At 35.2% G+C, this 57,671-nt stretch carries 64 protein-coding genes and 2 tRNA genes (1 of these 66 running past the window's edge); 44 read left to right on the top strand and 22 right to left on the bottom strand.

The genetic code is table 11. The features are described from left to right. Both hemB and QZU83_RS00325 read left to right on the top strand, forming a co-directional pair. Window positions 1-515: the 3' portion of a porphobilinogen synthase gene (hemB, locus tag QZU83_RS00330; protein WP_295608963.1), read on the top strand. It extends 487 nt beyond the left edge of the window; the window shows 515 of its 1,002 coding nt (coding positions 488-1,002); its start codon lies off the left edge, out of view; it ends in the stop codon at window positions 513-515. Next, window positions 516-1,394, top strand: a complete 879-nt coding sequence (locus QZU83_RS00325) for a triphosphoribosyl-dephospho-CoA synthase (protein WP_295608962.1) — start codon at window positions 516-518, stop codon at window positions 1,392-1,394. Window positions 1,395-1,446: 52 nt separating this feature from the next. Here QZU83_RS00325 and QZU83_RS00320 read toward each other — a convergent pair whose 3' ends face one another. Both QZU83_RS00320 and QZU83_RS00315 read right to left on the bottom strand, forming a co-directional pair. Next, window positions 1,447-1,824 carry a DUF2283 domain-containing protein gene (locus tag QZU83_RS00320; protein ID WP_295608961.1) on the bottom strand — a complete coding sequence of 126 codons (378 nt, stop codon included), beginning with the start codon at window positions 1,822-1,824 and terminating at the stop codon, window positions 1,447-1,449. A 1-nt stretch (window position 1,825) separates the two neighbouring features. Next, window positions 1,826-2,146 carry a hypothetical protein gene (locus QZU83_RS00315; protein ID WP_295608960.1) on the bottom strand — a complete coding sequence of 107 codons (321 nt, stop codon included), beginning with the start codon at window positions 2,144-2,146 and terminating at the stop codon, window positions 1,826-1,828. Window positions 2,147-2,420: 274 nt separating this feature from the next. Between QZU83_RS00315 and QZU83_RS00310 the strand changes: the two genes are divergently transcribed. Continuing rightward, a complete protein-coding gene (locus tag QZU83_RS00310; RefSeq protein ID WP_295608959.1) occupies window positions 2,421-3,962 on the top strand; it encodes a phenylalanine--tRNA ligase subunit alpha in 1,542 nt (513 codons plus the stop codon). Continuing rightward, window positions 3,962-4,735, top strand: a complete 774-nt coding sequence (locus tag QZU83_RS00305; protein WP_295608958.1) for an exodeoxyribonuclease III — start codon at window positions 3,962-3,964, stop codon at window positions 4,733-4,735. Before QZU83_RS00310 ends, QZU83_RS00305 begins: the two co-directional genes overlap by 1 nt. Before the next feature lie 22 nt (window positions 4,736-4,757). Here the strand turns inward: QZU83_RS00305 and QZU83_RS00300 are convergent, their stop codons facing one another. Then, a complete protein-coding gene (locus QZU83_RS00300; protein WP_394350253.1) occupies window positions 4,758-5,447 on the bottom strand; it encodes a TIGR02253 family HAD-type hydrolase in 690 nt (229 codons plus the stop codon). A gap of 39 nt (window positions 5,448-5,486) precedes the next feature. Further along, entirely contained in the window at window positions 5,487-6,170 is a 684-nt protein-coding gene (locus QZU83_RS00295) for a DNA polymerase domain-containing protein (protein ID WP_295608956.1), read from the bottom strand. A 189-nt stretch (window positions 6,171-6,359) separates the two neighbouring features. Between QZU83_RS00295 and QZU83_RS00290 the strand changes: the two genes are divergently transcribed. From QZU83_RS00290 to QZU83_RS00260, 7 genes are all read left to right on the top strand, one after another. Then, window positions 6,360-6,707: a hypothetical protein gene (locus tag QZU83_RS00290; RefSeq protein WP_295608955.1), complete on the top strand. Its 348-nt coding sequence runs from the start codon at window positions 6,360-6,362 to the stop codon at window positions 6,705-6,707. Window positions 6,708-6,873: 166 nt separating this feature from the next. Next, window positions 6,874-7,158 (top strand): hypothetical protein, encoded by a 285-nt coding sequence (locus QZU83_RS00285; RefSeq protein WP_295608954.1) that lies wholly within the window; start codon window positions 6,874-6,876, stop codon window positions 7,156-7,158. A gap of 9 nt (window positions 7,159-7,167) precedes the next feature. Then, window positions 7,168-7,401 carry a hypothetical protein gene (locus QZU83_RS00280; protein ID WP_295608953.1) on the top strand — a complete coding sequence of 78 codons (234 nt, stop codon included), beginning with the start codon at window positions 7,168-7,170 and terminating at the stop codon, window positions 7,399-7,401. Between the two features lie 192 nt (window positions 7,402-7,593). Next, entirely contained in the window at window positions 7,594-7,968 is a 375-nt protein-coding gene (locus QZU83_RS00275) for a 30S ribosomal protein S8e (protein ID WP_295608952.1), read from the top strand. A 130-nt stretch (window positions 7,969-8,098) separates the two neighbouring features. Then, a complete protein-coding gene (gene hypE / locus QZU83_RS00270; RefSeq protein ID WP_295608951.1) occupies window positions 8,099-9,118 on the top strand; it encodes a hydrogenase expression/formation protein HypE in 1,020 nt (339 codons plus the stop codon). Between the two features lie 9 nt (window positions 9,119-9,127). Then, window positions 9,128-9,526 carry an RDD family protein gene (locus QZU83_RS00265; protein ID WP_295608950.1) on the top strand — a complete coding sequence of 133 codons (399 nt, stop codon included), beginning with the start codon at window positions 9,128-9,130 and terminating at the stop codon, window positions 9,524-9,526. Window positions 9,527-9,555: 29 nt separating this feature from the next. Then, the gene (locus tag QZU83_RS00260; RefSeq protein WP_295608949.1) at window positions 9,556-10,182 is read left to right on the top strand and encodes a hypothetical protein; all 627 of its coding nucleotides are present in this window, start codon (window positions 9,556-9,558) and stop codon (window positions 10,180-10,182) included. Here the strand turns inward: QZU83_RS00260 and QZU83_RS00255 are convergent, their stop codons facing one another. Both QZU83_RS00255 and QZU83_RS00250 read right to left on the bottom strand, forming a co-directional pair. Further along, window positions 10,183-10,650 carry a thermonuclease family protein gene (locus QZU83_RS00255; protein ID WP_295608948.1) on the bottom strand — a complete coding sequence of 156 codons (468 nt, stop codon included), beginning with the start codon at window positions 10,648-10,650 and terminating at the stop codon, window positions 10,183-10,185. A 2-nt stretch (window positions 10,651-10,652) separates the two neighbouring features. Beyond that, window positions 10,653-11,345 (bottom strand): PD-(D/E)XK nuclease family protein, encoded by a 693-nt coding sequence (locus QZU83_RS00250; protein ID WP_295608947.1) that lies wholly within the window; start codon window positions 11,343-11,345, stop codon window positions 10,653-10,655. 86 nt (window positions 11,346-11,431) lie between these two features. Between QZU83_RS00250 and QZU83_RS00245 the strand changes: the two genes are divergently transcribed. Next, window positions 11,432-12,295 (top strand): radical SAM protein, encoded by an 864-nt coding sequence (locus QZU83_RS00245; protein ID WP_295608946.1) that lies wholly within the window; start codon window positions 11,432-11,434, stop codon window positions 12,293-12,295. 20 nt (window positions 12,296-12,315) lie between these two features. Next, entirely contained in the window at window positions 12,316-13,599 is a 1,284-nt protein-coding gene (locus tag QZU83_RS00240; RefSeq protein WP_295608945.1) for a DEAD/DEAH box helicase, read from the top strand. On the opposite strand, the gene QZU83_RS00235 is transcribed toward QZU83_RS00240, so the two are convergent. Genes QZU83_RS00235 through QZU83_RS00220 form a run of 4 tightly spaced genes read right to left on the bottom strand, consistent with a single transcriptional unit; the run spans window position 13,600 to window position 16,912 of the window. Then, the gene (locus QZU83_RS00235; protein ID WP_295609004.1) at window positions 13,600-14,403 is read right to left on the bottom strand and encodes a winged helix-turn-helix transcriptional regulator; all 804 of its coding nucleotides are present in this window, start codon (window positions 14,401-14,403) and stop codon (window positions 13,600-13,602) included. A gap of 60 nt (window positions 14,404-14,463) precedes the next feature. Further along, window positions 14,464-15,870 carry a single-stranded-DNA-specific exonuclease RecJ gene (gene recJ / locus QZU83_RS00230; protein ID WP_295608944.1) on the bottom strand — a complete coding sequence of 469 codons (1,407 nt, stop codon included), beginning with the start codon at window positions 15,868-15,870 and terminating at the stop codon, window positions 14,464-14,466. Between the two features lie 5 nt (window positions 15,871-15,875). Beyond that, the gene (locus tag QZU83_RS00225; protein ID WP_295608943.1) at window positions 15,876-16,145 is read right to left on the bottom strand and encodes a signal recognition particle subunit SRP19/SEC65 family protein; all 270 of its coding nucleotides are present in this window, start codon (window positions 16,143-16,145) and stop codon (window positions 15,876-15,878) included. Next, window positions 16,142-16,912, bottom strand: coding sequence for a uroporphyrinogen-III synthase (locus QZU83_RS00220; protein WP_295608942.1), 771 nt, complete (start codon window positions 16,910-16,912; stop codon window positions 16,142-16,144). Before QZU83_RS00220 ends, QZU83_RS00225 begins: the two co-directional genes overlap by 4 nt. 453 nt (window positions 16,913-17,365) lie before the next feature. Between QZU83_RS00220 and QZU83_RS00215 the strand changes: the two genes are divergently transcribed. From QZU83_RS00215 to QZU83_RS00190, 6 genes are all read left to right on the top strand, one after another. Beyond that, a complete protein-coding gene (locus tag QZU83_RS00215; RefSeq protein ID WP_295608941.1) occupies window positions 17,366-17,941 on the top strand; it encodes a HEAT repeat domain-containing protein in 576 nt (191 codons plus the stop codon). A 197-nt stretch (window positions 17,942-18,138) separates the two neighbouring features. Then, the gene (locus tag QZU83_RS00210; protein ID WP_295608940.1) at window positions 18,139-18,600 is read left to right on the top strand and encodes a flavodoxin; all 462 of its coding nucleotides are present in this window, start codon (window positions 18,139-18,141) and stop codon (window positions 18,598-18,600) included. 5 nt (window positions 18,601-18,605) lie between these two features. Then, a complete protein-coding gene (locus QZU83_RS00205; protein WP_295608939.1) occupies window positions 18,606-19,121 on the top strand; it encodes a flavodoxin family protein in 516 nt (171 codons plus the stop codon). A gap of 120 nt (window positions 19,122-19,241) precedes the next feature. Then, complete coding sequence (locus tag QZU83_RS00200) at window positions 19,242-19,478, top strand: AbrB/MazE/SpoVT family DNA-binding domain-containing protein (protein WP_295608938.1); 237 nt, start codon at window positions 19,242-19,244, stop codon at window positions 19,476-19,478. Window positions 19,479-19,532: 54 nt separating this feature from the next. Then, window positions 19,533-19,721, top strand: coding sequence for a hypothetical protein (locus tag QZU83_RS00195; RefSeq protein WP_295608937.1), 189 nt, complete (start codon window positions 19,533-19,535; stop codon window positions 19,719-19,721). A 3-nt stretch (window positions 19,722-19,724) separates the two neighbouring features. Further along, window positions 19,725-20,111, top strand: coding sequence for a type II toxin-antitoxin system VapC family toxin (locus QZU83_RS00190; RefSeq protein WP_295608936.1), 387 nt, complete (start codon window positions 19,725-19,727; stop codon window positions 20,109-20,111). 26 nt (window positions 20,112-20,137) lie between these two features. On the opposite strand, the gene QZU83_RS00185 is transcribed toward QZU83_RS00190, so the two are convergent. Further along, the gene (locus tag QZU83_RS00185) at window positions 20,138-21,697 is read right to left on the bottom strand and encodes a hypothetical protein (protein ID WP_295608935.1); all 1,560 of its coding nucleotides are present in this window, start codon (window positions 21,695-21,697) and stop codon (window positions 20,138-20,140) included. A 178-nt stretch (window positions 21,698-21,875) separates the two neighbouring features. Here QZU83_RS00185 and QZU83_RS00180 point away from each other — a divergent pair, with 178 nt between their 5' ends. Then, a complete protein-coding gene (locus tag QZU83_RS00180) occupies window positions 21,876-22,745 on the top strand; it encodes an ROK family protein (RefSeq protein WP_295608934.1) in 870 nt (289 codons plus the stop codon). 317 nt (window positions 22,746-23,062) lie between these two features. Here the strand turns inward: QZU83_RS00180 and rfbA are convergent, their stop codons facing one another. The 7 genes from rfbA to QZU83_RS00145 form a co-directional block, all read right to left on the bottom strand. Beyond that, a complete protein-coding gene (gene rfbA / locus QZU83_RS00175; RefSeq protein WP_295608933.1) occupies window positions 23,063-23,932 on the bottom strand; it encodes a glucose-1-phosphate thymidylyltransferase RfbA in 870 nt (289 codons plus the stop codon). A gap of 11 nt (window positions 23,933-23,943) precedes the next feature. After that, complete coding sequence (locus tag QZU83_RS00170) at window positions 23,944-25,374, bottom strand: flippase (protein WP_366925367.1); 1,431 nt, start codon at window positions 25,372-25,374, stop codon at window positions 23,944-23,946. 18 nt (window positions 25,375-25,392) lie between these two features. After that, the gene (locus QZU83_RS00165) at window positions 25,393-26,292 is read right to left on the bottom strand and encodes an FkbM family methyltransferase (protein ID WP_295608932.1); all 900 of its coding nucleotides are present in this window, start codon (window positions 26,290-26,292) and stop codon (window positions 25,393-25,395) included. Window positions 26,293-26,367: 75 nt separating this feature from the next. Next, complete coding sequence (locus tag QZU83_RS00160) at window positions 26,368-27,351, bottom strand: glycosyltransferase (protein WP_295608931.1); 984 nt, start codon at window positions 27,349-27,351, stop codon at window positions 26,368-26,370. A 229-nt stretch (window positions 27,352-27,580) separates the two neighbouring features. Next, window positions 27,581-28,588, bottom strand: a complete 1,008-nt coding sequence (locus QZU83_RS00155; protein ID WP_295608930.1) for a glycosyltransferase family 2 protein — start codon at window positions 28,586-28,588, stop codon at window positions 27,581-27,583. Between the two features lie 22 nt (window positions 28,589-28,610). Beyond that, window positions 28,611-29,912 carry a class II D-tagatose-bisphosphate aldolase, non-catalytic subunit gene (locus tag QZU83_RS00150; protein WP_295608929.1) on the bottom strand — a complete coding sequence of 434 codons (1,302 nt, stop codon included), beginning with the start codon at window positions 29,910-29,912 and terminating at the stop codon, window positions 28,611-28,613. Between the two features lie 11 nt (window positions 29,913-29,923). Beyond that, complete coding sequence (locus tag QZU83_RS00145) at window positions 29,924-30,634, bottom strand: 2-C-methyl-D-erythritol 4-phosphate cytidylyltransferase (protein ID WP_295608928.1); 711 nt, start codon at window positions 30,632-30,634, stop codon at window positions 29,924-29,926. A 96-nt stretch (window positions 30,635-30,730) separates the two neighbouring features. Here QZU83_RS00145 and QZU83_RS00140 point away from each other — a divergent pair, with 96 nt between their 5' ends. Beyond that, on the top strand, window positions 30,731-31,777 hold the full coding sequence (locus QZU83_RS00140) for an NAD-dependent epimerase/dehydratase family protein (protein ID WP_295608927.1): 1,047 nt from the start codon (window positions 30,731-30,733) through the stop codon (window positions 31,775-31,777). Window positions 31,778-31,779: 2 nt separating this feature from the next. Here QZU83_RS00140 and QZU83_RS00135 read toward each other — a convergent pair whose 3' ends face one another. After that, window positions 31,780-32,823, bottom strand: a complete 1,044-nt coding sequence (locus QZU83_RS00135) for a phosphorylcholine transferase LicD (protein WP_295608926.1) — start codon at window positions 32,821-32,823, stop codon at window positions 31,780-31,782. Between the two features lie 65 nt (window positions 32,824-32,888). Then, window positions 32,889-33,722, bottom strand: coding sequence for a phosphorylcholine transferase LicD (locus QZU83_RS00130; RefSeq protein ID WP_295608925.1), 834 nt, complete (start codon window positions 33,720-33,722; stop codon window positions 32,889-32,891). Between the two features lie 109 nt (window positions 33,723-33,831). Between QZU83_RS00130 and aepX the strand changes: the two genes are divergently transcribed. The 8 genes from aepX (at window position 33,832) to QZU83_RS00090 (ending at window position 42,420) form a co-directional block, all read left to right on the top strand. After that, complete coding sequence (aepX, locus tag QZU83_RS00125) at window positions 33,832-35,139, top strand: phosphoenolpyruvate mutase (RefSeq protein WP_295608924.1); 1,308 nt, start codon at window positions 33,832-33,834, stop codon at window positions 35,137-35,139. Between the two features lie 9 nt (window positions 35,140-35,148). Then, the gene (locus QZU83_RS00120; RefSeq protein WP_295608923.1) at window positions 35,149-35,880 is read left to right on the top strand and encodes a metallophosphoesterase; all 732 of its coding nucleotides are present in this window, start codon (window positions 35,149-35,151) and stop codon (window positions 35,878-35,880) included. 12 nt (window positions 35,881-35,892) lie between these two features. After that, complete coding sequence (locus QZU83_RS00115; protein WP_295608922.1) at window positions 35,893-36,903, top strand: NAD(P)-dependent oxidoreductase; 1,011 nt, start codon at window positions 35,893-35,895, stop codon at window positions 36,901-36,903. Between the two features lies 1 nt (window position 36,904). Further along, window positions 36,905-37,675 (top strand): DUF6564 domain-containing protein, encoded by a 771-nt coding sequence (locus tag QZU83_RS00110; protein ID WP_295608921.1) that lies wholly within the window; start codon window positions 36,905-36,907, stop codon window positions 37,673-37,675. 4 nt (window positions 37,676-37,679) lie between these two features. After that, entirely contained in the window at window positions 37,680-38,855 is a 1,176-nt protein-coding gene (locus QZU83_RS00105; RefSeq protein WP_295608920.1) for a saccharopine dehydrogenase NADP-binding domain-containing protein, read from the top strand. A gap of 12 nt (window positions 38,856-38,867) precedes the next feature. Then, entirely contained in the window at window positions 38,868-39,983 is a 1,116-nt protein-coding gene (gene aepY, locus QZU83_RS00100; RefSeq protein ID WP_295608919.1) for a phosphonopyruvate decarboxylase, read from the top strand. A gap of 18 nt (window positions 39,984-40,001) precedes the next feature. Continuing rightward, window positions 40,002-40,838 (top strand): phosphorylcholine transferase LicD, encoded by an 837-nt coding sequence (locus tag QZU83_RS00095; RefSeq protein WP_295608918.1) that lies wholly within the window; start codon window positions 40,002-40,004, stop codon window positions 40,836-40,838. Between the two features lie 94 nt (window positions 40,839-40,932). Continuing rightward, entirely contained in the window at window positions 40,933-42,420 is a 1,488-nt protein-coding gene (locus QZU83_RS00090) for a sodium-dependent transporter (protein ID WP_295608917.1), read from the top strand. Window positions 42,421-42,453: 33 nt separating this feature from the next. Here the strand turns inward: QZU83_RS00090 and QZU83_RS00085 are convergent, their stop codons facing one another. After that, window positions 42,454-42,663, bottom strand: a complete 210-nt coding sequence (locus tag QZU83_RS00085; protein WP_295608916.1) for a hypothetical protein — start codon at window positions 42,661-42,663, stop codon at window positions 42,454-42,456. Window positions 42,664-42,759: 96 nt separating this feature from the next. Between QZU83_RS00085 and QZU83_RS00080 the strand changes: the two genes are divergently transcribed. The 8 genes from QZU83_RS00080 to QZU83_RS00045 all read left to right on the top strand — a co-directional run bounded on the left by QZU83_RS00080 (window position 42,760) and on the right by QZU83_RS00045 (window position 50,133). Further along, on the top strand, window positions 42,760-43,113 hold the full coding sequence (locus QZU83_RS00080) for a flagellar protein, FliL (RefSeq protein WP_295608915.1): 354 nt from the start codon (window positions 42,760-42,762) through the stop codon (window positions 43,111-43,113). A 4-nt stretch (window positions 43,114-43,117) separates the two neighbouring features. Further along, window positions 43,118-43,402, top strand: a complete 285-nt coding sequence (locus QZU83_RS00075; protein ID WP_295608914.1) for a hypothetical protein — start codon at window positions 43,118-43,120, stop codon at window positions 43,400-43,402. A gap of 305 nt (window positions 43,403-43,707) precedes the next feature. Then, on the top strand, window positions 43,708-44,436 hold the full coding sequence (gene purC, locus QZU83_RS00070) for a phosphoribosylaminoimidazolesuccinocarboxamide synthase (protein ID WP_295608913.1): 729 nt from the start codon (window positions 43,708-43,710) through the stop codon (window positions 44,434-44,436). After that, complete coding sequence (purS, locus tag QZU83_RS00065) at window positions 44,437-44,703, top strand: phosphoribosylformylglycinamidine synthase subunit PurS (RefSeq protein WP_295608912.1); 267 nt, start codon at window positions 44,437-44,439, stop codon at window positions 44,701-44,703. Window positions 44,704-44,714: 11 nt separating this feature from the next. Further along, on the top strand, window positions 44,715-45,359 hold the full coding sequence (gene purQ / locus QZU83_RS00060) for a phosphoribosylformylglycinamidine synthase subunit PurQ (RefSeq protein WP_295608911.1): 645 nt from the start codon (window positions 44,715-44,717) through the stop codon (window positions 45,357-45,359). An 11-nt stretch (window positions 45,360-45,370) separates the two neighbouring features. Then, window positions 45,371-46,090, top strand: coding sequence for a uroporphyrinogen-III C-methyltransferase (gene cobA / locus QZU83_RS00055; protein WP_295608910.1), 720 nt, complete (start codon window positions 45,371-45,373; stop codon window positions 46,088-46,090). Further along, window positions 46,091-47,875 carry a glutamine--fructose-6-phosphate transaminase (isomerizing) gene (gene glmS / locus QZU83_RS00050; RefSeq protein ID WP_295608909.1) on the top strand — a complete coding sequence of 595 codons (1,785 nt, stop codon included), beginning with the start codon at window positions 46,091-46,093 and terminating at the stop codon, window positions 47,873-47,875. 398 nt (window positions 47,876-48,273) lie between these two features. Further along, entirely contained in the window at window positions 48,274-50,133 is a 1,860-nt protein-coding gene (locus QZU83_RS00045; RefSeq protein ID WP_295608908.1) for a carboxypeptidase-like regulatory domain-containing protein, read from the top strand. Here QZU83_RS00045 and QZU83_RS00040 read toward each other — a convergent pair. Beyond that, on the bottom strand, window positions 50,128-51,342 hold the full coding sequence (locus QZU83_RS00040; protein WP_295608907.1) for an MnmC family methyltransferase: 1,215 nt from the start codon (window positions 51,340-51,342) through the stop codon (window positions 50,128-50,130). The two genes, QZU83_RS00045 and QZU83_RS00040, sit on opposite strands and share 6 nt — an antisense overlap. A 265-nt stretch (window positions 51,343-51,607) precedes the next feature. Here QZU83_RS00040 and tgtA point away from each other — a divergent pair, with 265 nt between their 5' ends. The 7 genes from tgtA to QZU83_RS00005 all read left to right on the top strand — a co-directional run. Further along, a complete protein-coding gene (tgtA, locus tag QZU83_RS00035; RefSeq protein WP_295608906.1) occupies window positions 51,608-53,587 on the top strand; it encodes a tRNA guanosine(15) transglycosylase TgtA in 1,980 nt (659 codons plus the stop codon). Window positions 53,588-53,591: 4 nt separating this feature from the next. Beyond that, a complete protein-coding gene (locus tag QZU83_RS00030) occupies window positions 53,592-54,260 on the top strand; it encodes a class I SAM-dependent methyltransferase (protein ID WP_295608905.1) in 669 nt (222 codons plus the stop codon). 95 nt (window positions 54,261-54,355) lie between these two features. After that, window positions 54,356-54,429, top strand: a tRNA-Gly gene (locus QZU83_RS00025). Between the two features lie 8 nt (window positions 54,430-54,437). After that, a tRNA-Gly gene (locus tag QZU83_RS00020) sits at window positions 54,438-54,511 on the top strand. A gap of 144 nt (window positions 54,512-54,655) precedes the next feature. Beyond that, window positions 54,656-55,693: a hydroxymethylglutaryl-CoA synthase gene (locus tag QZU83_RS00015; RefSeq protein WP_295608904.1), complete on the top strand. Its 1,038-nt coding sequence runs from the start codon at window positions 54,656-54,658 to the stop codon at window positions 55,691-55,693. 12 nt (window positions 55,694-55,705) lie between these two features. Further along, window positions 55,706-56,863 carry a thiolase domain-containing protein gene (locus tag QZU83_RS00010; RefSeq protein WP_295608903.1) on the top strand — a complete coding sequence of 386 codons (1,158 nt, stop codon included), beginning with the start codon at window positions 55,706-55,708 and terminating at the stop codon, window positions 56,861-56,863. A 26-nt stretch (window positions 56,864-56,889) separates the two neighbouring features. Further along, window positions 56,890-57,671, top strand: a 782-nt coding sequence (locus QZU83_RS00005; protein ID WP_295608902.1) for a DUF1848 domain-containing protein, incomplete at its 3' end; no start/stop codon positions are given.

The raw sequence follows: 57,671 nt of genomic DNA, 5'->3' as shown, positions 1-57,671 counted from the left end.
CCCATGCACAGGCGGGCGCTGATATTGTAGCTCCTTCAGACATGATGGACGGTAGGGTTAAGGCAATAAGGGAAACCTTGGATGAAAACGGTTTTTACAATGTTATGATCATGTCATATTCCGCCAAGTATGCATCAGCATTCTACGAACCGTTCAGGGTAGCGGCCTGCTCATCACCTCATGCAGGAGACAGAAAATCCTATCAGATGGATCCTGCAAATGCAGTGGAGGCAATCCGTGAATGTGAACTTGACGTTATTGAAGGATGTGACTTCCTGATGGTAAAACCTGCACTTCCCTACCTTGATGTTGTCCGTATGGTAAGAGATGAATTCATGCTTCCTTTGGTTGCTTATAATGTTAGCGGAGAATATTCAATGCTTATGGCGGCAATTGAGAAAGGATTTTTAACAGAACGTGCAATCTTGGAGGCCCTGCTTTCAATCAAAAGGGCCGGAGCAGACTTAATTATCACTAACTTTGCACCATACTTGCTTTTAAACGAGTTGATATAAATGGATGCAAACGAAATAGCAAAAATCGCACAAATAGCATCAGCACTTGAGGTAAGTGGATATCCGAAACCTGGAAATGTCCACAGAACCCGTGACTATGATGATATGGAATTCGAAGACTTTGTAATAAGTGGTATTGTAATAGGAGATACCATACGTGAAGCATGCAGTGATGTGGATATAGAAAATCCAAAACTGGGCAAATACATCCTGCAGGCAGTAGCCGAAACCGACAGGTGGATTAAAAACAACACCAACCTGGGAATTGTGATGATGACAACACCGATTGCAGTTGCAGCGGCTATCAGCGACTCATTTGATGATGTAAGGGAAAATGTTAAAGTGTTAATGTCAAACACATCTGTTGACGATGCATGTGATTTGTATGATGCAATCAACATTGCGGATGCCGGTGGAATGGGCGATCAGGACGAATACGATGTGGCAAGTGACAATGCCAAAAATGAACTCAGGCAAAACGGTCAGACAATGTATGATGTTTTAAAAATATCCGCCCCTTGGGATATGCTGGCCCGTGAAATGACTTCAGATATGCCTGCCGTTTTTGAAATAGGATATCCTACCTATCACAAGCTCAGGCAAGAAAAATCTAAAAATGACGCTTGTGTACTAACATTTCTAACGATCCTATCTCATGTTCCGGACACACTGATTTCAAGAAAATACGGCTCAGATGAGGCTATGAAAATATCACTGATGACAAGGGATTTGCTTAACTTAAAAGATGCGGATGATTTCGGCGAAAGACTCAAGGAATTTGATGATTATCTATTCAATAATAAATATAATCCGGGAACCACTGCCGATTTGACAGCAGCATCCATTTTTGTAAGCTATTTGAAATCAAATTTTGATTAGGTATTTTAATCAGGAAATCGCTTAGATTTCTTGTTATTATTTCTTTTAAAATTTAAATGGTGACTAAGTTAGTTTCCATATTGGGAATGTTATAGTTGTTGCTGGTAAATGATTCCAATTCGTGTTTGTTTTCTTTGTTGTGGTTTTTCACGCCAAAAATAGCATTAATGCTGATGGATTTTGTATCGACGATAACTTTCATTTTACAAAAGATTATTTTTTTTAAGCTATTTTTTGAAACATTTAATCTTTTGGATGCATCATGCATTTCAAGAGCGGTGGGTACATTATCTTCATCAAAATCAAGCAGCAATCCTTCATCTAATTCTATTGTTTCATGATATGTGAAATCTCGTGTAACTTTAATTCCTAGTATGTCTGCTGATTCGTCATACATGTATTCTACTTCATATGAATTTTCTTTATTCATGTTATCTCTCTACATTTCTTTCTCTTCTTCTTTTGTCAAAGGCATATGCTGTTATAACTGTGATGTTTCTATAATCATCTATTTCGATTATAATATATAAATCCATGTTCTTATTTTTTTCATGAGAATAGATTAATTTAAAACGATTTTCTGTTGTTTTGTTAATTCCCAGGGGAATTTTTTCAAATAGGCATTTTGCAATATATTGGTGAGTATATCCTCTTTCAAACCAGTTCCTGAAAATATGTTTGTCAAATCGTAGCAAATTAGGATTATAGTTTTGAATTATATTCTGTGCCTCTTGAATATTGTAATCTATCAAATATATCACTTTTAATTAGTTTTTAAAAGATATTAATCAAATATGGGATGATTTTTTGGTAATATCAAATAGTATATAGTTTCTTCTACTATATAAGTATTACTTTTTATAAAATTAGTAATAATAAATGGGAAATTGTGTAGATTCACATTAAATCTTTTTAGATTTCCAGTATTTTTTTAATTTCATTACCTTTTTTTAAATTTTACATTATATTTATAAATCACTTGAAACATATATTATAATATTATTAATCTTAAATTATGGTGTTTAAATGAGTGAGGATATTGAAAAAACCATTAGTGAATTGCATATTTACGAAAAGAAACTTTTAAAAGAACTGGAAGCTAATCCTGATGCTACTCCAGAAGTTATAGCTGAAAATACTGGCATGGACATTAAATCTGTAATGAGTGCAGCGGGCTCTCTTGCATCAAAAGACATTATTGAAATGCACAAGGATGTTAAAGAAGTTTATTCATTAACCGATGCAGGAAGGGAATATGCTGAAAAAGGACTTCCGGAACGTAGAATATTGGACGTTTTAGCTAAAAAAGACAGTATTGGTATGAAAGATTTGGCTGATGAAACCGGTGTGGACAAAAAGGAAACCAATATTGCTATCGGATGGCTGCGCCGTAAAAACTGGGCTCAAATAGACAAGGGTGTAGTCAACATCACAGATTTGGGAAAAGGTTTCGCATCCAAAATGGATTTAGATGAGGAAACATTGGATTATCTTAAGGCAAATGCTGATGGTGTTAAGCTATTCACTGATGATTTGATGAATGGTGTTAAAAAGCTTGCGGGCAGAAAAAATATTTTAAATATTAAAAAAGAAACCTCACATTCTTTTACAATATTGCCTAAAGGTGAAGAAATACTTAAACACGGTTTTGAGATTAAAGAACAAGCAACTCAATTAACTCATGAGCACTTAAAGGATGGTGAATGGAAAAGCCTTGAATACCGTCCTTATGATATAAATGCCGAGGCACCTGTTGTTTTTGCAGGTAAAAAACATCCGTTAAGGGTAATCATTGACGAGATAAGAGAAATCTTTTTGAACATGGGATTTTCAGAGGACAATGGGGAATATGTTGAATCAGCATTCTGGAACTTTGACTCACTCTTCCAGCCACAGGACCACGCTGCCCGTGAAATGCAGGACACATTCTATTTGAAAAATCCTTTGACATGTGATTTGCCTGACATGGATTTGGTAAAACTCACAGCTGAAACTCATGAAACCGGTGCAGATACAGGTTCAATCGGCTGGCAATATGATTGGAGTGAAGATATTGCTCGCCAAAGTGTTTTAAGAACCCATACAACAGGAATATCTACTAAACACCTGTTTGAACATGAGCCTCCAATAAAAATGTTTTCCGTTGGAAGAGTATTCAGAAGAGAAACTTTCGATTACAAACACCTGCCTGAATTTCATCAGGTGGAAGGGCTTGTATGCGGTGAAGGCATTAGCTATCAAAATCTTTTAGGTACTTTGAAGGAGTTCTATAAAAAATTAGGTTTTGAAGTTAGATTCAGACCTGCCTATTTCCCTTACACATACCTGTCCACAGAAAGTGAAATCTATCTTGAGGAAAAGGGAAGCTGGATTGAACTTGGAGGAGCAGGAATGTTCAGGCCAGAAGTATTGAAGCCTCTCGGAATCAACCAGCCAGCATTGGCTTTCGGTATGGGAATTGAAAGGCTGGCAATGATTAGATATGATGTGGAAGACATCCGTATGCTTTACAAAAGTGACCTCAAATGGCTTCGTGAACTGCCTATTGATCAAGGAGTTAGATTATAGTGTCAATCAAGCTGGTTTCTTGGAACGTAAATGGAATTAGAGCAGTTTCAAAAAAAGAAGATTTTTGGAGCTGGTTTGAAGATGATGATTCAGATATCATTAATTTTCAGGAAGTAAGAGCTACTCAGGAACAGATTCCTAAGAAATTGGCTGAAATTGATGAGTTTCACAAGTTTTACAATGAAGCTGAAAAGAAGGGATACAGCGGAGTTGGAACATACTCCAAAATAGAACCCGTAAGCGTTACCATGGGTCTTGGCGTTGAAGAGCTAGACAATGAAGGCAGGGTTTTAAAAATTGAGTATCCCGATTTTATTTTATTCAATATTTATTTCCCGAACAGTGGAAAGGAGGGTTCAAGACTTGATTTTAAAGTTCAGTTCTGCAATGAACTTCTCAATCAATTGGTTGAGCTTAAAAATGAAGGAAAGAATCTGGTCATCACAGGAGATTATAATATTGCCCACAATCCGGTAGATGTTTACAATCCCAAAAACTGTGAAGGAAAATCAGGTTATCTTCCAGAAGAGCGTGCATGGCTGGATGAACTTGAAGAGGCAGGTTTTGTAGATACTTTCAGAATGTTTGATGAAGGTGAAGGTAACTTTACATGGTGGAGCTACAGATTCAAGGCACGCGAAAGGAATTCCGGCTGGCGACTTGATTATTTCTTTGTAAATGAAGAAATCAAAGATAAAGTAAAGTCTGCAAAAATTTTAGCGGATATCTATGGTTCAGACCACTGTCCAGTAACTCTGGAACTTGATTTTTAAAAAATAAGTAATTTTTGGTGATTTATAAAATAGTATTTATATCACCAATATTATCAACTATTGTAATGTCTAATTTTTCTTTTTTTATGTATGCTCTGTCTTCTTCGGTAATGTCGGAATTTACTAAGATTGCACCTAATCCTGCATTGACTGCACCTAATGCGTCTGCTTTAAATTTGTTTCCTATCATTAAGGATTTTTCAGGATTTCCATTCATCTTTCTAAGGGCAACATCATAAATCAGTTTATTAGGTTTTTCCTTTCCAACTTCCTCGGATGTTATTACTGCATCGAAAAAGGAGTTGATGTTAAGTCTGATGAGCTTTTCCCATTGTTTAATGGTGATTCCGTTTGAGATAACGGCTAAACGATATCCCTGACTTTTAAGATAGATTAATGTGTCAATTGTTTCCGGAAAAGGTCTTAAAAGAGCCATTTTCACATTGTGGTATGTTGTCATTCCAAGTGCAACAAGCATCGGATCCTCGTGGCCGAGAACAACCTGTGTAAGCACGTTAAAGTGTTTGCCGTAATTGGATCCTTTTTCACGGATTATGGTTTTCAAAACACCGTATGCTTCATCTTTATCCAAAGGAAGTCCGTTGTCGACCATTATTCCAATAGCTGCCTTTCTTGCAGTTTCAGCGAAATTACTGGTATCAAGCAATGTTCCATCTATATCGAAAAAAACTACACGGTCATCATTGTTCATCATATGAATCTATTTTTAATTTTATGAATATTTAAATTTTTAGAAATATGCGTCCAAACTCTGCTGGACCTCTCCACGTGCGAGGTCCTCTAGGTCGGTTTTTGTATATCCGAATGCATACATGATTCTTTCAACCGCAGGAATCAGCTGATTGTTGATGTAATAGTCCTTGTCATATGCATAACCCTCACTGTATTCGTAAGGTACTGCCCTCTGGCTGATTGAACCCTTTCCCTTTACGATTATATATTGGATGATGGTTCCCCTTGTCACTTTAATGCCGTGCTCCTCTATTTTTCTTGCGGCAACAACGTGGGGTCCGACCTGTTTGTACTGGTCGAGAGGTTTGGTGATTTGAGTGTGTATGATTAGTTCCTTGTTGTCAACATCACCATTTTTAATTCTTTTTAAAACTTTCTTGACGGCTTTTATGGCTTTGTCCGAATCACCCTCTTTCAGGATGGCCATCAAAACCTCTTCCTGGGTTTTTTTAACGATTGGCGCCCAGTCTCTTCTAACCAATTCCAGACCTTTTGCTATGATTTCACCGTCTTCAATAACTGCATATCTTTTTTTGCTTACAAAAAATCCTCTTCTGTAAAATCCTTCGTATTCGAGTTCCATGCTTTCCGGAAGGGTCGAATTGAGATATGTTATAAATTTTTGGGCCTGCTCTTTAATTTCAGCTTCAAGGGCCAACTGTTCTGGGGTTTCCGTAACCAATTTTTCACCTGTTAATTATTATATTGCATCCTCTTAATATTTGTTTTCCAATCAATTTCTCCAAATAATTTCAATTTTATTGCTCTAAAACAACCTTATTTACCTTAAAAATCTCAAATATTACTCATCAAATGCTCTTGGATAATTTAAATATGTTATATGGTTTAAAGTATATGTGAGGTTGATAACATGGAAAAAGAAAGATTGATATCAAGTTATGATGAGATAAACGATACGTTCGTTGGCAAAATAGATGGTAAAAATGGATACTGTGCGGATTACAGCATTTCAGAGGGCATCTTCCTATCAATTGATAAGGACAATATGCCCGCTTCCGTACTGGTTGACAATGCATCCGAGGTATTCGACATCTCCAAAAATATTCTGGAAAATTCCAACGTTAAGATAGGCATTGACTGTGACAGCATCTGCCTATGCTTCACAATGTTTATTGAAAACCTGAAGATATGCTCAGTCAGGTGCAAAAACAAGTTCGGAATTCCAAAAATCAGTTTTGAAATGGACAGTAACTATTAAGTTACTTCCTATTTTTTTTTAAATCTTTGAGTCTGTAAAATTTTATAGGCCTATTTTATTTAAGCCGATTTCTAAAAATTTTACAGACTCAAATCTTTAAATACTACTTATTGAATAATATAACTTATTGAATTTAATTCAAATCCTATTTTAGGAGGAAGATAATTTGCAAAATCAAGATATTGACATTAATTCGGTTGAGGAAATTGTCATTGTAGTCCCGGAAGATGCAATGCAGGATGGCGAATTGGAAATAGATTTGGATGAATTGGGAATTGATTTGGAATCTTTGGGTGAAGATGTTAATATTGTTATCCAGGTTGAAGGTGCCGACGAGGAAGATGATGATTTCATATTGGAAGATGAAGATGAAATGATTGAACCTAATGAATGGTATTTTGATGATGACCCTTATGAAATCGTATATTACGAATTTCCGGATTTTGATTAGGTGATGAAAATGGAAGAAGTTCCATATTATGTTTTTGATGATGAGGAACCACACAGGATGTCTGAAAACGGTGAAGCTTACATTGACGATGGTGAATTGAGGGATCTCCTCATAGACCTGCTTGGAGATGACGTTCCCGAAGAGGAAATTCAAAAGATACTCAAGGCAGCTTCCGATGAAAACCTCTCCGAAGAGGATTTCGACAAACTGGTCGATGATTTTATTTTAAAAAATAAATCCTGATTTTCACTATTTTTTGCCGAAAAATAAAACATTTATATATAATGATAAAGTAATATTTTATTATCATTATTCTTTAAGGCTCTTTTTTGCTCTCAAAAATTAGGCTATAATTATCTTGCAGATAGCTCTAATTGAAAAGAGACTTATTGACTGCGATTATTATATTATTAATTATATTTATTAGGTGAAATAATGGCAATTTCTCAAGGAAAATCAACAAGAAGTCCATCTGGTGCAAGAAATGTTGCAAACCGTGGAAAAAGGAAATCTGAATTAGGAAGAGATCCTGCAGAAACTAGATTAGATGAAAAAAAATTAAGAAAAATCAGAACCCGTGGCGGAAACGAAAAACTCAGATTAGCTACAGGTAATAAAATCAACGTTACCGATGCAAACGGTAAAACTCAAGTTTTAGATATTCTTGGTGTAATCGAAAACACCGCAAACCCTAACTACGTAAGAAGGAACATCATTACCAAAGGTGCTATTGTAGAAACCCCTGAAGGTAATGCAAAAGTTACTTCAAGACCGGGTCAACACGGTGTTATCAACGGTGTATTGATTTAAGTTTAATACTTAAATTTTCTCTTTTTTTTCTTTTATTCACATTTTTTTTAACAACTTTTTTTAATAATTAACTAATAATTATATACTTGTTTTAACATACCATATAATGATAATTTATTTAGGAGATATAATGTCAGATGATAAGATTAGTATGAATCATGGTGCTGGCGGAGAAGTAATGGCAAATTTGATAGCCAGTACCGTATTAGATAATATCACCAAAAAAAGCGTAAATGGTGGTATTAGTTTAGATGCATTAGATGACGGAGCTTCTATTCCTTTAGGGGATTGGGAAATTGTTGTAACCACAGACGGCCATACTATTGATCCGTTATTCTTCCCTGGAGGAGATATTGGTAGGATTTCAGCTGCAGGAACTATCAATGATGTTTCTGTAATGGGAGCTCGTCCATTGGCTATTTCTAATGCAATTATTATGCAGGAAGGATTTCCAATAGATGATTTGGATAAAATCATGAAATCATTAAATGCGACCTGTGAGGAAGTAGATGTGGCTGTAGTTACAGGAGATACAAAAGTAATGCCTCAGGATAAGCTTGACGGCATTGTAATGGTAACTACAGGAATTGGAATTGCCAAAAAAGGAGAGGTAATTCGTGATTCAACTCTGCAGGTTGGTGACAAAATCATAGTTACTGGCAGTTTAGGCGACCACGGAATGAGCTTGATGTCATTCAGGGAAGGATTTGGATTTGAAACAGATTTGAAATCTGATGTGGCTCCAATGTGGAACATCATTGAAAAGGCTTTGGATGTAGGGGGAGTTACAGCCATGAAGGATCCGACCAGAGGCGGTTTTGCCAATGCTATTAATGAAATGGCTTCTAAAGCGGGTGTTGGAGTTGTTCTGGAACAGGAAGCAATTCCAATACGTGAAGAAGTTCATGCAGTATCAGAAATGTTGGGCATTGACCCATTTGAAGTAGCTAACGAAGGTAAAGTGGTCATGGGCGTTAAAGCCGATAAGGCTGAAGAGGTCCTTGAAGCTATTCGCAGTGAAAAATATGGTGAAAATGCCGCAATAATTGGAGAAGTTGTAGAAGGAGATTATGTCGTGATCAATACTCCAATAGGTGGTGAAAGAATCCTTGAGGCACCTATTGCTGATCCGGTTCCTAGGGTTTGTTAAGGTGATAAAATGGCAAGTGTTTTTTCAAGAAGAATAATTGCATATGTAATTGATTTCTTTGTTGTTTCAGCTGTTATGTGGATTATATCCTATTTGTTATCTCTAATTATTGGTCCTATAGACATTATGGGTGTATACGGTATTTTACCTTACTTTGTTCCTATTTTAGGATTTGTTTATTTTGTATTCCTTGAAAAAACAAGAGGAGCAACAATAGGTAAGGCATTAATGTATTTGGAAGTTAGGTCCAGAAACGGTGCCTACATTAACTGGGCACAATCAATAGTACGTAACTTAACCAAAATTTACTGGATTCCTATAATCTTTGACTGGGCCATTGGCAGATTTATGAATAGTGATAGATTATTTGCAAACATTACTAAAACAGTTGTAGTAAATTCAATCTAATCAGAATATTTGATATTATTTCGAGCATTATGATAAAAAAAGTTCAAGTACTGTGGTATTTAAATAAAGAGGATTTGGAGAATTATTGCATTGACTTTAAAGAGTACAAGTCCCATAAATTGGAAGGATATGAGATTTGTGATGTCGATGAGGATTTGATTTATGATTTGTGTGACAGGGACCCCGACAGGCTGGAGCCCATCGGGTATTTCAAAAACATAAAGGAAATTGAGAAGTACTTGTCGGATACAATCACAAACAACGAATATGATCTTGATTTGGACTCTCCAGAGCTTACAGAAAAGATAGAGCGAGCATGCAGTAATATCGAATTTTCCGGAGAGGATTATTATATTTCCATCGGTAGTGATTATGCCAAAGTGGCCAGCTGGTTCGATGCCCTGAGGCAGGAATATAATAGTTCATCAACCGATAACATGTGGGTTTTGGCCGTAACAGGTTATGACCCCTATGATTTGTCTTTGACCGGAAGGACTTTATCATATGTTTTGGCGGATATTTTAAATTTAAATGAATCATCACTGGACAGCCTGATTCCTAACAAGGGCCACATCAGTGTGGAAGAATGGAATTCCATTTTGGATAAGGTTTATAAGAAAAATAAGATTTATTTAGGTTTAAATAGGGTTGTTTGATTATATTTCACCCTTTTTAAACTCGCTTGGCTCGAAATAGGATATTTCCGCCAGTTTGTTTTCAATCAGTTCCCTGTTAATGTCATCCGTATCTGTATATACGACAGCCAATGTGCGGCCATACCTGTCCTGAGGCTGCTTGTCGTCAATATTTAAGTAAACTGTTTTTCCAAGACATTTGTCTTCAACAAATTTTTTAGCATCGCTGTATCCTGACTCGTTTGACTGTGGTGTTTTTACCTGTGTCAGCTGAACCTTTCCGACGCCGTGGACCTGGATGGTATTTCCGTCAATCACATCAACGCATTTTCCGGCATTATCATAGTTCACTGTTTTATTTCCGATTGTAAGTGTTCCATTTTTCTTTTCAACGCTGTTTGATTCCTCCAAAAACAGGTTGGCTATTGTCAGGCCTATAGTTATTAAAAATATTATTAAAAGGATTATTGAGATTTTCTTTTTGTTCATGACTATTCCCTTTTGTAGTGTTCACAGTAACGTTTGTATCTGCATGATCTGCATTTGTTCGGATTTTTAGTTGGAATGAATGGTTTTGAACCGTCTAAAAGGCCCTGCATTCTGTCTATTGTGAATTTTATTTGTTTTTCGACTTCCGGTGTGAATATTTCAATCCAAAAGAGATTGTCTGTTCCACGTTCCCGCAGCGCCGCCTTAATCTGCCTGTCGTCATGGGTCATGTCTTTGAATGCAAGACAATATGCCCTTACCTGATTCATTGTTGACAGGTATGGTGTGCGGCCGGGCTTGTCATCGATTATTACGATTTCTTCCGGTTTCATCCATATTTCATCGATATATCCTCTTATTCCGTATTCCGGTGCAACTACAAAGCATTCCCTTGACATTGATGCGGTTTCTTTTGATGCTTCAACTGCATCTTCAAATGTTGCGGGGGTTGCGTCCTGCTTGAATATGTTTTCAAGCTGGTTGTGTATGTCGCTTCCATGTGTCATTTCAGGTGTGGCCGGTGTTTCTATACCTTTCATGTTCTCGAGATATATCTGATATTCACAATATCCTTGTTTGTTGAGCCAACTAATGGGGAAATTGTTTTTCCCTTCAATTATTTGAACACCTTTTATGTCAGGATGGTTTTTAATTTCATATTCCTTTCCGTATTCGGTAATGTTTTTTTGTTGCATAATTTTATCTTTGTAATTCGTATAGTAAATACTTTGCAAATGCTCTTGGCACCTTTTTATATAGGGGTTTTTTCAAAGTTAACTTCATGCATTATGTAACGTCAAAATCAATTCTCTCCAAAAATAACGGAATGAATCTTTACAGGGGATGCACTCACGGATGCATATACTGTGATTCAAGAAGCAAAATCTATGGGATGGACCATAAGTTTGAAGACATTGCAGTCAAGGAAAATTCACTGGAACTTCTTAAAAAAGAACTTAGGAGAAGGCCAAAATCAATGATAGGCACAGGTGCAATGACAGACCCGTACGTGCCACTTGAAAAGCATTTAAGATATGTGAGAAAATCCCTTGAGCTGATTCATGATTACGGTTTTGGTTTTACATGCATTACAAAATCCGATTTGGTGCTTAGGGATCTGGAGCTTCTCAAAAGGATAAATGAGAAATCAAAAGTTGTTATCCAGATGACTCTTACAACTGCAGATGATGAGCTGTGCAGCATTCTGGAGCCCAATGTCTGTGTGACCTCAAGGCGTGTGGAAGTCCTCAAAACGTTAAACGACAACGGGATTCCAACAGTAGTCTGGCTATGTCCGATACTTCCATACATTAACGATACAGAGGATAACATTAACTCCATAATTGACAGCTGCATTGAAACGAACGTGAAGGGAATACTGTGCCAGGGGATGGGACTTACCCTCAGGGACGGCAATCGCGAGTACTTCTACTCAAAGCTCGATGAGCACTTTCCTGGTTTGAAGGATAGGTATATTAGGGAGTACGGAAATGATTATTCGATTCCGTCTCCAAATGACAAGGAACTTATGAAGATTTTTAAAAAAAGAACTTACGAAGCTGGCATTATGAACCGGTGGGAGGAAATATTCGGGTATCTGCATGATTTTCCACAGGACTCATACCAAACCAAATTAATTATATAGCTATTTTTTTAAATATTAATATGATGAAATTTGAGGATTTAAACATTTCAGATGAAGTCAAAAAAGCCATTGGTCAGATGGGTTTTACAGATTTGACTCCAATTCAAAATAAGGCAATTCCGGAAGCATTAAGGGGCATTGACATTACCGCTCAGGCTCAAACAGGTTCCGGAAAAACAGTTGCATTTGCAATACCTGTCATTGAAAATATCTTTATAGACGACAAATCTCCTCAGGCAATTGTTTTATGTCCGACAAGGGAGCTGTGCCTTCAGGTTGCAGATGAGATTTCAAAAGTTGGAGCAAAGGTTAAGAAACTTAAGGTTCTGGCAGTCTATGGGGGGCAGCCGATAGGAAAACAGACAAGGGTTCTGAAAAAAGGAGTTCACATAGTTGTCGGAACTCCCGGTCGTGTAATTGATCATGTCGAACGTGATAATCTTGATTTGACAGGTATCGAGAGAGTAGTTTTGGACGAAGCTGATGAAATGCTTGACATGGGATTTAGGGATGATATTGAACGAATATTAAATGAAACAAGATACAGAAAGCAGACATTGATGTTTTCAGCCACAATACCTGACGAGATTAGAAAAATAGCAGAAAATTATCAGAACAATCCTAAATTTATAAAGATATCCAATAAAAGGCGCAATGTTCCAAAAATCACACAGTACTCATTCAGAACCAATCATAAACACAAATTCGATGATTTGATAAGAATTATTGAGGCATATGACATTTCTCAGGCTCTGATTTTTTCAAACACCAAAAAGGGTGTTGATTTTGTTTTCAAAAACCTTAAAAAAAGAGACTATTCTGCCGAAGCCCTTCACGGGGACATGACCCAGAAGGTAAGGGACAAGGTAATGAACAAATTCAGAAACGGCAATGTCCGCTATTTGGTTGCAACCGATGTGGCCGCAAGAGGTCTGGACATTCCTGATTTGGAATTCATCATCAATTATGACGTGGCTCAAAACCATGATGCCCACATCCACAGAATCGGGAGAACCGCAAGGGCAGGAAGCAGCGGTTTTGCATTTACTTTAGTTTCAAAGGAAGATAATCATAACTTTAACAATATTAAAAAGGAATCTAAAGGAAAAATAATTGAAAAGAAGATTCCAACAGATGAAGAAATAGAAAATATCAAAAACAAGCGGGTTTTGGATGATGTAAAAAATTCAATTAAAACTGATAACTTGCAAGAATACGTTAAAGCAGTAAAAAATAATTCTTCTGCAGATATTACCTCTGAGGAAATAGCTGCAGGTTTATTAAAAAAAATAAGGGAAAATTAGTTATTTAGCTCCGTCAATAATGTTAAATTTAATCTTTTCATTTTCAAGTTCACGGGTAAATGCCTTGCTCATTTCACCAACACAGATTGCAAGTACATTAAGGCCTTTACGTGCAGCATTTGCAGTTGCTTGAGGAGCTGCAAATTCAATATCGAGAGGTAAATCAAGTTTTTTAACAACAGCACGTGCAACAGTACCGGCTACAGCAATCTTATCAAATTCTACACCGGAATTTGTTCCTTTGGAGTATACATTTTTAATTAAATCCAAGTCACAAGCTTTAGATCCTCCATTTTTTATTGTTGGGAGGTTAATGACGGTTACTTCACCCACAGTCATATCGATAAGTCCTGTAAGGTTTGTTAAGGAAACGTCCATGTCCTTTTCGGCGTCATCTAATACGATACCGGTTGCATTTTCCTCTTTTTTATGGGCATATAAAACTCCATCTTCCATGAACAATCCGACAATATCGTCTTTTTTAAGGTCTTCTGTTGCAATGGCGGGCCATATGGTTTTATAATGGTTCATTGTTTCGAGAACGGAATCAGAATATTTTCTTAGGCTTATTGCATCCTTTTTTACTTTGTCGATTCCAGCCTGTGTAATTTTATAAGGTGATCTGCCGTCTTTAGAAGTAATATAACCTTGTTCTATTAATGTTTTGATGTTTTCAGAGACTGCTTGTATAGTTATTCCCAATTTATTAGCCAAATCTTTTTGTTTGAGGTGCGGGTCTTGCTTAGAGATTTCACTCAAAATTTGAAAATGTGTAAGTGCACCCCTTTTTTTAAATGATTTCATCATAGTCATTCCTCAATTATACTTGATTAATTAATATTTATAAATTTACTCATATATAAACTAATTAGATATTTTACCGTTGAGGCTTTCATTGAAAATATTGATGAACTCATTTTTATTTTCGGTAGGGATGTATGCACCGCATGCCATGGAGTGTCCTCCACCGCTTCCGCCGACTTTGGAGGCAACTTCACGTATAATGTTCCCAAAATGGATTCCTTCATATGAAAGAAGTCTGGAACATCTTAGGGAAACCTTTATTCCGTCGCTGTCGGTTTGTGTAAATCCTATGATTGGTTTTTTCCAATTGCAGTAACCTAAAATCATGCCGGTTACTGTTCCGACAATTTCAGGTTTGATTCCGTCGCCGTCAAAGTACTGCAGGTTTTCAAGTTCGATGATGTGTGTTTCATCACTGCCTGCAACTTTCTCGATAGCCTGAGCCAAATTGCGCTTATGCTCTTTGCTTACGGCCTCAAGTTCATCGAGCGCTACAAATCTGTCGCCCTTCAAAACTTCCATAGCTATCTTTTCCTGATGGTTTCTGCCGCATGCATTCATGGCTGTTGAAAACTCAGAGGCATCCCTCAGGAAGCTGTCAGAATCCTCTTTCAGGAATGTGTATGCATCCCCGATGATGAGTTGCGGAATGTATCTTACATATTTTCCGGGAACGGCTTTGGTTATCATTTCCCTGAGATATCTGAAAAGCTTCCCCTTCTCTTCGTTTGTCAGTTCATTCAATGTTTTGCGGTTGTGCTTTTCATCAATTCCGAGCTCTTCCAGTATTGCCATTGTTTCTGTGGTATTGTTTGTAATCGGCAGTTTGACATCGCTGAAATATGAAAGGGCTACAAACAGCGGACGGGTGTTTCTTCCATAGATGTTCAGGTCGCTTTTGATGACATGAAGATATCCTCCGTCAATTGCATCCTGCTGGATGATTTCATTCAGTCCTTCAAAATGGCCTGTTTTAGTATTCTGCATATCTCCTATGGCTGATAAAACTCCAATCCAGCTTAAATCATCATATCCGAACTCTTTAGCCAAAAAATAACATAATCCTCCGCCGCAAACGTAATATGATCCGTCGATTCCATGGTGTATTGGATTGATTTCAAGATATGTGTAGTTCTTGTCCTTATTATAGTCCAGGTCTCTTAGGGGTGGGTGGTGGTCAAGTATTATAATCTTTTGGCCTTCCTGGGCCCTGGTGTCGATGTGCTGGCCTGAACCCAAATCCGAAAAGATGGTAAGTTCATGGGTAAGTTCAATGTCATCGAGAACATCCAGATTCACGAATTCGATTTCATGCTCTTTGTTTTGTCTGTCTAGTATGGTTGATAGTATTGCGCCTGAACAGATACCGTCACAATCGATATGTGAGTAGACCTTGATGTCTTCGGAATTTTCAATAATTTCTTTTGCCTGACGGTATTGTTCCTGCATTAATTGTGGTATTTGCATAGTAATCAGTTTTTAATTTCTTTTAGTTTCAGGCTAACTTCCTTTAATAATTCCAATTTTGTTCCTTCCCATTCGACAAGGATTCTGCCGGATTTTTCATACCATTTTCCAGGGTATGCCCTTTCCTTGTCCATGGTGTATTTCAAACCGAGTCTTTTCAAAGCCCTTTCAATGTCTGTAAGGGTGGGTTCGGCTACTGCAAGTTCCTTTGAGACTTTGCGGCCTTCGGAAAGACTTAAATTCTTATCTAGATATTGTGGCCATATGGTAATCATTTTTTCACCTTTTCCAATGTTTTGAATAATAGTTCCATCATGTCAGGAACTGTGTAAGTGTCAGGGTAAATGTGGCTAACGTCATATTTTTCAAGGACCCTTGCAGTAATCGGGCCAATGCAGACTGTTAAAAGGTTGTCATTCAAAAGCTCTGCAATCTTTGCTTTGTTTTCACCTATTTCAAAGAAGTTTTCAACAGTAAGAGGACTTGTAAATGTAATCGCATCTATTTTGCCGTTTTCTATCTTTTCGATTAAATCCTTGACTGCATCTTCATCCATAGGAAACAGTGACTTGTATGCTTCGGCAAGAATAACTTCGTTTCCAAGCTTTTCAAGTTCTTGGGGAAGAACAGGCCTTGCAGATGCGGTTCTTGGAATTCCGATGGTTTTGCCTGTAATCTTCTGATTTTTAAACTCTTCAATCAGTCCTTCTGCAGTAAACTCTTCAGGCATCAAGTCAACTTCAAGACCCTGTTTTTCGGCTAACTTTCCGGTCTTGTTTCCGATGACTGCCAAATTGCATTCAAGAGTTTTCAAAAAGTCTGGATAGAACTTGTTTAGAGAAACGATTGTGGTCGGGGATGTGAAAATTATCCAGTCCAGATCTTCCTTTCTTGCGACAAGATTTTTAAGGGATTCGGTATTGACTGGCTCCAAATCAAGTGTCGGTGCAAGAATGGCTTCTCCGCCCAATTTTTCAACAATTTCACAGGCCTTCTTTGCCCTATCCTTTGGCCTTGTTATTGCAACAACGGGTTTTGACATTTTACATTACCTTCATTAATTTTTAGCACGGTAGAATTATATCAGCTACCCGTACTCATCATACTTTATAATAATTAACTTTATCTTAATTGTGAAAGGATGCCTAGACCTCTTAAAGGTCGGGGATGAATTTCACAAAAATGCATCTAAAGATGTTAAGTCTTCAAATGCTCTCACTATTTATTTATATATTATTTATTAAAATAACTTCCGAATATGATGGCAATGTATTAATCAGTACCATAATTGTAACAAAACATGAAAAAGTTTTGAAGCAATATTTTAAACTATAAAATGGTTGGAGATGTAAAGGTGGTGGAAATGGATAGAAATGATTCAGATAGTGAAGTTGCTAGAGAGACAACTATTGAAAATGAGAATGTTTTATCGGATATTGCTAAAAATGATAAAGATTTCCGGGTTCGTTTAGATGCACTTGAGATGATCAGTAATATGGATATTTTAGCTGATATTGCTATGAATGCCACGGATTCCAAGATTGTTTCAAAGGCGATTGAAAAGATTAGCGATGAGTCTGTTTTAATAGGTATTGTTAAAAATAGTAACGGTCCTTTTCGTAACGAAGCCGCCCAAAAGATTAATGACCAATCAGTTTTAATTGAAATTGCTAAAAATGATGAAGATTTCGTAGTTCGTGCAGCTTCGGCTCAAAAGATTAGTGATGAGTCCGTCTTAACTGACATTGCTAAAAATGATGAAAATTCCTATGTTCGTCGTGCCGCTGCTCAAAAGATTAGTGATGAGTCCGTCTTAACTGATATTGCAATGAATGATGATGATGCCTATGTTCGTCGTGCCGCTGCTCAAAAGATTAGTGATGAGTCTGTTTTAGATGATATCGCTATAAATGAAGAAAGGCTGACTAAAGTTATCTGTGATAAATGCGGCAGTGAAAATATGACTGTCAAATCCCATAAGGCACCTAATCCAGATTATAGCTATTGTGCATGGAAGATAATAGATTATATCTGTAATGATTGTGGCAACATAGTATCCAAACCATTATGAAATAATAAAATTAGAAATGCAGTTCATTAACATGTTTTCTGACAATATGTCCCAAGGAATTCGCAAGTCAGAATCAACTTTACTAGCTTGGAAAATTTAATTCATGTTCGATGCATTCATTTAGTAATTTCCGCCTATTGTTGCGATTATAAACAATTAAATAATAGGAAATTCTTAATTTTAAATAGGTGATATTAATGAGCAATGTATTGATTGCATATTTTTCAGCAAGCGGAGTAACTAAAAGCGTAGCCGAAAAAATAGCCGGCGAAAACGGATATGACATTTTTGAAATTGAGCCGGAGGAAATTTACACTCCTGCAGATTTGGATTATATGGACAAAAACTCAAGATCAACAATTGAAATGAATGACAAGTCATTCAGACCGCCAATTAAGCAGACCTGTGATGTTTCATCATACGATACTGTTGCAATCGGTTTTCCGGTATGGTGGTATACCGCACCGACAATCATCAACACATTCATAGAAAGCGTTGATTTAGAAGGCAAAAAAATCAAGGTATTCTGCACATCCGGAGGCTCAGGAGTCGACAAATGTGTAAGTGACCTTCAAAACACATATCCTGAACTTGATTTCGCAAAGGGAATGAGATTTACAGGAAATGTTTCAAAAGCAAAAGAATGGATTGAGGAGTAGTTAATATGACAAAAAAAGTAGTTGTAATCAGTTCATCACCAAGAATCGGCGGTAATTCCGATACCATGTGTGATGAATTTGTAAAGGGCGCCCTTGACGCAGACAATGCCGTTGTAAAATATAACCTTGAAGAGATTAGATTTCATGCATGCAAAGCATGCTATAAATGCAAGACTCCTGAAATGAAGTGTTTCCAGGAAGATGGGCTTGCAGAAGTTCTGGATAAGATGATGGAAGCTGATGTAATCGTATATGCAACACCGGTTTACTATTATTCAATGTGCGGAACACTCAAAAGATTCTTTGACAGGTGCTATCCTATATTCAGGGATTTGGAAAACAAGGAGTATTACATCATTACTGCAGCAGGTGCAAAAAACGGTAATGTTTTAACTGGAATCAGAGATTTCATCAGTTTTTCAAAAAACCCAACCGAAAAGGCAGTATTTTCTGCATTCGGTGATGTCAAATCCCAAAAGGATTTGCTAAAAGAAGTGTATGATGCAGGTTTCCACTGCTAATTCTTTATTTTTTTTCTTTTTATATTTTATAACTTTTTTTTTAAGATTTCTGCAATTATCTATTTTCATGTCAATATTTATTAAGTTAGGAATTTAGATATATAGTTAGGAAGTGATTCAATGGTCAGTGTAACTAGGATATATGATAAATTTCAAACAGTTATACCCTCTGAAATTCGCAGGGAATTTAATTTAGATAAATCCTATAAGGTTGAATGGAAAATTAATGAAAATGGTAAAGTTGAAGTTGAGTTTATTAAGGATTTGTCTTTAGAGGATATGATTGGCAGATATTCCGCCAATGAAAAAATTGACTCTGTTAAATTAAAACATGATTTTAAAAATAATAAATTATGAATTTCATGAAAATCTTTATATAGTTAGGTATATAATATAAAGTTAGGTGATACAATGGGTATTCTTAAATATAAAAAAATCAATTCTATTTCACCTAAAAAGTTTAGGAATCATAATATGTATCGTAGAAAAACACCACAACACAAAGAGACTGTTTTAGAAGATTTTATAGGAAAGTTTCAAGCAAAAAACAAAATTAATTGTGTTAATTTGAAACATGAATTTAAAAATAGGGAGGCGTGATTAATGTATTTTTTAGACACTACATTTATCGTAGCTCTTTTTGTTTCAAATGATGATTGGCATCCTAATGCGGTAAAAGTCTATGAAAAAATTAAAAATGCAAAATTAGTTACCTCAAAATTAGTCATTGCCGAAACCATCACAGTTCTGAAGAATAAACTTGAAACTAAAGAAATTTTAGAGATATATAGAAATCTTCCGAATTTTTTCCGCATAATAGAAGATGCAGATTTCTATGATGATGCAATGGGTGAATTCGTCAAATATGATTCAACAATTTCCTTTTTTGATGCAATGTATGTCGCATTGATGAAAAAAGAGGGCATTGGTGAAATAGTCAGTTTTGATAGTGATTTTGATAGAATTGAGAATATTGTCAGAATTCATTAAAAGATTAGGAAAGAGATTAATCTTTCCTATCCTTTAAAAGGGTTTGAACTGTCGTAGGTATTATTTCCAACAGTCAATTTGAAGTTTCCGTAATCAATTTTACCTGAAACGGCCAGACTTGACACGGTACTGTCGCCGGTTAATGTCCAGGTTGATCCTTCACCAACATTGACGGTAGTGTTTCCGGTAGAGTTGACTGCACCTTTAAAGTCTGTATTTTTCATTGTCCAGTTAAGGGAGCTTATGGTATCGACAATGACATTGCCGTTGATTTTTTCATTATTTGTGTTCAGTTCAGCCACTCCTCCATTGGACCCGGTTGTTCCCCATTGGTTTTGACCTGCAATTTCCAAAAATGTTCCGCTTCCGAAGTTCAGCTCGGTATTGTCCAGGTTAATGACACATGCGGTGTTTGTTACATGAAACATCGGAGCAGTTTTGTAAAATGAAGAATTGGAAGCTATTGAAAGCTTTGAGTCTTTAGCATTAAATAGGGATGTTCCAACATTGGCGTCTCCGCTCATACTTTGATAAATGAATACGCCACCCAAATCAACGTAAGCGTCACCATCTTTTCTGTTACCCTCAGCGTAACCGGTAAGGTCTGAATTTGTCACTCCGATTGAGTTTTTACCTTCAATACATGCAATCTGAGATACATAGGATGTTCCTTTGGTGTTTTCAAGGGTAATGTTTCCTGTTGAGTATACTAAAGGTGATCCTCTGCCGCTGGTTTTACTTACTCCTGTGTTGATTTCGGAGTTTTTAACATGAACTTGGCCCTCGCCACGGTCTGTTGCAAGAGCAGCACAGCTTTGTCCGTCGGTGTTGATAATCACATTTTCAGCGGTAATCTTACCGTTATAGGTTGCATCAAGTCCCCTGGACTTATCTGAGTGTGTTGTGATTTTCACGTTTTTAATGGTTGCTTCTGTTGTTCCGGAAACTGTGTCCTGACCAGGCTGGCCTCCACCGTTTCCTCCAGGAGCCTGTCCGCCTTCACCGGAACCTTCTCCGGATGGCATTTCGGGTGGTTGTCCTCCGTTTCCGCTTCCGTTTCCAGTAGCTTCAGGCATTTCAGGTGGTTGTCCTCCGTTTCCGCTTCCGTTCCCGGTTGCTTCAGGTGGTTCGCCTCCAGCACCTCCCTGTGAGGAATTGCTTGAGGAAGCATTTGCATTGGTTACAAAAATACCGTTTGATCCTTTGGAATTGGTATTGATTTCAACATTGCTAATGTCCAAAGTACCGTTGGTGTTTACAAGAACGGCGGAATTCACTCCGTAAAAGTCCGCATCGTCTCCACTGGTTTGGGTATCTCCTGTCTTGTTGATTTGTCCGTTTGATATTTTGAATGCCCCTCCATTTTTAACTAAAAGGGCATTGATGTCTGAAGATTCTGAGTGGAAAAATGCATTGCTTTTCTCTAATTTTTCTCCATCAACAGCAAGATTTGACATGTCCTCAAGAGCACTCGCATCAATGCTTATTGATGAACCGCTGTTTGTACCCGTGTTTGTCAGTGCAAACACTCCTATACCTGCAATGGCTATAATGGCTATTGCTGCAATAATAAGTTTTCGATTCATAAAAGTAATAACTCGTATGTTATATTTAAAATTTGCCACATTTTTTTTTTAAAAACTTTTACAAAATCTAGTTAATTTGAACTGAATGTTGTGTGGCATATTTGTGTTGTAGATGAGTTGCAGTTATTTTTTAATTTTTAGATAGCATTTTATAAGAGATTTTCACAAATCATTAACCATGAACAGTTATGCATTTTCCGTTGACCTTGGAGGAACAACAACAAACTTCTCGGTTTTTCGCTCACATGAAGTAATAACAGCATGGACGGTTAAAACACCCAAGAACAATATCATTGACATGCTTGAATGTGAGATCAACGCTAAAATTTCCGAGCTGAACTTAAAAAATACAGATTTTAAGGCAGTCGTGGTGGGTATAGCGGGTATTGTAAAAGACGGCATTGTGGGCAAAGCCAATAATCTGAATTTGCCTGAATGTGATTTTGGCAGGGTTTTGCAGACCAGAATTGGCATAAAAGTGATTGTTTTAAATGATGTGAATCTGCAGGCCATCGGCGAGGCTATAAACTGGGATAACTTGTTTCTGGTAACAATCGGAACGGGAATTGGCGCAGGTCTTGTAATCAACAGTCAGCTGGTGGAAGGCCATAATGGTGCTGCAGGTGAAATTGGTCACATATATCTTGATTCAGCAACACCTGAGCAAAACGCCTCAGCTCAAGGGCTTGTAAAAACTGTGAAGGACTATTTAAAATCAAATGACGAGTATTCTTCACTGAGGGATTTTGAAAATTTCACGGCAAAAGATATTTTCACCCAGGCAAAACTTGGAGATGAAGTTGCCTTAAAGATAATCGGTGATACCTATTTTAAATTCGGAAAGATGCTTGGTGTAATCTGCAGCGCATTTGATCCTGAAGTCATTATAATTTCAGGTGGTGTTTCAAATGCGGGAGATATGCTTTTGGATATAATTCGAAAAGGCTTTAATGAGGTTGCATTTAAAAAAACTGAAATTCAGATATCTCAATTGAAAGAAAAAGCTACGGTTTTTGGAGCTATGAAAATTGTTGATGATTTGCCTTAATTAATGTGGGTAATGATTTATCTGGTAACAATTTATCTGTTGAGGTCAATTAAAAGAAATTAACGTATATTTTTAATAGTAATATGCGTTTGGTTTATATATAATTGAGGTAATATTGTCTATTGATAGTGTTACAGCGTTTATCTTAATCATTGTTGTCTTTCATTCTAAAATTAATCTTTAAAAGAAAATTTATTAACTATTTTAATCAAATTAATATTAATTAAAAATAGATTGCCCATAATTTGATTTAAATATCATAACAATCATATAAAATAAAAGGTTATTTTTCTTCCATTTGGTTCTTTTTTACCCTTTTATTTATCATTAGCTAATTTAATTAAATATTTTCCATAATCAGTTTTTTTTAGAGGTTCTGATAATTCCAATAATTTTTCTTTTGAAATATAACCTAGATTAAAGGCAATTTCTTCAAGGCAAGCAACATAGAGTGATTGTCTTTTTTGAATTGTTTCAATGAAATTGCTTGCTTCTAAAAGTCCATCATGAGTTCCAGTATCAAGCCAGGCCATTCCCCTACCTAAAAGCTCAACTTTGAGTTTTCCTCTTTTTAAATATTCATCATTAACAGAGGTGATTTCCTTTTCCCCTCTATCTGATGGTTTAACATTTTTTGCGATTTCTATAACATCATTGTCATAGAAATATAATCCTGGGATAATATAATTTGATTTTGGTTTTTCAGGTTTTTCTTCAACGGATAATACATTGCCTTCGCTGTCAAATTCAACAACACCAAATGCTTCTGGTTTTTTGGTATAATATCCGAATATTACTGCACCATCTTTAAGTTCGGTGGCTCTTTTTAAAACTTCAGAAAATCTATGTCCATGGAAAACATTATCTCCTAAAATTAGAGCAACATTGTCATCGCCAATGAATTCTTCACCAATTATAAATGCTTCTGCAAGACCATTTGGATTTTCCTGAATTTTGTATTCGAATTTTATTCCTAGATGTGCTCCGTCTCCTAAAAGATCCCTGTACATTGGAAGATCTCTAGGTGTGGAAATTATTAGGATTTCTTTTATTCCTGAAAGCATCAACACTGAAATCGGATAATAAATCATTGGCTTGTCGTATAATGGTAGGAGCTGTTTTGAAACTGCCTTTGTGATTGGGTATAAGCGTGTTCCTGAACCTCCTGCAAGTACTATTCCTTTCATAGTATCACCTTTTAATTTTTACCTAAAATTTCTTTGATGACATATTTATCGTCATCGTCAAAGACTCTTAATAAGTAGATTGCTGCAAAATAAATTATAATTCCGACCGGAAGTGCAACCCACATGTTCAGGTGGAGGATGTTGAGAGCTATTCCTAATATTGCAGATCCAGTAATTATTTTAATTATATCATAATATAATTTCTTGTTAGGCCTGTGGCCTAGTTTATAAATCACATAACTTTGAATAACAACAATTAAAACATCACTTAAAACTGTTGTTATTGCTGCACCATTATATGATAAATATGGAATTAAAATAAGGTTTAAGACAACATTAAATACTGCAGCTATTGCATAAATTTTTGTAACGGTAACTTCTTTGTATGATGCATTTAATAAAGTATTTCCTGCACCGCTGATGAATAATAAGCATACTGTCCAGATTAATATGGATAAAACTGAAGATGATGCATCGTATTGATGTCCGTAAATCAAATGGATGATGTCTGTTGAGTAGTGCATTGTTGCAATTGCTATTGGGATAATTGCGAGCAGTAGGTATTTGATTGATTTTTCATAAAGTGTTAAAAGCATTGATTCATCATTTTTAAAGAATTTGCTCATTACGGGAAATATGACTGCACTGTAAATTCCATAAAATAATGTTAAAACACCAATTAGTTTATATGTTGCATTATAAATACCAGTTGCATAATTTCCAACCATATTTGTAAGCATCACCATGTCAATTGAGTAATAAATTGAAGATAAAATTGCTGTTGCCGCAAATGGGAGTGCAGCTATTGTAATCATTTTACAGAATTCTTTATCAAATTCATAGTTGGGATTTGTAAAATGTTTAGTTAAAATATGATAGCAATAAATTAATGCAATCATATTTGCTACAATATAAGCTATTGCTATCCCATAAAGTCCTAAATCAGTATAAATAGCTATTAAAATAAATATAAAAGTTAATACATTCAATAATGTGTTGCTGATTCCTTGAAACTTTCCTTCCTCAAATGCCTGAAATGTAGCGGTCATCAATTCTACGAACTTTTTTATAATCTGCTCTATTGTAATAAGTAATGTGACGGTTATGGTAAGTTCATCACAGTTCATTAGTATTAAAACAATTAATATTACAAAAAATCCAAAAATTGAAAATAAACCTTTCAGGGGTATTGCATTACCTAAATATTTTGGAGCCGAATCATAATCAGTTGCAATATGCCTCACACTATGAATTCCAATACCAAAATCAAATAAAATGCATAATATTCCGGTCAATGAGACAGCAAATCCAAAAATACCATATTGCTCAACTCCAAGATATCGAGCCATTAAAATAGTCCAAATAAATCCACATATGCTAGTAATTATTTGTGAAACAAATAACCAACTCATATTTTTAAATATTGTTTTTGTTTGACTCATTTTAGCACTTTTTAATAATTATTTATATGCGTGAATAATTCCTATATCTTCAAAAGGTAAATCACTGACCACAACAGGGAAAGTATCTATTTTAAATCCATCTTCTTCTAATTTTTCAATAAGTGGAATGAAATTTTTTCCAGTTATTTTGGAGTGATGTTCAAAAATAATATCATTAAACATTGTCAAATCTTCATTTAGAATTATTTCAAACTCGCATCCTTCACAATCCATTTTTAAAATATCTGGAGTAAAATTATAATTATTTAATATATCATTAATGGTTATAATTTCCATTTTATATGTATCATCATCAATATAATCTTTTATTGATTTTGCATTGATTTGCAATTCTCCCCTTTTTGCACCTACTCCTTTATTAATAAAAGTAATTTTATCTTTTAAATCATCATTTAAATCAATATTTTCAAGAGCTAAATCATATAAATGTTTCACTGGTTCAAATCCAATAACTTCAGAACCTTTTTTTGCAAAATATAGAGAAGTGTCTCCATTATTTCCACCAATGTCTATTACATGTCGATTATTAAAATCAACCATATTCCATTCATCACCATAAAAGTATTCTTCGCTACAAACAGCATATTCATATGGGGAATTTTCTTTAAATGTGGAATTTTTAACATTAATGTATTTAATATTCCCAATTGTTACATATTCTAAATTTTTGTCAATTTCTTCCATATATATTAAAAATTCAGAAGTTTTTTCTTTAGGAATCTTTTTGATTTTTTTCATTATATCATTTAATGTTGATTCATTGTGTATTATTATTTTTTGATGTGAATTTTTTGCTTGAATTTCACATGAATTTTTTAATCCAAATTTAAATTTTAAAGCTTCAATGGGATTGTTTAGATACTTGAAATAATCAACAAAATATTTTATTTTTTTCATTACATATCATCTACTCAAAATTAATCTATTAAATTAAGTTTATTAAAACAAATATTTAATATTTTATAACATATATCAAAATTCATCCAAAATACTTTTCCATATTGTACTTGAATTTTTAACTAAATAATTATTTTCTACGTCTTCATAAGCATTTTTTAATGTTGTTTTATATAATTGGTCATCTTCAATTAAATTAATTAATGCATTTTCCCATTCTTCAGGGGTGTTATTCACAACTATTCCTGTGTTTTTTTCACCAATTTCTTTGTAAGGTCCAATATTGCTATAAACACCAGGAATATTTAACGCAGTGTACTCTAAATATTTAAGATTGCTTTTGCTTCTATTAATATTTGTATCTTCTAAAGGAGCAACTGCGATATCCCAGTCAATTTCATTTTGCATCCAATTTATAAAATTAATATATGGTAAGCTATTATACATAAGACCAAGTCTACTTAAAAAATTTGAAACAAAATTTTTCAAGTAATCTTTAAATGTGGGATTATTTTTATAGTTATTTGGCATATTGATCTTTTTAATCCATTCATGATTTTCAGAACACACACCAACAACTTCAAGAATTATATTTTTATTATTAAATGCTTTTTTAACTTTATAAATTGCGTTTTCTATCAGTTTAACATCGTTTCCATGTGTACGAGTTCCAAAATAACCAATTTTAATTGTTTTTTTATTATTTAAGTTTTTAATATTTGTATTTGGATTGAAATCAAATAATTTTAACAGGGTATTTGGAACAATGGTAATATTCTCATTTAGGTTCAGTAATTGTGTTTTTAAATTTTCTGTAGAAACAGTAACAATATCAGAATTTTTAAGAATAATTTTTAGAGTTTTTTCTATTTTTGAAAATCTGTCATAGCTGACATGTGTTTTATCAATATTTAAAAGATCATCATCAATATCAAATATGATTTTAATATTTTTTTTATATAGTTTATTAAATAATGTTTCAATTTCTTTTAAATTCAATTTTAATTTATCAAATATGTCTCTTTGAATGATAATTATATCTAAATTATTATTTTCCAAGTTATTATAAAATGTTTGGATTGTGTCGTTATCTATAATTAATATACTGAATTCAGAAGTTAATTCATTTAAAGGAGATAATAGTCGAATATATGAACTAGGTGAATAATAATTGGTGTTACCTCCAATTAAAATTCCAATTCTTTTATTATGGGTGTTAATATTTGAGGAGTTATAATTTTTTATATTTTCAAATGTTATTATTACACAACCTTTAATGTTTTTATTTTTATGGTTTAATTTTTCTATATATTCCTCGGGATATATCCAGACTTTTTAATAATATGATTGCACTTTCATAGTGTCCTTTTAAAATAAGGTTATTTATTGGTTTTGCCCATTTAGAATCCAACTTTCCATTAAACTTTATTTCTTTTTCAAAATCATGTATTTTTTTTAAAATATCCTTTAATTTTTCACGAGAAGAAATAAATGAAGTTTCATAAATCAACCATTGAATAGCATTTTTTGCTCTAAAATTTATATGTTCCTCTATATTAAATTTTTTTAATTGATTATACTCATAAATTATGCATTCTATTATTTCGGGTATGTATTCTTCTCCGTTTGTGTGTGAAAGTGAGTCTGTTCGAATATTCCAACGATAACCATAATATTTATTTAAATAGACCATTTTTTCAGAATTTAAATAGTAATCCCATGTAAACATATCATCATCTAATCTGCTATGTTCATTAAATTTTAAGTTATTTGATGTGATTATTTCATTTTTAAATATTTTATTTAAGATGATATGGCTATTGAAATAAAGTAATTCCTCATTTTTAAGAATGATTTTGTCATTTTCTTCAACGCCGTTAACATAGGATATTTTTTCTTCAATATTGTTTGCTTGACCCACCATCATTCTTCCACAAACAACAATGTCTGCATTTTCATTGATAATGGTTTCATATAATGTTTTGCACATGTTTACATCATATTCATCATCATTGTCCATGAACATTATATAATCGCTTGTTGCTGTGTTTAAACCGATGTTTCGACCAAAACCAGGATATCCATGATTTTTTTCAGAGTAATATGGAATAATGTTTTTGTATTTTTCACTATATGATTCAATTATTTTTTTTGAGTTATCATTTGACGCATCATCAACTAAAATTAGTTCAATATTCTCGAATCCTATACTTTGTTTGATAATGGACTTAATACTGTTGTCTAGATGTTTTTCAGCATTGTAAACTGGTATTATGACACTAATTTTATAACTCATTAATATAATCTCCAAAATTAATTTATTTTTCTATTGCATAATAATAATCATTTATAACTTCATAAATATTTGATTTTACAACATTTTTTGCATTTTTTTCGATTTGTTTTGATCTTATTTTTAGATAAGTATTAGGGCAGTATTGCTTAATCATTCCTAAGGGGAGATTATTTGAATCAATATTTTTGAATAATTTATTTATACATTGATGCATGTCTTTTTTACTCATATAGTATCTGCAACGGTCTGAAAAACTGTACTTTCTTTGAAGTTGTTGTTCAAGTTTGTTTCCTTGATAGTATTTTTCCCAATCTTTTGGATTATCCAACATAATCTTTTCAAGAACTTCTATAAAATTAGCTTTTTCATTTTCATCTTTAATCAATTCTTTTTCCATTAAGCTGAGTGAAAATAATCCTTCTCTTAAAGCATATGTAACTGCAGGACCAACTTTTAAGATTGCAATTCCATCTTCAACCATTTCTTTTAATTTTTCTCTAAATTGAAAATCGGTGGAGTGACCTTCAAAGACTAAATGAGGATATTCTTTTAACTTTTTGCATAATTCTTTTGAATCGTTTCTATTATAATCATGAATGTCTTCATTGCTGAATTCCACGCCTGGTTGAACTACAACTGCAATAATATTGCTCCATGCATCTTCAAATCCATTTTCTTTAAAGATTTTATCATATGTGTTTATTGTATTTTCGAAATCAGTTGGATTTGTAACTTCTAAAGTAGCTTTTTCTTCATATTCTCCACCAGGAATAGGAACTTCACTACCAATAACATAAACTGGATGAATTGAATCTGGAAACTCTTTACTTCTTTCAATAAAACTTTCTTCACAGGTTTTATATAATTCAACACCTCTTCTAGCAATTGTTTCATCAGACAATTTTTTTGAAGTATCATCACTGGCTAGAAACATACTGGTATCCAAATGTATTTTAGTGTAACCTGCAAGAACTGCTAGTCTTACAAGTTCCTTTGCATTTTCCATAGCTTCTGATTCATTTTCATCGGCCCATGCAAGAGGTCCAAAATGATCCGCACCAAGAATGATTTTATCTTTAGGAAATTTGATTTTATCTGCAATATCAAACACATAATCCCTAAAATCAGCGGGTGTCATTCCAGTATATCCTCCAAATTGATTTACTTGATTTGCAGTGCATTCAATTAGAACATAGTCATTTGTGTTTAAATAATATTCTAAAATTGTTTCAATAACTATATTATTTGCAGTACAATAGGATGCAATGCCGGAGTTGATTCCATGCTTTCTTTTATCAAGAATTTCCTTAATTGGGTGTTTCAAATAATCACCATTTATTTTTTAGATTCAAAGAAGTAACTGTGAATTGTCTTTTTGAAGATTTCAAGATCGTGAGGATAAGTAATTTTTAAGTTAATAACATTGCATTCAATTGTCTTCATTTTTATGCCATGCTCTAAAGCCATTGCTCCGCCTGAAGTCATTTGCTCAAGTTCTTCATTGTCCGCTTCATCATAAATTGGGAATATTTCACTGAACTTGAATCCTTCAGGAGATGCTCCTGCAACCAATTCATGTCTTGGAATAACTTCTGTAATGAATCCTTCATCGTCCATTCTATAAACTGTATCGTATTGATATGCCCCAAGCGTTGCTCCACCATATTCTTTAATGGCTTCAATAACATTGATGGTTCCGTTTTCATCAACATAAGGATGTGTTGCATCATGAAGTAATACAATATCTTCATCTTTGGCTTTACCTGAAATTGCTTTTAATCCATTATAAACGGAATGTGAACGTGTTTCTCCGCCGGCTACAATAGAAATTGGTTTTTTAATTTCAAGGTTGTCAATCCATTTTTGGACATAATCAATCCACATTTGATTGGATATGATAATTATTTCATCTACACATTCTAATTGATTGTATGATTTTAGAATATAGTGAAAAATAGGTATTCCATCAATTTCTATGTATTGTTTTGGTCTGTCGGCACCTAATCTTGTGCCGCTTCCACCCATCATTAATAATAAATAATTCATTTAAATCACTAAATATTATTTACATAGATTATATTATATATAGTTAAACTAAAAATTATTATTAATATATTTTATTGGATTAATTAAGGGGTTAAAATGATAATTAATAAAATTATTGATGAAGATACAAAACAAATAATTCAAGAAAATGATGGATTAAGTGAATTATATGGTAAGTCTGTAATGATTACCGGTGCTTCTGGAATGATTGGAAGCTATTTTGCATACACTTTAATGAAATTAAATGAAGATTATGGAGCAAATATTAAAATAATACCATTAGTTAGAAGTTTAAATAAGTTAAATGAAAAAATTCTTGAAAAAGATTACGTTAGCCCTATAGTTCAAGATGTTACTGAAAAAATAGAGTATGAGGGTGAAATTAATTATATAATTCATGCAGCTAGCCCGGCTAGTCCTAAAATCATGAAAGAAAAACCCGTTGAAACAAATTTTGCTAATACTCTTGGAACTGCAAATACATTAATGCTTGCAAAAAACAAGAATGTTGATGGTTATTTGTTTATTTCTTCAAGAGAAATCTATGGTCAACCGTTGAATAATCAGGAATATTTTAAAGAAGATAGTTTTGGATTCATTGATCAATTAGTACCTAGAAATGCTTATGCGGAAGGCAAAAAGGCTGCTGAAAATATGTGTGTTGGATTTAATAAGGAATACGGTGTTAACACAAAGATTGTTAGATTGGCACATACATATGGTCCTGGAATGAGTATTTATGATGGTAGAGTGCAAGCGGATTTCTTAAAAAATTTAGTTAAGGGTGAAGATATCTTATTAAAAAGTGATGGTTCATCTATAAGGACATATACTTACATTAGTGATGCTGTAAGTGCTATGTTTAAAATTATATTAAAAAGTGAAGATATCGTTTATAATGTATCAGATGAACGAAATGAAGTTTCAATTAGAGATTTAGCAGAAATTATTGCAAGTATTCCTCAAAAACAATTAAAATTAGTATTTGATATAGATGATGGTGATGATAAGGGTTATGCTCCTTTTAAATTCGGTTTATTGTCATCTTATAAAATTCGAAATGAACTTGGTTGGGAAGCTAAATACTCGGTTAAAGAGGGTTTTAAAAGAACTTATGAATTTTTAAAATTGATTTATAAATAAGTTCATAACTTATCAAAATTATCATTTATCAATTTTAATTCTTTTAATGTTTCTTTAAAAGCAACACTTAATTTTTCTTCATCATTTTCAAATAATAATAAGTTATATCCTGTGAAGTCGTGAATTTGAATATCTGGAGGCATATTCATATAGGATTCACCATACCAAAATTTAAGTAATTCATGGGCATTATTAGGACTTTTAAATGAATATCCCTCGAAATTAATATTTTTAATTGGATAAATCCATTCAGTTTTAAACGCACCAAAATCATCCCATTGGGTGCAATCTATTCCTTCCCCTATTAAAGAGGTTTTATCATATGACATGCCTAATTTTTCAAATATTGTATTAAATTCCTCATCAAATGAAAAATTTGCTTTTTGATAAAGTTTCATAAAATAAAATTTTTGAGAGAGATATTTCTTATTATACTTATTCACAGAGTCTTCTTTGACGTAATCAAAAGGAAACACATCAATTTTCACAAAAGGTTTTAAGCAGGCAAATTGTAAAAATCTTTGTTTATAATCATGATTATCGAAAAAATAATCTCCATATGCCTGAGTATAAATATGGTTCACATCTTCAAATACATTTTCATTAAAATTTTTTAGTAATGTTAATCCGAAATTGTTTTTAATATAATCAATTTTTTTAATTTCATCGGGTAATACTTCTATTAATCTATTGTAATCGTCTCTCATCATGATAATGTCTAAATCTTCATCCCAGGGGATGAATCCTTTATGGCGGACAGCACCTAACAATGTTCCATAGCATAAAATATAATCTATATCATATTTTTTACAGACATTATCAATAAATCTTAATATTTCAACAGATAATTCTTGAACATCTCTAAGAAAACCTGTTGTTTCAATATTTGTATATTTTAATAGGAAATCCATATATTGGTTTGATTTACTTTCTTTTTTGCCTTTAAACTTATCTAATAATTTTAAAAATTTGATAGAATAATAAATAACTGTTTCAGAATTTTGTATTTTTTCAGGTAATTTTTTGTATATTTTATTAAAATCCATTGTACTGCCTTCATTTTTTATAAATTGTTTTAATACATAATTTTTATTTCTATAATCTATTTAGATTAATATTCTCCAAAATCAATTTTTTCGGGAGCTGGTCTAAATCTTTTATCTTCAGGAGGTAATTTCATATAATCTCCATAAATGATTTTTAATATTGCATCGGGATTATTAGGTACATTTACTTCAATATCTTCAAATTTTGCTTTTTTTGGGGGCAACCAATCCTTTCTTTTGTAGATAGGCAACATAATTAATGCAGGAAAATCACATACTTCATCTGAATCAAAATCTTCATATTTTTTATATGTTTTAACACATCTTTTTTTTAGACTTATCTGTGAAATTGGTAGAATTTTTAAAATGTAATATGCACCTTGTTGGACAAACTGTTTTAATTTTGATTCATTTTCATATTTTATTGATCGATGTAGTGATATTTGAGTAAGTAGGAAACATCTCCATTTATAAAAAAATCTTTTCATGTTATTTTCAGGTAAATTATCTAAGATAAAAATGTCCATGAATATATTTGGTTTATAATCTACTTGATTTGCCCAGAATTCTTCAAGGAGGGTATTTTTAAGATTAAATCTGGCAAAAGTATATGGATAAGTTTCTTCATTTAAAACATTAAATAGATGATATTTGTCATTTGGTTTTTCGCTCATAATCTTATTTAACTTTTCAAAATCTTTTCTAAACATCATTAAATCAATGTCGTCATCCCATGGGATGAAACCACCATGTCTGATTGTTCCAAGTAATGTTCCTCCATTTACAAAATAAGTAATATCATTTTCTTCACAAATTTTAATGAAATCTTTTAACATCATCTTTTGAACTTTTTGCAAATGCTTTAAGGTTTCATCATCATATCTTTTAGATTTAAACATATTTTTACCAGCGATATTTTTTTCAGTCTTATTTTAATATATGTGTTGGAAATTTTTAAATATTTCTTTTTTTATAAATATTATATTATAATAGTAATAGGTAATGAATATGAAATCTGATAAACCGATTGTTTACACTTGTTTTTGTACTGATGTAATCCATGATGGACATCTAAACTTAATTAATGAAGCTAAAAAGTATGGGGATGTTATTGTAGGTGTTCTTTGCGATTCCGAAATGGTTAAATACAATAAATTTCCATTAAAATCAACAAAAGAACGTGTTGAACTTGTCAAATCAATTCCGGACATTAAAGAAGTTGTCATACAGAATAAGGTAATGTATGATGATATTGTAAAAGAACTCCGTCCGGATTACATTATTCATGGGGACAACTGGGCTGAGGATTCAATGAAAGCCATCAGAAAAAATATTTTAAAGGTTTTGGACGAATATGGCGGTGAACTGATTGAAGTTCCTTACACCTTCAATCCTAAAGTTCAAAAAATCGACAGGCAGATGAGGGAACAGCTCGCAATGCCTGAACTTAGAAGAAAAAGGCTAAGGCAGCTATTGGATATGGTTCCTGTTGTCAAGACAATTGAGGTTCACAGCGGTTTGACAGGTTTGATTGCGGAAAAAACAGTCATTGCCGATGATGAGCACGTCGATCAGTTTGAAGCTATGTGGATTTCAAGTTTATGTGACAGTACCGAAAAGGGAAAGCCTGACATTGAACTGGTTGACATGACCTCCCGATTCAGAACAATCAACGACATCATGGAAGTTACAACAAAACCTATTATTTTTGACGGAGACACTGGAGGAATTGCAGAGCATTTTGTCTATACTGTAAGGTCTTTGGAGAGAATGGGTGTTTCAGCAGTCATTATTGAAGATAAAATCGGTTTAAAGAAAAATTCACTGTTTGGAACTGAAGTGGAGCAGACTCAGGATGATATTGAACATTTCTGTGAAAAGATTGCCGCAGGCAAAAACGCACAGTTGTCTGATGACTTTATGATTATCGCAAGAATTGAAAGCTTAATTTTAGAGCAGGGTATGGAAGATGCATTAAAAAGAGCATTTGCATTCAGAGATGCGGGTGCTGACGGAATCATGATTCACAGCAGAAGAAAAGAACCTGATGAAATATTGGAGTTCTGTGATAAATTCAGAGAAAAAGACAGTGAAACTCCGATTGTTGTAGTTCCGTCTTCATTCAATACCATAACCGAAGATGAACTTAAAGAGCATGGTGTTAATATTGTCATTTATGCCAATCAGCTGTTAAGAGCAGCATTTCCTGCAATGCAGAATGCGGCAAAATCCATCTTAAAACATCATAGGGCTCATGAAATTGATGAGGAATTACTGTCCATTAAAGATATCATTACATTAATTGATGAATTATAAGAGATTAACATGTCCAGATATGCAATTTTATCAGATATTCATGGAAACCTATTTGCACTAAAGGAAGTTATAAACGATTTGAACAGTCAGAATATCGATTCGATCATTCTTTTAGGCGATTTGATAGATTATGGAATGCAGTCAAATGAAGTAATCGAATATGTTAAAGATACTTTTTTAGAAAAAATAATCTGCAACATCTGGGGAAATCATGAGAAAGCCATTTTAACTAAGGATTTCGCCCATTTTTCAAGCAAAAGGGGAGTTGACTCTGCAAAATTTACAGAATCACAGCTTACATCTGAATCTAAAGATTATTTAAATAATGAATTAATCCATGATGGAAAATACGAATTTGAAATCGACAATAAAAAGATTTTAGCCATTCATGGTTCTTTAAATGACTATTATTGGAAAGCTATTTTTCCGGATAACTTAAATGGAGACTATTCAGATTTTGACATTGTCTTATCTGGGCATTCTCACTATCCTCATGTTTTCCAACATTTTTATGAGGTTGACAATCCTGATATGAGAAACAAGAAATCTGTGCTGTTTATCAATCCGGGATCTGTGGGTCAGCCTAGAAACCATAACCCAAATGCACAGTATGCAATTCTAGACGTGGATTCTATGGGTGTTGAGTTAAGATATGTAAAGTATCCAAAAGATAAGGCCATGGCTTTGTATGATGGAAGTATTGATGATTTTTATCGTTCAAGATTAGAAAATGGAATATAAGAAGGGAATAAAATGAAAATTTTATATGTTATTAGTGGTGTTACAGGCATGACTGGTAATGAGCTGGTAAGACAGCTTTTAAACCAGGATGAGGATGAAGTTAAAATTATAGGATTTGATAACTTCTACGCATCATCAATTGACACTGTAAAGGACTGTTTGGATGATGAACGTTTTGACTTTTACGAATATGACTTAAACGACAAGGAACAGATGGATACCATCAAATCCTTAGTTTTGGATTTAAAAGACGATTTTGATGAGGTTACCTACATTAACTGTGCTGCTGTTGTTCACACAGAGCATTTCTATAATGTATATGAGACTTATGAAACCAATGTTGTCAGCATGAATGATTTTCTCACTCAGGCGATTGATGTTGGGGCTGAAAAGTACATTAACTGTTCCACTTCAGAAATCTATTCCATGAACTCCTGGAATGAGGATGGAGGTGTTAAAGAATCTGACTTCATCACAATGGCTGATGCGGAACACAGCCAAAGGACAAGCTATGCAACTGGAAAGCTATTGACTGAGTTTTTCATGAAGGATGCAGTTGACACAGGCAAAATCAAAGGGTGTTCTATCCGTTTTGCAAACGTATACAGTAAAAATGAAAAACTGCCAAAACACATCATACCTCATATAATAAACAGTTTCAAAACAACTGGGGAAGTTACACTGCTTGAAAACTCCAAAAAGAACTGCAGGACTTTTCTAAACAATTATGACAGTTGCAGTGCAGTATTGGCATTGGCCAAAACAGATTCTGCACTTGACGGAACAATATACAATGTTGCAACCGATGAGGAAATATCAATCATTGATTTGACAAAACTGATAGCAAAGAAAATGGGAATTGATAATCCGGTTATCAAGTTTGAAGGTTATCGTGAATCCGATCCTGAAAGAAGGCTGTTGTCAACAGAAAAAATCAGAACAAGAACTGACTGGAAACCAATAATGGACTTGGATAAGGGACTGGATGAATGTGTTGAAAATTACACTAATTTAGGTGAATAGTTTGAATATAGTTATTATTGGAGTTGCAGGAGTCTCAAGCAGATTCAACAAGGACATCCCTGAAGAAGATAAGATATTGAAGTGTCTGTATTTTGAAGAAAAACCTCAAAATACATTAATTTACCGTATGCTTGAAAAAGTCGGTTATGCTGATAGGATTATTGTTGTCGGCGGATACAAATATGATGATTTGGTTGACTACATTAACAATAACGTTTCAAAAGACCTACAAAATAAAATCATTACAGTTTACAACGACCATTTCAGCGATTTAAGTTCAGGATATAGCTTATATCTTGGAATCAAAGAGGCTTTGGATAATTTCACAGACATTGATGAAGTTCTTTTTGTTGAAGGAGATTTGGACATTGACACAGAATCATTCAACAAGGTTGTATCCTGTGATAAAAACGTCTTGACATTCAACCATGAACCTATTTTTTCAAATAAGGCGGTTGTTTTATACCAGGATGAAAATGACGAATATCATTATCTGTTCAATAGCGACCATGGATTGTTGTCCTTGGACGAGCCTTTTAAGGCAATATTCAATTCAGGTCAGACCTGGAAATTTACAGACATGAATCTGCTTAAAATAGCCAATGATAATTTCTATGAAAATCTCATAGAAGACACAAATCTTGGAATAATCCAAAAATACTTCGATTTAGTAGAAAATAATGATGAAATTGAGATTATTGGCTTAAAACATTGGGTAAACTGCAATACCCGTGATGATTATAAATTAATTAAAGAATACTGGGAGGAATAATATTATGAAAACTTTAGATGAAAGATTACAGGTTGTTGAAAACCATGTAAAAAATGATGAAATTACAATTATGATTATCGGTTTGGGAAGTGTCGGAACCTATTTACTTGACTTTTTGGTAAGTAAAAATGACCCTGCAATAAAACTGGTCGTTGTTGGAAGAAACCAGGAAAAAATGCAATCTGATGTTAACATTGTCCGTGTTGCAAGTCTTATTCGTGAATTGAACAAATCACAAATTTTAATTGAAGGTGGTGTCGATTTAAATGATATTGATGCTATCAAAAAAGCAATAAGCAAATATGATCCGGATTTCATTGTAAACTCAAGCAGGGCTTATCCTGGACTTAAATACGGCAGTATTTCCTGGAGTAACGTAAGGGCATATGGTATCTGGACTCCTTTATCAATTAGATTTACCAAAAACATCATGGAAGCATGTGACAAGGTCGATACCAATGCGGTTGTCATCAATACTTCCTATTCAGATGCGGTTATTCCTTGGCTTAAAAGTGCAGGAAAAGCATATCCTGACTTTGGAAGCGGAAACTTGAATCACCTGATTCCTAGAATGAAATTTGCAGTAGCGGACATTTTAGGTGTTGATGATTTCTGGAATGTTGACTTTAACTTTGCGGCAGCTCACTTTCATGACGTGTGCATAAGTAAAGAAGGTCAAACCGAAGGTGTTGAATTGCCTTTGAAAATATATTACAAGGGCGAAGAAAAAGACATTCCTCATGATGACATTTTCAAAGCATGTTCCATCAGCATGCCTGTTGACCAAAAAAGGAATATGATGAATGCATCAAGTAACTACCGTATAATCTCTGCTGTAATTGATGCAATACGCACTGGAGAAAATCAAAAGGTATTTGCTCCAGGAGTATTCGGCCACATTGGAGGATATCCTGTAATAGTTGGATACAAAGATGGAAAGATTTCCGCTTGGATTGATGAGTCAGTATTCAGTTTTGATGAGATGGATAAGGCTAACCGTGAATCCCTCGCTTTGGATGGTGTTGAAGATATTAGGGACGCAACATTAATCTACACTGATGATTTGATAAGAAAAGTTAAAGATGCATTCGGTGAAGACTTGCCAAAAGAAGTTAAATATGATGATATAGAAAAGACTGCGGAATTCTTAATAGAAAAAATCATCACTCCACAATTATAAAAGAGTTTTAATATGAATGTTGAAGATTTTGTTGATGCTTTGGGCTGTGATTTCTACACTGGTGTTCCTGACTCACAACTTAAAGCATTATGTAATTATTTAATGAATACATATGGTATTGATGAGAAACACCATATCATTGCAGCTAATGAAGGTAATTGTACTGCATTGGCTGCGGGGTATCATCTAGCAACCGGCAAGGTTCCTGTTGTTTATATGCAGAATAGTGGTGAAGGAAACATTATCAATCCTGTCGCTTCACTGTTAAACGATAAGGTTTATGCAATTCCATGCATTTTTGTAATTGGATGGAGAGGACAGCCTGGCATTCATGATGAGCCCCAGCACATCTATCAGGGACAGATTACCTGTGATTTATTGGATTTGATGGATATTGAAAACTTTGTCATTGGTGAAGATACCACTTCTGAAGAGCTTAAAACTGTAATGAATGATTATAATAAAGTTTTGGATTCAGGTAAAAGTGTAGCTTTTGTTGTTCGAAAAAATGCTTTAACTTACAGTGAAAAAGTTGAATATGTTAATGATAATGATATGGTTCGTGAAGAAATCATTGAACACATTGTCAATGTCACCGGTGAAGATCCTATTGTTTCAACAACCGGAAAGGCAAGCAGGGAACTGTTTGAAATAAGGGAATCAAATAATCAGGCTCATAAGTATGATTTTTTAACAGTAGGTTCTATGGGTCACACATCTTCAATTGCATTGGGTGTAGCTATAAATAAGCCTGATGAAAAAATTTGGTGTATTGATGGTGATGGATCTGCATTGATGCATTTGGGTTCATTAGGTGTTGTAGGTAATGTAAAACCTAAAAATTTAGTCCACATTGTTATTAACAACGGAGCCCATGAAACTGTTGGAGGAATGCCAACTGTTGCTTCAACAATGAATCTGGTAAACATTGCCGAATCATGCGGTTATACTTATGCAGTATCAGTTGATAATTTCGATGATTTGGACACAGAACTCGAAAAAGCCAAAAATATGGATGAACTTTGCTTTATTGAGGTGTTGTGTTCTATTGGTGCCCGTGATGATTTGGGAAGGCCGACAACAACAGCTATTGAAAACAAAGAAAATTTCATGGAATTCATTAAATAAATAATTAAAAGTGATAATGTGAAACTTAAAAAATACGACGACGAAACTTTAAAACATATTCATGATGTCGAATTGATGATTTTAAAGGATTTGATAAGTTTCTGTGATAAAAATAATCTGACCTATTTCATGTATGCAGGTTCTCTTTTGGGAACCATAAGGCATGAAGGATTTATACCTTGGGATGATGATTTGGATGTTGTCATGTTAAGGGATGAATTTGAAAAGTTTAAAAAATTATATTTGGCTTCTCCAAATCAGAAATATGAATTGCTGACAAATGAAGCCGAAAAAGATTATTTTTATTTGTTTGCAAAGTTATCACTAAAAAATACACGATTTGAAGAGAAATGGGCATCTCAGCTTGATTTTGACATAGGATTCAACATTGACATCTTTGTTCTAGATGATTTGGTTGAAAACAAATATAAACGTTTTTATCAGCTTAAAAAAGCTTATTTATACAACCGTTTATTAATAATGTCAAAAATAAGACTGGATGATTTGCCATTCATTTCAAAATTAATCACACATTCTATGTACCATATATTAAATATTTTAAAGCTCAATCCTTCCAGATTAACTAAAAAATGCTTGAATTTTCTAAATAAATACTCTGATGCTAATTCTAAAAATGTGTTTGATATTTCAGCAACCGCTAAGGAATATCCTTTAATATATGATAAGGATGATTTTAAAGATGTAATTCAAGTAAAATTTGAGGACACTCATGTCAATGTTCCAAAAAATTATGATAAAATACTGACTGAGTTATACGGTGATTATATGCAGTTGCCTCCCGAAGAAGACAGATATAATCATCCAATTGATATAATTGATTTTGGTAAATATTAATTATTTTTTATTTTTATTTTTCATTTAAATCCTAACCTATTTATTATCTTAACTACAAAAATAATTTACATAATTAAATAGGAAAATGGAAATTATGGCAGATAAAAATGAATGGGGCAGTAACCTGTCATTCATCCTTGCAATGATCGGTTCTGCCGTTGGACTTGGAAACATTTGGAGATATCCTTATGTGCTTTACTCTAATGGTGGGGGAGCATTCTACATCCCTTATATTGTGGCAATTCTTTTGATGGGAATTCCATTTTTGATTTTGGAGTATGGCGTGGGATATAATTTTAAATCTTCTTTTCCAAAGGCGATTAGAAAGATTCACTCCAATTGGGAATTTTTAGGCTGGCTTTTGCCGGTTGCTGTTTTTATGATTATGATTTATTACTCAGCTATTTTGGGCTGGGATGGAATTTACATGATTTTGAGTTTCACAAAGGGTTGGGGTGCAAATCCGGATACATTCTTTGCAACAACTCTTCTCCAGTCAAGTGATTCCATATCTGGCTTATTGCATTTTGTTCCAATCATTGCAGTTGCAATGCTTGTTGGTTGGGTAATCATTTGGCTTATATCTCATAAGGATCTTGAAGAGGGTCTTGGTAGGGTTTCAAAAATTTTAGTGCCTGCACTGTTTGTAATTATGGTTATTATTGTTGCAGTCTCTTTGACTTTACCTGGAGCTTCAATCGGTCTTGCGGAGCTTTTCAACCCGGACTGGTCACTTCTGACACACTTTGAAATATGGATGGCGGCATTCGGACAGATTATATTTTCCCTGAGTTTGGGAATGTCAATAGCATTTACATATGCGAGCTATACTAGGGACAATGCAGATTTGATTACAAATACAATATCAATTGCTCTTGCTAACTCCCTTTTTGAAAATTTCGCCGCTTTAGGGGTATTTTCAATTTTAGGCTACATGTCAATGCAGTCAGGAACTGCAGTATCCGAACTTGTAACCCAGGGAACAGGACTTGTGTTTGTTGCATATCCGACAGTGTTCAATGTGCTGGGTCAATGGGCTTATGTATTGGGACCTCTGTTCTTTTTAACAGTTTATCTTGCAGGTCTTACAAGCATATTGTCAACAATTGAGCCTTTGTCATTTTCAATTCAAAACAAATTTGGATACTCAAGGTCAAAAGCAATGACAATACTGATTATTTTCGGTGCGGCTGTTTCCATGATTTATGCAACCGCATATGGTGGATCAGTACTTGGATATGTGGATACGTTCATTAACCAGATTGCTCTGCTGTTTGGTGTTATTCTTGAGTGTATTGTATTTGCATGGGTATTTAAAGCAGAAAAACTCATTGGCTTTTTAAATGCCAGAAGTAAAACAATCAAATTGGGAAAATGGTGGCTTGCAATTGTCAAATATGTTCTCCCAATCTTCATATCAATTATATGGATTGGAGGATTGATTGATGTACTTAAAACCCAAACATTTGACCAATCAATATTCATGGTGATTGTTGCGGTAATTCTTTTGGTTGCAACAATTGTATTTACAATTCTCCCGGCCAAAAACCCTGACTGGGAGGATGTTGAAGAAAGAGTGTAGGTGTTATGGTTAATCCATAACATTTCTATTTTTTTAGCTTATAAGCTTATTCACGAAGTTTTTCTCGTTGTTCTTTTTTTCCAGATGAATGGTGATTGTTCCGTTTGAATCTTCATGAATTATTTCATCATAATCTGAAATGTTAAGAGTAGGCTCACTGGATTCTGTAAAGTAAACTCCCATCATCAGGCCCAAAACACATAACAGGAATATGAGAAGTATTGCGGTATTTTTCATGTTCATGATTAAATATTATTTTTTGTAATATATAAACTAAATAGAAAACTATTTTAATACCTTATGCTCAAACAATTAATGAAAGCTTTAAGAGGTGAGAATATGAAAAGCTTTATTTTAGTCCTTTTAGGGATTATTGTAGCATTACTGGTTGTCGGTGGTGCTGTAGCATATTCTTTCATGAGCCAATCAGGTGTTAATATGAATGAAAACGATTCTAATATAATGGAAAATATAAAGGATAAAGCAAGTAATGTCGCATCTTTGGAAGGTTCCCAGTCAGATGACGGGAACATTGTAAGCGAAATTGTCAAGGCCAACGGCCAAAACGGCGAAGGATACTATCGTGAAGTCACTTATAGTGATGGAGGCTTCAGGCAGTTCGATGTGGATTCAGGCGAACTGATAGGTTCATCCTACAAATCCGATCAGGACAAACTCCCAAGCCTGGAATGATAGAATGATTTTTAAAGAGTTATTGGAATATTTCAATATCAGGGCTTCATTTCCGGATTACCTTCTGGAACAGACCTTCAACAAGGTTTTTCTTGACGGTGAAATATCACACATCGGAAACAATTATAAGATATCGGTTACAACAAGGCAGAATGTTACCCATCAGATGTTTATCAAGCCAGCCGAAGCGTATCCGGTTACAATTTTATCCGAGCTTCCTAACGGCTCACTGAACGGGATGAAATTCGGTTTGACTCCCGATGATGTGGCATACATTAACAAATTATAACTCTTTTTATTTTTTTTTAACATTAACGACTGTTTTTTCCACTTTTCAACTGAATTTGCCTGCTTGAGATATATATCCTATTTTTCAGTTAACTTTCAAATTCGATATCGCCGATGTTAATGTAAAACTCGGTTTAAATAATAAACAGGTTTGAAGAATGTGTCTGAATTATCAGCCGTTCCTTTGTCATAATCAATTCTAAAATCTTGGTAAAATTTAACTCTGGAATGCATTAGATTAACTAATTTTATATAATATATAATTCAAAAATTATAATATACTAATTTAATAATTTTGTTGATATCATGGAGAAAAAAGAGTTAATTAACGGTGGAAAAGTAAAAAGCGTATTTACTACCGATAACGAAGACCAGGTCATAATCGAGTTTAGAGACGACATGACTGCAGGTGACGGAGAAAGAAAAGAAGTCATGAACAACAAGGGTGCATACAATGCCATAATTTCTACTAAAATATTTAGGGTTTTAGAGGAAAACGGTATTGAAACCCAGTTGATTGACCTCCCTGAACCTAATGTAATGCTTGCAAAAAAGCTTGAAATGATTCCAATCGAAGTTATTGTAAGAAATATTGCTACCGGTAGTTTGGTTCGCAAATATCCAATTGCAGACGGTACCAAATTGGAACCTCCGATTGTTCAAATGGATTTCAAGGCCGATGAGTATCATGATCCTATGTTGAATGATTCAATTATTAAGGCATTGGGCATTGCAACACAGGAGGAAATTGACATCCTCACAGAAAAGGCATTGAAAATCAATGAGGTTTTAACAGAATTCCTTGCAGATGCAGGAATCATACTTGTTGATTTCAAGGTCGAATTCGGTAAGGACAAGGATGGAAACATTCTTTTGGGTGATGAGATTTCCCCTGACGGATGCAGATTATGGGACAGTGAAACATTGGACATGTTGGACAAGGAGTTATTTAGAAAAGGAAAAGACGATGAAGTTATGGCTGCTTATGTAGAAGTATATAACAGAATTATTCCTGATGATGAAAAGGTGATTTAGATGTTATTTGATATTGAAGTAAAGATTTCCCTTAAAAGTGGTATGTTAAACCCTGAAGCTACAACAATCGAAAGGTCTCTCGAATTGCTTGGCTATGAAGTTGAAAACGTAAAAACTGTTGAAACCATCAAATTCCAAATGGAAGGTGAAGACAGGGAAGTAATCAGGGAAAATGTAGTTGACATGTGTGAAAGATTACTCTGTAATCCTGTAATTCATGATTATAAAATCAATGTCATTCCACAGAATATGGCTTGTGGTAAATAGGAGCGATTCAAATGAAAATTGGTGTAATCAGATTTCCGGGAACCAACTGTGACAGGGACGTTGCACAGGCCATTGAACTGGCCGGCCTCACTCCGGAATATATTTGGTGGAGTGAAGAGAACCTCACAGACTATGATGGTATTGTTATTCCTGGAGGATTTTCATATGGGGATTACCTGAGGGCAGGTGCAATGGCTTCCATCACTCCGGTAATTGATGGAATTAAGGATTTGGTTAAAGAGGAAAAACCTGTTTTAGGAATCTGTAATGGAGCACAGATTTTAGGTGAAATAGGTCTTGTCCCTGGAATTTTCATCACAAACGAATATCCTAAATTCAACTGCGAATGGGTGGATTTGAAGGTCGGAACTTCAAGAACTCCATTTACAAAGGCATTTGAAAAAGGCCAGACAATACAGCTTCCTATTGCACATGCCGAAGGAAGATTCTACACAGAGGACATTGACCTTTTAAAAGACCAGGACCAAATCGTATTGCAGTTTGAAGGCAAAAACCCTAACGGTTCAATGGAAGCAATCACAAGCGTATGTGATGAATCCGGACTTGTCTGTGCAATGATGCCTCACCCTGAAAGGGCATGTGAAGAACTGTTCGGTTCCGATGACGGTTTGAACTTCTTTAAAGGATTCTTATAAAAGTGATTTAAATGGTAGTTTATTTGATTGGTGCAGGTCCTGGGGATGCAGATTTAATAACATTAAAAGCAGTGAAAGCCCTTAACAAGGCAGACGTGGTTTTATACGATTATCTTGCAAACGAAGAGATATTGGCCCATGCACCTGAAAGTGCCGAAAGGATTTACGTCGGCAAAAAGGCGGGCGAACATTACAAGACACAGGATGAAATAAATGAGCTGATTATCGAGCAGGCCAAAACCCATGAAAATGTCGTAAGGCTTAAGGGAGGAGATCCCTTCGTATTCGGTCGTGGGGGAGAAGAGATATTGGCTTTAATGGAACATGATATCAAATTTGAAGTTATTCCTGGTGTTACCTCAGCAATTGGAGCGCCAACATCTCTCGGACTGCCGGTAACTCACAGGGCTGTTGCAACATCAGTGACTATTGTAACCGGTCATGAAGACCCTACAAAACCTGAAAGCCAGGTTCACTGGGACTATACTGCCGATACATTAATTATTCTAATGGGAATAGGAAATATCCGAGAAAACACAGCGGAGATTATGAAATACCGTTCTCCGGACACACCAGTATGCGCTGTTGAAAGCGGAACAATGCCCGATGAAAACGTTGTGTTCGGAACATTGGGCGATATTTCCGATAAGAAAATCAACACTCCGGCCATTTTAATTATAGGGGATGTTGTGAAACTTTACAAAGACATTTACAATTATCAAGGTGATTAAATGTGTGGAATTGTAGGTTGTATATTAAAAGAGGATGAAGATGTAGCCCCAATCCTTTTTGACTGCATATCAAAATTGGAATACAGGGGATATGACTCAATAGGTCTTGCCACATTCTCAGATAATAAAATACACATTAAAAAAGATAAAGGTAAAATCATAGAAGTGGACAATAAATTGAATCTCACAGACATGCCGGGCAGTTTTGGAATTGCTCATGTGAGATGGGCAACACACGGGGATCCGTCAAAGATGAATTCTCATCCTCATGTTGATGAGGAAAACACTGTAGCTGTTGTTCACAATGGTATCATTGAAAATTATTTGGAAATTAAGGAAAAATTAACTCTTGAAGGCCATGTATTCAAATCAGAAACCGATACTGAGGTCATTCCCCATCTGATTCAGAAGTTCATGGATGAAAAATTCGACCTGGAGCATGCGGTCAGAAAAACAATCGAAGTGATTGAAGGGGCTTATGCGATTGCAGCAATATCTACAAGGGAACCAAATAAAATTGTTGCAACACGTAAGGACTCTCCATTGATTGTTGGACTGGGTGAAAACGGATACTATCTTGCATCAGACTCACCGGCCATCCTCAAATATGCCAAAGATATTATCTATCCTGAAAAGGGAGAAATAGTCATTGTTGACAGGGAGGGTGTTATAGTTCACGACGAATTCGACAATGTTGTAAACAAGCAAATCGAAACCATTAACTGGACACCTGAAATGGCTGAAAAGGAAGGCTATGAACATTTCATGATTAAGGAAATCAATGAACAGGCCACAGCGGTCACCAACACACTGACCCAAAAGGAAAACATTCAGGAAATCATTGATGATGTGGGAGACCTGCAGAGAGTATGCTTTGTTGCATGCGGAACCTCCTATCACGCTTCATTGACTGGAAAATACTTGATAGAATCCATTGCAGGAATTCCGACAGACGTCATTCTGGCATCTGAGTTCAAATACTCCGTAAATACTCTCAATGACAAGACATTGGTTGTTTTCATATCACAATCCGGTGAAACTGCAGATTCACTCAAGGCACTGGATGTGGCCAATCAGACTTCAAAGACATTGGGAATCGTTAATGTTGCAGGTTCTGCAATAACAAGAAGGGCGGATTATGTGATTCAGACTCAGGCAGGTCCTGAAATTGGAGTTGCCGCTACAAAAACCTATGTGGCTCAGCTGACTTCAATATATCTGTTTGCTGCTGTTCTTTCCAAAAACGAGGAATTGCTCAGTGAACTTGAAAAGGTTCCAGCATTCATCGATGAAGTATTGGAGCAGGATGATTTCATTAAGGAACTTTCAAAAAGATACAACTATGCCCGTGACTTCTTCTATCTCGGAAGAGGATATTCCTATCCGACAGCCCTTGAAGGAGCTTTAAAACTTAAGGAGATTTCATACATTCATGGTGAAGGATATGCTGCAGGAGAACTGAAACATGGTCCTTTGGCATTGATCGATGAGGGAATTCCTGTAGTTGTCATATTGCCTCCGGGAGACAATTACAGAAAAACCATGAGCAATTTGGAAGAAGTCAAATCCCGTGGAGCAAATGTCCTTGCACTTGGTGCTGAGGGTGATGAATCCTTAAAGACCAAGGCAGATGTTGTCATTCCAATAAATCCTGATGTAAAAGAGATTATTGCACCGCTGGTATATATTGTGCCGCTGCAGTTGATTGCATATTACATCACTCTTGAGAAGGGTCATGACCCTGACAAACCTAAAAATTTGGCAAAGTGTGTGACAGTGGAATAGAATTTCCGCCACATTTTACAACTTTTTTTCTTTTTTTCTTATTTGACATTTAAATTAGATTTAAACGATTCTGAATTGGTTTTTCATAAAAATACCTTATTTTTTTATTTACTTTTTAAAAATTTTTGATTAAATTTTACCATGTCTTTTGAACTAATCTATTGGGTAATTAAAGTTTGGTTAGCTATACTTAATATTAAAATTTCTGTTTTTCACCTAAATTTTATCTTTTGATAATAGTTTCACTTAATTTAATCTTTTTAAACTATTTATAAACTTATTATTGTTTATTTTATGCAAATTAAACTTATTTATGCTTTTTTTAAAAATCAAAAGCTTTTTATAGAAAAAGTGTAATAAAAGATATTACGAACAAATGTTAAATGGAGTTAACGTTTATGTTTAATAAAAAATTTAAAATATTTTTAATAACTCTGGCATTTATGTTGTCCGTATCTGCAGTTTGTGCTGCTGATGTGAATTCAACTGATGATGTGATTGCCGGAGAAGTTGATGTGGAACCCCCTTCGGGGAGTGAAAATTTATTGTCTGTAAGTGAAAACGCTCAAACTGCTAGTTCTACCCAAAATTATGTGTTAACTAGTGAGTCAAGTTCATATTACAGCGGATCTAATTATACTGTTGTTTTATCAATGAATAATAATCCGGTGGAAAATGCCTCTGTCAGCTTAAATGTCAATGGCGTCAGCTACACTCAAAGCACTGACAGTGACGGTAAAGTTTCCGTACCTCTTGCTTTGAATGCCGGTGATTATGTTGTTTCTGCAACATACGGTGATACTGTGGAACAATCAAATGTCAAAGTATTGCCTGTTGTTACAGCTAAAGACTTAACCAAATATTATTCCAATTCCAAACAGTACTCCGCCAAATTCTTAAACAGTGACGGAACACTTTTAAAATATGCAAATGTGAAGTTTGTCCTGAATAACAAGACTTATACAAAAAAGACAAATAAGAAAGGTGTTGCCAGTTTAGATGTAAATCTTAAGGCCGGAGAATATACTGTGTATGCAATCCATCCTAATGGATATAAAATTTCTAATAAAATTATCATTAAACCTACAGTAAGTGCTTCTGATGTAACCAAGCATTTCTTAAGTTCCAAGGTTTTCACAGCTAAATTTTTGGATGCTGACGGAAAGGCCTTATCAAAAAAATACATTAAGTTCAAGGCTCATGGAACTAAATTCAATATCAAGACCAATACAAAAGGAGTAGCTAAAATTTCAATCATATCTGATCCGTCTACTTTCGTGATAACTGCAATAAATACAGTGACAGGTGAAAAGTTAACAAAGACTATTAAGATTTTACCGACTATGTCAGCCAAGAAAATGACTGTATTTTCAGATGTGACCTCCAAATTCAAGGTTACCCTTTACAAGGACGAAAAGCTAGTCAAGGATGCTAAGGTTTACGTTTATGTTAATGGTGTAAAAAAGACAGCCAAAACTAGTTCAAATGGTGTGGCCAGTGTAAAATTCAAATTGCCAAAAGGAACTTACACATTCTCATCCTATGACCCATACACTCAGTCATACATAAAAACAAAAGTTACTGTCATTGACCCTACTATCAAGGCAAGTGATGTTACTGGAGCTGAAAACAAAACTTCAGTGTTCACAGCGACCCTGCTGAATGCTGATGGCAGTCTTGCAAAAAATGCCAACATGGAAATTACTCTAAACGGAGTAACAAAAACAGTAAAAACCAATAGCTATGGAGCTGCCAGTATCAGCTTCAATCTTGCTGCGGGCAAATATACTGTAACCTGTAAGGATTCCAGCAACGGTTATACAATTACAAAAACCATTAATGTAGTTAAATCCAATGTTGGAAAGGCGTATAATAAGTATGGTGTTTCAGAAGACGGCTATTCACTTTTGGTTGTCGGAAGATCTTCCGCTCCTGGTGAAATGAGTAAATACGGTTACTCATTCTATACAACAGAATTTGACAGAACCTGTCCTTACTGCGGAAGTCATGAGTTGTACTGGAGCATATTCTTCGCAGGCTCCGAATATAGTGATTACGGAGTTTTCCCAGCAACCGGTAATAAGGAAAACGGTGGTGCTGAAGGTATTATCATCTGTGCAAACTGTGACTGTGACTGGTCAGTATTCGGCCATAATCATGGTGAAGGTATAGCTGATTTAACTGTGGTTACACCAACAAAAGCATGTTCTAAAGAGCTTGCATATCAACTGTTAAGCGGAAAATATGTATCATCATAATTTTCCCATTTTAACTTTTTTTAATCTTTTTTTCATTTCAAGAATTCTGTTTGTTGAGTTATTTTTTTCATCCTGTTTTTCTGCATAGTCGATTTCAGGCTCAACGATGTAGTACGCTTCGGCAGATGTTGTTGATGGTATGTTCATTTTTGCCAGATTTCGCTCAACGCGCCTTTTAAGTTTTTCATCATCCATTTCCTGGCCAAGAAAGATTGGTGTTTTGACGGCAGAGGAAATTTTGGTGTTGTGTCTGGCATTGTGGCGCTCTTCAGTTCTTCTCTCTAAAATGACATCGCTTCTGTCATTCAGATTGGGATCTCTGAACGGAATCCCTACATCGGACAGTGCTATTCTTATCTCATCGTTTTTCGGAAGTGATGTATCGAGCATAAGAGGATTCGGGCTTGCCAGTGTTCCGCCCTGCTTTCTTCCGAATATTGGTCCGAGACCGATATAGAAATCTGCATCAATAAAACCTGCCCTGATTGGCGCAGCTGAGGTGTAGGTTGCAACAATTCCGTCATCCTTGATTAGGCGCCTGAACTGTTTGAAAAATTCAAGCGAAAATAATTCCGGAGCCATATTCTGACTGAAAGGGTCTAAAAATATTGCATCATAGCTGTCGCTTTCAAGCTTTTGAACTGTCTGTCTTGCATCTTCAATGTAGACATTTATGTCAATGTTGTCAGGTATTTCGGCGCTTTCCACACTTAATGCAGCATAGTCCTGTCTGATGAGTTCATCTTCGATGGCTTTTTTGGTAATGTCATGCTCTTTAATCGGGGACGGTACCAGAAGGCCGCATGCAAGTGTTGCCTTGGATATTTCGACCATGTCAATTGTCAGATTGGAACCGCTTGAGTTTTTGATGAAATCAGCTACTGCTGCGGAAGTGTTGTATCCGATTCCGGCACAGATGTCAAGAATCGCAATATCATCATCATAGTTGAACTTCATCGGTTTGATAAATTTCTCAAATGACTCACTTATTGCACCTGTAGATGTATGTAATGTCTCAACTTTATGATTTATTTCTTTTGAATTAATAGAATATGATCCATCATCAGTTAAAACAAAATAATTGTTGTAAGTATCAAAAAAATTAACCCTTCCTTCAATATTTCGACCACTTCTTTCCTGACTGAAACATTGATTGACCAAATCAAAAATATCGTCGTTGATTACTCTTGCATTATTTTCGTAACTCATTATATCAAGGAATAGTTTAGTTTTTCATGCTTAAAAAATTTAGGCAATTCGATACAATTTCACAGGCCGATTTTTTATTCGGGTTTTCAATTAATTTTTAAATTCCCAGATGAGCAAAATTTATATAATTTCTAGCTTAATGTTAATGTAGGTATTATTAACACTCTAATTATTTTAGAGGCTATTTATTTTAGAACTTGATTTTTTTCAACAATTCATATTCTTGTAATCAGGTTCGCAAATCAAATTATTAAGGTTAAATAAAATGTTCGAAATTAAAGCTAAAGATAATATGGGGCGTGTAGGCGTTTTGAAAACAAAACACGGTGACGTTAAAACCCCCGCATTGATGCCGGTCATCCATCCTAGAAAACAGGAAATCGATGTTGGCAAATACGGGGCGGACATCGTCATTACCAATGCATACCTCATTTACAAAGATGAAGACCTGAAAAAGGAAGCTGTCGAAAAGGGATTGCATGAGCTGATTCATTTTGACGGCCCTATCATGACAGATTCTGGGTCTTTCCAGCTGTCCGTTTACGGTGATGTTGAAATCACAAACAAGGAAGTCATTGAATTTCAGGAACTGATTAAAACAGACATAGGAACAAGTCTTGACATTCCGACAGCTCCTTTCGTTGACCGTGAAAAGGCTGAAAGCGATTTGGAAATTACTTTGGAACGTGCAAGAGAGGCTGTTGCATATAAAAAAGAGCAGAACATGGAAATGATGCTGAATTCAGTAGTTCAGGGATCAACATTTCTGGACCTCAGAAGGCAATGCGCAAGGGAACTTTCAAAGCTTGATGCGGATTTATATCCGATAGGTGCGGTTGTTCCTCTGATGGAATCATACCACTACAGGGATCTTGTTGATGTCGTGATGAATTCCATGGCTGAGCTTTCAGACACTGTTCCACGCCATCTTATGGGGGCTGGCCATCCGATGATATTTGCCCTCTGTGTTGCGATGGGTTGCGACCTTTTTGATTCAGCCGCATACATATTATATGCAGATGACGACAGGCTCCTGTCAACAAGAGGGACATATAAGCTTGAAAACCTCCAGGAAATGCCATGTTCATGTGAAGTGTGCACAAAATACACTCCTGATGACTTGAGGGCAATGCCGAAAGAGAAAAGAAGGGATTTGATAGCTCAGCACAACCTGCATGTTTCATTTGCAGAGTTAAGGTTAATCAGACAGGCAATCTATGACGGCAATCTGATGGAACTTGTAGAAGAGAGATGCAGAGCTCATCCTGCACTTCTTGAAGCCGTAAGGCATCTTGGAAACTACTCAAAGGATTTGGAAAAATACGACCCGAGAAGCAAAAAGTCCGCATTTTTCTACACTGGTCCCGAATCACTTTGCAGGAGCGAAGTCCTAAGACACATGCAGAAGCTTCGTGAGATGCCTAAAAAGCGTGACCTGATAATATTGCCTCCTTCAAGAAAGCCTTACTCCAAATTCGTATCAGGAAAACTCGGCGAATTTTATGTATATGGGGCTCAAAAGGATTTGGATTTGGAAGACACAGACTTTATGGTTTTGGATATTCCGTTCGGATTGATACCTCTTGAAATCGATGAGGTTTATCCATTAAGCCAGAATGATGCTCCGAAAACACGTGACGTTGATGCAATAGAGTTTGTGGAGGACTTCATCTCTGAATTTGTGGAATACTATGACCAGGTTCTGATTCACTCAAGGATTGTAAAAGACCTTGAACTCGGACTCTATGAAAAATCCGACTTTTCAGATGAAATCAGATTTAAAAAGGATGATGTCAAAAAGGTTAGGGCAATTGCGGATTATCAGTTCGGTGTTGGAGCGGGCGATGCGCTTTTCACAGGCAACATCAACATAGAGAAAAGTAAAAAGACAGGCAAAATCAGACACATCTATGACGGCAAGGTTCTGATTGTAAATATGAGGGCATCAGATTCATATCTGATTCTATCAAAGGAAGGTGCAAAAAGACTTCACAACAGTATGCCTTATCCGCAAAACAGGGTTGTTGTAAACAAGGACTCAGAACCTTTTGCACTTGACGGAAAAAGCGTTTTCTGCAAATTTGTAGTTGATTGTGATGAAAACATAAGGGCAAAGGATGAAGTTCTGATTGTCAATGAACAGGACAAATTGCTTGCCTATGGAAAGGCATTGCTTGGAGCATGTGAAATAGAACAGTTCCAAACAGGACAGGCAATCAAAACCAGAAAAGGATTTAAAAAGTGATAATATGAGTGACAATGATAAGGTAAACACAGGTCATCACATTGAGAATAAGGAATTGATTAAGAATGCAAGAAAGCCTGAAGGTGAGCTGGGCCATCAGATACTGGACAGGATGAACAGGTCCCATGAAAGCATGGCCCAGTGGGGCGTAAGCCATTTCGAAATCAGCGAAGACAGCAAAATTCTCGATATCGGCTGTGGCGGCGGAAGAAACATTGAACGCTTCGCATCACAGATATCCGATAACGGCAGAGTTGTCGGAATAGACTACTCAGACGTCAGCGTCGAGAAGTCAACAGAACTCAACAGGGATGCCATTGACAGGGGAATCGTCAATGTGCTTCAGGGATCCGTTTCCGAAATGCCTTTTTATGATGAAACATTTGATATTGCAACATGTTTCGAGACAATCTATTTCTGGCCTGACTTCATCAATGATTTGAAGGAAGTAAACAGGGTTCTTAAAAAGGGCGGATTCATATTCATCTGCAATGAGGCCGTTTACAGGGAAGGCGAAATGGACAAGTATGATGATTTGGTAGAATTGTTGGACATGAAAATATATTCCGAGGATGTTTTAAGGCAATCTCTTGAAACTGCCGGATTTAAGGATTTCAAAGCATACCTGAATGATGAAAATGATTGGATTTGTGTTACTGCACATAAAATTTAATTATTCCAATTTTTTCATTTATTTTCAAAAAGATTAATTTAAACGAAACCTTTATATATTATTAAAACATAAGTTTATTTGTTGTTAGTTTTTATGCGGTGTTAGTCCAGCCTGGTTAAGACTCTAGCCTGCCACGTTAGCGACCCGGGTTCAAATCCCGGACGCCGCACTTTTTATGCAGTTGTGGTATAGTCTGGTTATTACTTGGGCCTTCCAAGCCTACAACCCGGGTTCGAATCCCGGCAACTGCATCTGAAATTCCATTCTTTTTTTAAAATTCTTATTTTGTTTAAAAATACTTTTTTATTAGTTAATTTTATATAATAATAAAAATAAAATATTAATAATTAAATTAATTTTTAATGTCGTTCAAGATTATTATTTAAGGTGATTTAATGGTAGGAATAGTAGGATATGGTGCGCACGTACCATCTTATAGAATTAAAGTAGAGGAAATTGCAAAGGTATGGGGAGATGACCCTGTAGCTTTATCAAACGGATTGGTTGTCAATGAAAAATCCGTTCCTTCTGCTGATGAAGACACTGCTACTATTGCAGTAACTGCTGCTAGATATGCGCTAGCAAGAGCTCAAATTGATCCAAGTAAAATCGGTGCTGTTTATGTTGGTTCCGAATCACACCCTTATGCAGTAAAGCCGACTGCTTCCATTGTTGCTGAAGCGGTTTGCGCAACTCCTAAAATGACTGCGGCTGATTTGGAATTCGCATGTAAGGCAGGAACAGCAGGTATCCAAATGACTATGGGTCTTGTCGAATCAGGAATGATTGAATACGGATTGGCTATTGGTGCCGACACTTCACAGGGTGCACCTGGAGACGCTTTGGAATACACTGCATCCGCCGGTGGTGCGGCTTACATTATCGGTAAGGAAAATACAATAGCTGACATTGAACACACATGCAGTTTCACAACCGACACACCTGATTTCTACAGAAGGGAAGGTGAAAACTATCCGTCCCACGGAGGTCGTTTTACAGGTGAACCTGCTTACTTCAAGCATGTTTTAAGCACAGCAAAAATGCTGTTTGAAGAAACTGATTCCAAACCTGAGGATTATGATTATGCATGTTTCCATCAGCCTAACGGTAAATTCTACCTTAGGGCCGGTAAAAAATTAGGATTCACATCTGAACAAATCAAACAGGGACTTTTAACTCCTAATATTGGTAACACCTATTCAGGTGCAGTGCCATTGGCATTATCCAATATTTTGGATGTGGCTGAACCTGGAGATAAGATCTTTGTCATTTCATACGGTTCAGGTGCCGGAAGTGATGGATTCACAATGACTGTTAAAGATGAAATAAAAGAAAGAAGAGATTTAGCTCCAAAAACACAGGAAATCATCAGCAATAAAACATATGTTGATTATGCTGTTTATGCTAAATTCAAAGGCAAAATTAAAATGTAAGGGGGCTTAAATATGAGAGATGTTGCGATTATAGGAGTTTCACAAACTAAATTTGGTGAATTATGGGATTCTTCCTTTAGAGATTTGATTGCTGAAGCTGGTTTAAAAGCTATTGTTGATGCAGATATTGGTGGTGACGACATTGAAGCAATGTTTGTCGGAAACATGTCTTCTGGACTTTTCGTAGAACAGGAACACATTGCAGCACTTATTTCCGACCATGTAGGTCTCAATCCGATTCCAACCACAAGGGTTGAAGCCGCCTGTGCGTCAGGAGGACTGGCTCTAAGACAGGGAATCATGGCGGTTGCATCAGGTTTTCATGATGTGGTAATTTCCGCAGGTGTGGAAAAAATGACTGATGTCGTTGATGCAACACCGGCTATTGCTACAGCTTCAGACCAGGAATGGGAAGCACAGCAAGGAGCCACTTTCCCATCATTATATGCAATGATTGCCAAAAGGCACATGTACGAATACGGAACCACCCGTGAACAGCTTGCACAGTTTTCAGTGGTAAACCATAAAAACGCATCCAAAAACCCGAATGCACAGTTCCCGTTCGAAGTAACTGTTGACAAAGTAATAAACTCAACCATGGTTGCAGACCCATTGACACTTCTCGACTGTTCTCCGGTAAGTGACGGAGCAGCTGCTGTTGTTATGGTGCCTGCTGAAGATGCAAGGAAATACACTGACACTCCAATTTATGTAAAAGCTTCTGCACAGGCTTCTGGAACATTAACATTACACGACAGAAAAGATATCACTACCATTGAATCAACAAAAGTCGCATCCAGAAAAGCATATGAAATGGCAGGAGTAACAACCAAAGACATTGACTTGACTGAAGTCCACGACTGTTTCTCCATTAACGGACTATTGGCAGTAGAAGATTTAGGATTTGCCGAAAAGGGTAAAGGCGGAATAGCTATCGAAGAAGGACAAACTGAGATTGACGGTGACTTCCCGATCAACACTTCCGGTGGTCTTAAGGCACGTGGACACCCATTAGGTGCTACAGGTATTGCCCAAGCTGCCGAAGTCGTATGGCAACTCAGGGGAGAAGCTGGCGGACGTCAAGTGGACGGTGCAGAAATCGGTATGACCCACAATATCGGAGGTACCGGAGGTACTGCGGCCGTACACATTTTCGGAAGAGATTTATAAAATCTCTTTTACCTTTTCTTTTTTTCATGATACTCAATACAGGTACAAGAACTGACATTCCCGCTTTTTTTAGTAAATGGTTCTTGAACAGAATTGATGAAGGTTTTGTACTCAGCAAAAACCCCTATAACAATCAAATCTATAAATATAACTTCAATCCCAAAACAGTCGATGTAATATGTTTCTGCTCCAAAAATCCAAAGCCTTTGGTAAAGAATTTGGACAGGCTGTCAGATTATAATCAGTTTTGGTTTACAACAATAAACCCTTATGATAAAGACATTGAAGTCAATGTTCCCGATTATAAAAAAGTCATAAAAACATTCAAGGTGTTGTCCGAGACATTGGGGACTAATGCCGTGTCCTGGAGATATGATCCGATTTTAATAACTGAAAAATACGATTTGGATTTCCACACAGATAAATTTGAAGAAATGGCATCAGAATTGTGTGATTATACTTCAGACTGTACAATCAGCTTCATTGATTTGTATCAAAAGGTTTTAAGAAACTTTCCTGAAGCCCGTGAAGTTACAACTGAAGAGCGTCTTGTGATTGGTGAAAATTTCGCAAGGATAGCCGATGAATATGATATTCAAATGAAAACATGTGTTGAAGGCACACTGCTTGACCAGTTTGGTTTTGATTCATCAGGCTGCATGACCCAGCAGGTGTTGGAAAAGGCTATTGGAAATAATCTAAAAGTCCCTAAAGGAAAATATCACAATCGCGAATGCAACTGTTTAATGGGAAGGGATATTGGATTATATAACACATGTCTGCACGGGTGCAAATATTGCTATGCCAA

Origin of the sequence: uncultured Methanobrevibacter sp. (assembly GCF_902771435.1) — an archaeon.
In the GTDB taxonomy this organism is placed as follows: Archaea; Methanobacteriota; Methanobacteria; order Methanobacteriales; family Methanobacteriaceae; genus Methanocatella.
This window is presented reverse-complemented; position numbering and strand designations above follow the sequence as displayed.

What these genes read in the sequence shown, in the direction of transcription:
- QZU83_RS00170 (WP_366925367.1), bottom strand. Translation starts at nt 25,374, where the DNA reads ATGAGTCAAACAAAAACAATATTTAAAAATATGAGTTGGTTATTTGTT.
- QZU83_RS00145 (WP_295608928.1), bottom strand. Translation starts at nt 30,634, where the DNA reads ATGAATTATTTATTATTAATGATGGGTGGAAGCGGCACAAGATTAGGT.
- glmS (WP_295608909.1), top strand. Translation starts at nt 46,091, where the DNA reads ATGTGTGGAATTGTAGGTTGTATATTAAAAGAGGATGAAGATGTAGCC.
- QZU83_RS00300 (WP_394350253.1), bottom strand. Translation starts at nt 5,447, where the DNA reads ATGAACAATGATGACCGTGTAGTTTTTTTCGATATAGATGGAACATTG.
- QZU83_RS00240 (WP_295608945.1), top strand. Translation starts at nt 12,316, where the DNA reads ATGATGAAATTTGAGGATTTAAACATTTCAGATGAAGTCAAAAAAGCC.
- QZU83_RS00250 (WP_295608947.1), bottom strand. Translation starts at nt 11,345, where the DNA reads ATGCAACAAAAAAACATTACCGAATACGGAAAGGAATATGAAATTAAA.
- QZU83_RS00210 (WP_295608940.1), top strand. Translation starts at nt 18,139, where the DNA reads ATGAGCAATGTATTGATTGCATATTTTTCAGCAAGCGGAGTAACTAAA.
- purQ (WP_295608911.1), top strand. Translation starts at nt 44,715, where the DNA reads ATGAAAATTGGTGTAATCAGATTTCCGGGAACCAACTGTGACAGGGAC.
- QZU83_RS00135 (WP_295608926.1), bottom strand. Translation starts at nt 32,823, where the DNA reads ATGGATTTTAATAAAATATACAAAAAATTACCTGAAAAAATACAAAAT.
- QZU83_RS00260 (WP_295608949.1), top strand. Translation starts at nt 9,556, where the DNA reads ATGATAAAAAAAGTTCAAGTACTGTGGTATTTAAATAAAGAGGATTTG.
- rfbA (WP_295608933.1), bottom strand. Translation starts at nt 23,932, where the DNA reads ATGAAAGGAATAGTACTTGCAGGAGGTTCAGGAACACGCTTATACCCA.
- QZU83_RS00015 (WP_295608904.1), top strand. Translation starts at nt 54,656, where the DNA reads ATGGTAGGAATAGTAGGATATGGTGCGCACGTACCATCTTATAGAATT.
- purC (WP_295608913.1), top strand. Translation starts at nt 43,708, where the DNA reads ATGGAGAAAAAAGAGTTAATTAACGGTGGAAAAGTAAAAAGCGTATTT.
- QZU83_RS00075 (WP_295608914.1), top strand. Translation starts at nt 43,118, where the DNA reads ATGATTTTTAAAGAGTTATTGGAATATTTCAATATCAGGGCTTCATTT.
- QZU83_RS00220 (WP_295608942.1), bottom strand. Translation starts at nt 16,912, where the DNA reads ATGTCAAAACCCGTTGTTGCAATAACAAGGCCAAAGGATAGGGCAAAG.
- purS (WP_295608912.1), top strand. Translation starts at nt 44,437, where the DNA reads ATGTTATTTGATATTGAAGTAAAGATTTCCCTTAAAAGTGGTATGTTA.
- QZU83_RS00105 (WP_295608920.1), top strand. Translation starts at nt 37,680, where the DNA reads ATGAAAACTTTAGATGAAAGATTACAGGTTGTTGAAAACCATGTAAAA.
- QZU83_RS00030 (WP_295608905.1), top strand. Translation starts at nt 53,592, where the DNA reads ATGAGTGACAATGATAAGGTAAACACAGGTCATCACATTGAGAATAAG.
- recJ (WP_295608944.1), bottom strand. Translation starts at nt 15,870, where the DNA reads ATGCAAATACCACAATTAATGCAGGAACAATACCGTCAGGCAAAAGAA.
- QZU83_RS00090 (WP_295608917.1), top strand. Translation starts at nt 40,933, where the DNA reads ATGGCAGATAAAAATGAATGGGGCAGTAACCTGTCATTCATCCTTGCA.
- QZU83_RS00215 (WP_295608941.1), top strand. Translation starts at nt 17,366, where the DNA reads ATGGATATTTTAGCTGATATTGCTATGAATGCCACGGATTCCAAGATT.
- QZU83_RS00245 (WP_295608946.1), top strand. Translation starts at nt 11,432, where the DNA reads ATGCATTATGTAACGTCAAAATCAATTCTCTCCAAAAATAACGGAATG.
- QZU83_RS00235 (WP_295609004.1), bottom strand. Translation starts at nt 14,403, where the DNA reads ATGAAATCATTTAAAAAAAGGGGTGCACTTACACATTTTCAAATTTTG.
- QZU83_RS00310 (WP_295608959.1), top strand. Translation starts at nt 2,421, where the DNA reads ATGAGTGAGGATATTGAAAAAACCATTAGTGAATTGCATATTTACGAA.
- cobA (WP_295608910.1), top strand. Translation starts at nt 45,371, where the DNA reads ATGGTAGTTTATTTGATTGGTGCAGGTCCTGGGGATGCAGATTTAATA.
- QZU83_RS00275 (WP_295608952.1), top strand. Translation starts at nt 7,594, where the DNA reads ATGGCAATTTCTCAAGGAAAATCAACAAGAAGTCCATCTGGTGCAAGA.
- QZU83_RS00180 (WP_295608934.1), top strand. Translation starts at nt 21,876, where the DNA reads ATGAACAGTTATGCATTTTCCGTTGACCTTGGAGGAACAACAACAAAC.
- QZU83_RS00320 (WP_295608961.1), bottom strand. Translation starts at nt 1,824, where the DNA reads ATGAATAAAGAAAATTCATATGAAGTAGAATACATGTATGACGAATCA.
- aepY (WP_295608919.1), top strand. Translation starts at nt 38,868, where the DNA reads ATGAATGTTGAAGATTTTGTTGATGCTTTGGGCTGTGATTTCTACACT.
- QZU83_RS00185 (WP_295608935.1), bottom strand. Translation starts at nt 21,697, where the DNA reads ATGAATCGAAAACTTATTATTGCAGCAATAGCCATTATAGCCATTGCA.
- QZU83_RS00195 (WP_295608937.1), top strand. Translation starts at nt 19,533, where the DNA reads ATGGGTATTCTTAAATATAAAAAAATCAATTCTATTTCACCTAAAAAG.
- aepX (WP_295608924.1), top strand. Translation starts at nt 33,832, where the DNA reads ATGAAATCTGATAAACCGATTGTTTACACTTGTTTTTGTACTGATGTA.
- QZU83_RS00140 (WP_295608927.1), top strand. Translation starts at nt 30,731, where the DNA reads ATGATAATTAATAAAATTATTGATGAAGATACAAAACAAATAATTCAA.
- QZU83_RS00255 (WP_295608948.1), bottom strand. Translation starts at nt 10,650, where the DNA reads ATGAACAAAAAGAAAATCTCAATAATCCTTTTAATAATATTTTTAATA.
- hypE (WP_295608951.1), top strand. Translation starts at nt 8,099, where the DNA reads ATGTCAGATGATAAGATTAGTATGAATCATGGTGCTGGCGGAGAAGTA.
- QZU83_RS00280 (WP_295608953.1), top strand. Translation starts at nt 7,168, where the DNA reads ATGGAAGAAGTTCCATATTATGTTTTTGATGATGAGGAACCACACAGG.
- QZU83_RS00155 (WP_295608930.1), bottom strand. Translation starts at nt 28,588, where the DNA reads ATGAGTTATAAAATTAGTGTCATAATACCAGTTTACAATGCTGAAAAA.
- tgtA (WP_295608906.1), top strand. Translation starts at nt 51,608, where the DNA reads ATGTTCGAAATTAAAGCTAAAGATAATATGGGGCGTGTAGGCGTTTTG.
- QZU83_RS00010 (WP_295608903.1), top strand. Translation starts at nt 55,706, where the DNA reads ATGAGAGATGTTGCGATTATAGGAGTTTCACAAACTAAATTTGGTGAA.
- QZU83_RS00200 (WP_295608938.1), top strand. Translation starts at nt 19,242, where the DNA reads ATGGTCAGTGTAACTAGGATATATGATAAATTTCAAACAGTTATACCC.
- QZU83_RS00040 (WP_295608907.1), bottom strand. Translation starts at nt 51,342, where the DNA reads ATGAGTTACGAAAATAATGCAAGAGTAATCAACGACGATATTTTTGAT.
- QZU83_RS00120 (WP_295608923.1), top strand. Translation starts at nt 35,149, where the DNA reads ATGTCCAGATATGCAATTTTATCAGATATTCATGGAAACCTATTTGCA.
- QZU83_RS00130 (WP_295608925.1), bottom strand. Translation starts at nt 33,722, where the DNA reads ATGTTTAAATCTAAAAGATATGATGATGAAACCTTAAAGCATTTGCAA.
- QZU83_RS00265 (WP_295608950.1), top strand. Translation starts at nt 9,128, where the DNA reads ATGGCAAGTGTTTTTTCAAGAAGAATAATTGCATATGTAATTGATTTC.
- QZU83_RS00045 (WP_295608908.1), top strand. Translation starts at nt 48,274, where the DNA reads ATGTTTAATAAAAAATTTAAAATATTTTTAATAACTCTGGCATTTATG.
- QZU83_RS00325 (WP_295608962.1), top strand. Translation starts at nt 516, where the DNA reads ATGGATGCAAACGAAATAGCAAAAATCGCACAAATAGCATCAGCACTT.
- QZU83_RS00290 (WP_295608955.1), top strand. Translation starts at nt 6,360, where the DNA reads ATGGAAAAAGAAAGATTGATATCAAGTTATGATGAGATAAACGATACG.
- QZU83_RS00165 (WP_295608932.1), bottom strand. Translation starts at nt 26,292, where the DNA reads ATGAAAAAAATAAAATATTTTGTTGATTATTTCAAGTATCTAAACAAT.
- QZU83_RS00205 (WP_295608939.1), top strand. Translation starts at nt 18,606, where the DNA reads ATGACAAAAAAAGTAGTTGTAATCAGTTCATCACCAAGAATCGGCGGT.
- QZU83_RS00115 (WP_295608922.1), top strand. Translation starts at nt 35,893, where the DNA reads ATGAAAATTTTATATGTTATTAGTGGTGTTACAGGCATGACTGGTAAT.
- QZU83_RS00080 (WP_295608915.1), top strand. Translation starts at nt 42,760, where the DNA reads ATGAAAAGCTTTATTTTAGTCCTTTTAGGGATTATTGTAGCATTACTG.
- QZU83_RS00085 (WP_295608916.1), bottom strand. Translation starts at nt 42,663, where the DNA reads ATGAACATGAAAAATACCGCAATACTTCTCATATTCCTGTTATGTGTT.
- QZU83_RS00190 (WP_295608936.1), top strand. Translation starts at nt 19,725, where the DNA reads ATGTATTTTTTAGACACTACATTTATCGTAGCTCTTTTTGTTTCAAAT.
- QZU83_RS00225 (WP_295608943.1), bottom strand. Translation starts at nt 16,145, where the DNA reads ATGATTACCATATGGCCACAATATCTAGATAAGAATTTAAGTCTTTCC.